The organism is Vogesella indigofera, from assembly GCF_028548395.1.
Taxonomy (GTDB): domain Bacteria; phylum Pseudomonadota; class Gammaproteobacteria; order Burkholderiales; family Chromobacteriaceae; genus Vogesella; species Vogesella indigofera_A.
In genome coordinates, this window is record NZ_JAQQLA010000003.1 from 452,189 (window position 1) to 509,859 (window position 57,671).

The window sequence follows — 57,671 nt, forward strand, 5'->3', positions numbered from 1 at the left end:
CGATGTTGCCGGCGTCCACGTTGGGGCAGACCAGCAGGTTGGCCGCGCCCTTGAGCGTGGACATCGGCAGGATCTTCAGGCGCAGTGCCTCGTCCAGCGCGCAGTCGCCGTGCATCTCGCCGTCGATCTCCAGCGCCGGCGCCAGCTGGCGCACGCGCCGCAGCGCCTCGCGCATCTTGCTGCCGGAGGCCGAGCTGCCGGAGCCGAAGTTGGAGCGCGACAGCAGCGCCACTTTCGGCACCAGGTGCAGCAGCGACATTTCCTCGGCGGCGGCGATGGTGAATTCGGCGATCTGCTCGGCGCTCGGGTTGTCGTTGACGTGGGTGTCCACCAGCGCCACGGTCTGCTTGTCCAGCAGCAGGATGTTCATCGCGGCGTAGGTGGCCGCGCCCGGTTTCTTGCCGATCACCTGATCGATATAGTGCAGGTGGTCGTTGTAGCCGCCCACCGTGCCGCAGATCATGCCGTCGGCGTCGCCGAGCCTGACCATCATCGCGCCGATCAGGGTCAGGCGGCGGCGCATTTCCACGCGCGCCATTTCCTTGGTGATGCCGTCGCGGCACATCAGCTCCCAGTAGCTGGTCCAGTACTGGTGGAAGCGTTCGTCGTACTCCGGGTTGGTGACTTCCACGTCCTCGCCCAGGCGCAGGCGCAGGCCGAACTTCTCGATGCGCGCCAGCAGCACTTCCGGACGGCCGACCAGGATAGGCCGCGCCAGTTTCTCGTCCACGATTACCTGCACCGCGCGCAGCACGCGCTCGTCCTCGCCCTCGGTAAACACGATGCGGGTCTTGCCTCCCTCGCGCACCTGTTTCTTGGCGGCGGCAAACAGCGGCTTCATGAAGCTGCCGGAGTGGTACACGAACTGCTGCAGCTGCTCGGTGTAGGCGTCCAGATTGGCCACCGGGCGGGTGGCGACGCCGCTGTCCATCGCCGCCTTGGCCACCGCCGGGGCGATGCGCACGATCAGACGCGGGTCGAACGGCTTCGGGATCAGGTACTGCGGGCCGAAGGACAGGTCGTAGCTGCCGTAGGCGGCGGCCACCACCTCGTTCTGCTCTTCTTCGGCGAGGCCGGCGATGGCGTACACCGCCGCCACTTCCATCTCGCGGTTGATGGTGGTGGCGCCGACATCCAGCGCGCCGCGGAAGATGTAGGGGAAGCACAGCACGTTGTTGACCTGGTTCGGGTAGTCGGAGCGGCCGGTGGCCATCACCACGTCGTCGCGCACCGCGTGCGCCTCTTCCGGCAGGATTTCCGGCGCCGGGTTGGCCAGCGCCAGGATCAGCGGCCGTGCCGCCATCGCCGCCACCATGTCCGGTTTCAGCACGCCGCCGGCCGACAGGCCGAGGAACACGTCGGCGCCGCGGATGACCTCGCTCAGGGTGCGGGCGTCGGTCGGCTGCGCGAAGCGTTCCTTGGTCGGGTCCATCAGCGCCGGGCGGCCACGGTAGACCACGCCCTCGATGTCGGTGACCCAGATGTTTTCCAGCGGCAGGCCGAGGTGCACCATCAGGTCGAGGCAGGTCAGCGCGGCGGCGCCGGCGCCGGAGGTCACCACTTTTACCTCGCGGATGTCCTTGCCCACCACCTTCAGGCCGTTGATGAAAGCGGCGGCCACGGTGATGGCGGTGCCGTGCTGGTCGTCGTGGAACACCGGGATCTTCATGCGTTCGCGCAGCTTGCGCTCCACCTCGAAGCATTCCGGCGCCTTGATGTCTTCCAGGTTGATGCCGCCGAAGGTCGGCTCCAGCCCGGCGATGATCTCCACCAGCTTGTCGGGGTCGGTCTCGTTGATCTCGATGTCGAACACATCCACGCCGGCGAACTTCTTGAACAGCACCGCCTTGCCCTCCATCACCGGCTTGGAGGCCAGCGCGCCGATATTGCCCAGCCCCAGCACCGCGGTGCCGTTGGTGATCACGCCCACCAGATTGGAGCGTGCGGTAAAGCGGCTGGCGTTGAGCGGGTCGGCCACGATTTCCTCGCAGGCGGCGGCCACGCCCGGCGTGTAGGCCAGCGCCAGGTCGCGCTGCGTCACCAGCGGCTTGCTGGCGCTGACGGCGATTTTGCCGGGGGTCGGGAATTCGTGGTAATCCAGCGCTGCTTGACGATCGGTGCTGTTCATAGTCTGTGCCTTGTTCCGGGGTGCCGGCGGCATGGCGCCAGCACCGCATCAAAATCCTGCCGCCCGCTGCGGGCAGCCACCTGAAATGCGGGCCAGGTGGCGGGCGGATCGCCGCGTCTCACCTGACTTGCGAGCAGTCTAGCGCCGTAACATAAGCAGATTATTTTGAATTACTATGCAGCCATAACTTTTACCTTATGAAGTGAGCTGCCATGCCGGCCAACGCCTCCGCCGAACTGCTGCGCAGACTGGGTTCGCGCCTGAAAATGCGTCACCTGATCCTGCTGCTGCAAATCCGCCAGCACGGCTCGCTGACGCGCGTGGCCGAGCAGATGGCCAGCAGCCAGCCGGCGATCACCAACGCGCTGGCCGAGCTGGAAAGCCTGTTCGGCGGCACCCTGTTCGACCGCTCGGTGCGCGGCATGGCGCCGACGGCGCTGGGCAAGCTGGTGCTGGCGCGGGCCGAGGCGATGATTCACGACCTCGGCCATCTGGTGCAGGACATGGAAACCGCCGCCGCCGGCCACGTGGCGCACCTGCACATCGGCGTGATCCCCTTCGTGCCCGGCCGGCTGCTGTCGGCCGCCATCCAGCACACGCTGCCGCAGGACGGCGGGCGGCTGACCGTCACCATCCACGAGGGCACCAGCGACCAGCTGCTGCCGCAATTGCGCGACCACACGCTGGATCTGGTGATCGGGCGCGCGTCGTCGACGGTGGATGTGCAGGATGTGGCGTTCGAGGTGCTGTACCGGCAGCAGGCGCGCATGATCGCCAGCCGCCGCCTGGCGGCGCAGCTGGGGCGCAGCAAGCTGGACTGGCGCGCGCTGGTGGGGCTGGACTGGATACTGGGCGCGCCGCACACGCCGATGCGCGAGCAGGTGGCCGATCTCTTCCTGGCCGCCGGTATCGCGCCGCCGTCGCCGGTGGTGGAGAGCTACTCGTCCAAGCTGATCGGCGAGATGATCGTCGGCAACGAGCGCGCGGTATCCATCGTGCCGGCCGACATCGCCGAAGAACTGGTGCGCACCGCCGGCGTCGCCATCGTGCCGTATTCGTTCGAGTGGACGCTGCCGCCGATCGCGCTGTTCACCCGCACCGGCAGCCCGCCGCGCCCGATCGAGCAGCAGTTTGCCGCCGCGCTGCGCCAGCAGTGCCAGGGCGGCCAGTAGATTCGGGGGAGGGCGTCGGAAAAGGCTACGCTTGCGGGCAACGTTGGCCGCAAGCGTAGGGGGGACTAGGCTGCGATCAGAACCTGTATACGATCTTGCGAGCTAGAGCGAGACAAGGCAAAAACGACTGAGGAAGCGGAATTTACAAGCCGTAAATGAGCATTCCGAAGGCGTTTTTAACGCGGTATCGCCGAAGCGCAGCAGATCGTAAACAGGTTCTTAGGCCGGCGTGGCGGCCTCTTGCGCCTGCAGCTTGTCTTGGGTGCGGGTGTCGAAATCGCTGGCGGCGTGGCGCTCGTGCAGTTGCTCCGATAGCTCGCCGCGCAGGCGGTTCACCATGCGCCCGCGTTGCACCGCCGGCCGCGCCGCCATCTCGTTCGCCCAGCGCTGCACGTGCGGGTAGTCCTGCACCTGCAGGAACTCCGCCGCGCCGTACAGGTTGCCGCGCACCAGCTCGCCATACCACGGCCACACCGCGATATCGGCGATGCTGTATTCGTCGCCAGCCAGCCAGCGATTGTCCGCCAGCCGCCGGTTCAGTACATCCAGCTGCCGCTTGGCTTCCATCGCAAAGCGGTTGATCGCGTACTCGAATTTCTCCGGCGCATAGACATAGAAATGGCCGAAGCCGCCGCCGAGGAACGGCGCGCTGCCCATCTGCCAGAACAGCCACGACAGGCATTCGGTGCGCGTCGCCAGATCCTGCGGCAGCAGCGCGCCGAACTTCTCCGCCAGATACAGCAGGATGGCGCCGGATTCGAACACCCGCTGCGGCTCTGCGCCGCTGCGGTCCTGCAGCACCGGGATTTTCGAATTCGGGTTCAGCGCGACAAAGCCGCTGCCGAACTGCTCACCCTCGTGGATGCGGATCAGCCACGCATCATACTCGGCACTGCGATGGCCCAGCGCCAGCAGCTCTTCCAGCATGATGGTCACCTTCACGCCATTGGGCGTGGCCAGCGAATACAGCTGCAGCGGATGCTCGCCCACCGGCAAGGCCTGCTCGTGGGTCGGCCCGGCGATCGGGCGGTTGATGTTGGCAAACTGGCCGCCATTGGCCTGATCCCATGTCCAGACGCGGGGCGGGGTGTAGCGCGATTCGCTCATGAGCAGAAGTCCTGTCGGTGTGCCGCTATGGGCAAGAGGAAAAGGCAGCCGCCACGGCCGCCACATGCGAATGAGATGGGGCTGGGTGGCGGCAATTAAAGACGATGCCAGCGGCGCGATACAGAACAGTGTGTGCAGAGGAGGGCGCTTGCGGCCAACCTTGGCGTGTCCGGACACCGTAGCCCGGATAAGCCAAAGGCGCATCCGGGGACACACCAACGTTGGCCGCAAGACAAAACGTGAACGGAGGAGATGATCTCAATGCGCCGCGTGATTGACTCTTGTGAGGTGGGCAAATCCCCGGGTGCGCCCAGGCTTATCCGGGCTACGGGTAAAGAAAAACCCGGAGCAATGTCCGGGCTACTTGCTACGAGCAATAAGCCGTATTAATACAGTTACAGCTCGTTATGTATACGATAAACGTATTTAAATGGACTGACTTCTTTTTTTGCTGATCTGAAGTTTATGTCTGCCTTAATTTCTATCATGCTTCCAATGGCAGCTAGTCCAGCTGCGGCCGATGCAGCAGTCAATCCGAAACTGTTCCCCACAGCAAAGCCGGCCAAGCTAGATGGCACTAATTTTGAGGGGCTTATAGATAGATTTGCTTTCAAGTTCGATAAGTACATTGGGAACTGATATTCCCTGCCGACTTTTACTAGGTCAGCACACGCTGCATCAATTTTCTGAATTGCAGTATCAATGTCTTCTCGGCGGTTTGCATTGGATAGAGATGGAATCAAAGACTCTAGGTGATGCCGGAAATATAATAGTTCATCACGTCTTCGATGTTTGAACTCCAATATCTCCGCTAGTGGAACGTCATACTTTGGTATTGGAATTGCTCTGTGCAATTCTAATGAGGTGCCTGCACTTATCTGACTGAAACCATTTTTTATTAAAAGGGAATCTTCGCCTTGACTGAGAGACCATGCACCAGGATTTTTTTCGTTAAAATCTATGAAAGCTTGGATTTGACCAAGTGCTATGCCGGTAGCTCCATCACCATCAAAAGTGTAGTCGGGACGAGTTAGAATACCGGCTGATTCAAGAAATATCTCGTCCGGGCCGCTGGCGAAATGGATTGAACGGGATGATGGCCAAACTAGCTTGTCCCAAAATAAAAGCGAAAACCGAAGCTCCTGTGGATGTAGATTAGACATTCTGGCAAAAAGCCGAGTGCCATCAATTTCCAAGGGCGGGCTAACAACGATGCCTCGCATTTCAATGCTTTTTGGGATTTTTCCGAAAAATTTATCATTGCTGCTACGTCGTTTAGCCTCACCCATTGTCTTATCCTCACAGTAATTTTGTGGGCAACTCTATCAGTCCCAGCTCAAAGCCCCGCCAGTCTGATATTCAGTGACTCTCGTCTCAAAGAAATTCTTCTCTTTCTTCAGGTCAATCATCTCGCTCATCCACGGGAACGGGTTGTTCACGCCGGGGAACAGCTGCTCCAGGCCGATCTGCTGCATGCGGCGGTTGGCGATGAAGCGCAGGTATTCCTTGAACATGCTGGCGTTCAGGCCCAGCACGCCGCGCGGCATGGTGTCTTCGGCGTAGGCGTATTCCAGCTCCACCGCGTGCTTGAACAGCTCGGTGATCTCGGCCTTGAACTCTTCGGTCCACACTTCCGGCTGTTCCAGCTTGATGGTGTTGATCAGGTCGATGCCGAAGTTGCAGTGCATGGACTCGTCGCGCAGGATGTACTGGTACTGTTCGGCGGCGCCGGTCATCTTGTTCTGGCGGCCCAGTGCGAGGATCTGCACGAAGCCGACGTAGAAGAACAGGCCTTCCATGATGCAGGCGAACACGATCAGCGATTTCAGCAGGGTCTGGTCGGTTTCCAGGGTGCCGGTCTTGAATTCCGGGTGGCACAGCACGTTGATGAACGGCAGCAGGAATTCATCCTTGTCACGGATGGATTTGATCTCGTTGTAGGCGTTGAACACTTCGCCTTCGTCCAGGCCCAGGCTTTCCACGATGTACTGGTAGGCGTGGGTGTGGATGGCTTCGTCGAAGGCCTGACGCAGCAGGAACTGGCGGCATTCCGGGCTGGTGATCTGACGATAGGTGCCGAGCACGATGTTGTTGGCGGCGAGCGAATCGGCGGTGACGAAGAAGCCGAGGTTGCGCTTGACGATGCGCATTTCGTCTTCGGTCAGCTGGCCGGTTTTCCATTGTTCGATGTCGCGCTGCATGTTCACTTCTTGCGGCATCCAGTGGTTGGCGCACTGGGCCAGGTATTTTTCCCACGCCCATTTGTGCTTGAACGGCACCAGCTGGTTGACGTCGGTGGTGCCGTTGATCACGCGCTTGTCGGCGGCGCTGACGCGCTTGGTGCCGTGGGTGTCCAGGGTGTTGGCCGGGGTTGCGGTCGGGATCGGGTCTTCAAAGCTCAGCATGTAGGCTCCAGTGATTCTTTAAGTGTTCAAATTTGTTGCGGCCAACCTTGTGTTGGCCGCTTGTTTGTCAGGTGGCAGCGCGGGGCTGCCTCCGGTGATTCAGTTGCTGCGACCGGCCTTGCCGCTGAACGGCTGCAGGTGGATGGAGCTCAGGTCGTTGATCTTCCACACGCGGCGCATGTGACCGAAGTCCCGTTTTTGCTCGTCGCCGAATTCCACGTCCGGGCGGTAGTCCAGATTGAAGCGTAGCTGGCCCAGGTAGACGGTCTGGCCGGCGCGCACTTCAAACGGCTTGTCGAGGCGAAAGCTGGCGTAGCCCTTGTAGTTGAACACGAGGCCGTCGTCCGGATCATCGTTCCAGCGCGCATAGCCGGTTTGCAACTGGTAACGGCCCGGCGGCAGTGCCAGCAGTTGCAGCTTGCCGTCTACCGGCGTCATGCCTTCTTCACCAAACACGGTATCGGTGCCGAAGTTGGCGTACACGATGCCGTGCTGGCCGTTGTCCAGCCTGCGCCAGATCAGGTTGGCCGAGGCGTAGCCGGGGCTGTGGGTGCGCACGGTCATGGAAAACACGGCGTAGCCCAGTCCCGCGGGCGGCGTCAGCGATCCGTGCAGGGTGTCGGCCATGGTGGTGCAGCCGGCCAGCAGGGCGGCGGCACACAGTGTCGGTAAGTGACGCATGATGCTCTCCTTGACGACTTGTTCCTGCTGCTTGGACTGGACGACAGCCTGCCAGGTTCGGCTCATCCCTCAGCCGCCTCGCGGGAAGCGGCTGAGGGATGAAGGTTGGCCGCATGCGGCCAACCTTTAGCGGGATACAGCCTTGCGGCCGTATCCACGCGGGGACAACTTACTGGCAGCTCTCGCAGTCAGGGTTGTCGATGGAGCAGAACTTGGCGTCGGTGGCCGGGGTGTTGTCCACTTCGGCTGCGGCAGCAACCGGGGCCGAGGCCACGGCGTTCAGTTCGCCGCCACGACCGGTGGATTTCTCCGCCGAGCTGGCGCCCAGGGTGCGCAGGTAGTAGGTGGTTTTCAGGCCACGAATCCATGCGTACTTGTACAGCTCGTCCAGTTTCTTGCCCGATGCGCCGGCCAGGTACAGGTTCAGCGATTGCGCCTGGTCGATCCATTTCTGGCGACGCGAGGCGGCATCCACCAGCCATTTCGGGTCCACTTCGAACGCGGTGGCGTAGATGGCTTTCAGCTCGGCCGGTACGCGGTCGATGCGGCCCAGGCTGCCGTCGAAGTATTTCAGGTCGGCGACCATCACTTCGTCCCACAGGCCCAATTTCTTCAGGTCACGCACCAGGTATTCGTTGGTGACGGTGAATTCGCCGGACAGGTTGGATTTCACGAACAGGTTCTGGTAGGTCGGCTCGATCGAGGCGGACACGCCGATGATGTTGGCGATGGTCGCGGTCGGGGCGATGGCCAGGCAGTTGCTGTTACGCATGCCGTGTTCGGCGATGCGCTTGCGCAGTAAGCTCCAGTCCATGCGCTCGCTGCGGTCCACTTCCAGGTAGCCGCCGCGCTCGGCCGCCAGCAGGTTGATGCTGTCGTGCGGCAGGATGCCGCGATCCCACAGGCTGCCCTTGTACGACGGGTAGCGGCCACGCTCTTCGGCCAGCTCGGTGGAGGCGAGGTAGGCGTAGTAGGCGACGGCTTCCATCGATACGTCGGCGAATTCCACCGCCGCGTCGGAGGCGTAGGCGATGCGCATCTGGTGCAGGCAGTCCTGGAAGCCCATGATGCCCATGCCCACCGGACGGTGCTTCAGGTTGGAGTTGCGCGCCTTCTTCACCGGGTAGAAGTTGATGTCGATCACGTTGTCCAGCATGCGCAGTGCCACGCGCACGGTACGGGCCACCTTCTCGGTGTCCAGCTCCAGCTTGCCGCCCACGTCCTTCATGTGGCGCGACAGGTTGACCGAACCCAGGTTGCAGACGGCGATTTCGTCGTCGTTGGTGTTCAGGGTGATCTCGGTGCACAGGTTGGAGCTGTGTACCACGCCCATGTGCTGCTGCGGGCTGCGGATGTTGCACGGGTCCTTGAACGTCACCCACGGGTGGCCGGTCTCGAACAGCATGGTCAGCATCTTGCGCCACAGGGTGAGCGCCGGGATCTGCTTGAACACTTTCAGCTCGCCGCGACGGCCCTTGGCTTCGTAGGCGACGTAGGCTTTTTCAAATGCCTGGCCGAACAGGTCGTGCAGGTCCGGGGTTTCGGACGGCGAGAACAGTGTCCACTCGCCACCTTCCATCACCCGCTTCATGAACAGGTCCGGAATCCAGTTGGCGGTGTTCATGTCGTGGGTGCGGCGACGGTCGTCACCAGTGTTCTTGCGCAGTTCGAGGAATTCCTCGATGTCGGCGTGCCAGGTTTCCAGATAGGCACATACCGCGCCCTTGCGCTTGCCACCCTGGTTGACTGCCACGGCGGTGTCGTTGACCACTTTCAGGAACGGCACCACGCCTTGCGATTTGCCGTTGGTGCCCTTGATGTGGCTACCCATGGCGCGCACCGGGGTCCAGTCGTTGCCCAGACCGCCGGCGAACTTGGACAGCAGCGCGTTTTCCTTGATGCCTTCGTAGATGCCGTCGAGGTCATCGGCGATGGTGGTCAGGTAGCAGCTGGACAGCTGGCTGCGACGGGTGCCGGCGTTGAACAGGGTCGGGGTCGACGACATGAAGTCGAAGCTGGACAGCACGTTGTAGAACTCGATGGCGCGGTTTTCGCGGTCCACTTCGTTCAGCGCCAGGCCCATGGCGACGCGCATGTAGAACGCCTGCGGCATTTCGATGCGGGTGCCGTCGATGTGCAGGAAGTAGCGGTCGTACAGGGTTTGCAGGCCGAGGTAGCCGAACTGCAGGTCGCGTTCCGGCTTCAGCGCGGCGCCGAGTTTTTTCAGGTCGAATTCGGCCAGCTTTTCATCCAGCAGTTCTGCCTCGATACCTTTCTTGATGAAGGTCGGGAAGTACAGCGGGTAGTGGCTGCCCATTTCTTCCTGGGCGATGGCTTCGCCGAGGATTTCGAGGCGGATGTTGCCCAGCAGCAGGCGGGCGGTCACGTAGTCGTAAGCCGGGTCCTGCTCGATCAGCGCGCGGGCGGCGAGGATGGCGGACTTGTTGACTTCTTCTTCTGGCACGCCGTCGTAGATGTTCTTCAGCGTCTCGGACAGGATGGCGTCCACGTCGGTGGCGGCCAGGCCCTGGCAGGCGGATTCGATACTGGCGCGCAGGCGGGCCACGTCTAGCGGCTGCTTGCGGCCGTCCTTGCGGATCACGTTGATCTGGATCTGGTGCAGCGCTTCGCCACGGGCGGCGCGCTCCTGGGTGCGCTGCTCTCGGTACAGCACGTAGGCGCGGGCGACGTCGTGTTCGCCGGAGCGCATCAGTGACAGTTCAACCTGGTCCTGGATGTCTTCGATGTGGATGGCGCCGCCTTCCGGCTTGCGACGCATCAGCGCGCTGACCACGCCTTCGGTCAGCAGCGCGACCTTGTCGCGGATGCTGGCGGAGTTGGCACCCTGGGCGCCCATTACCGCGAGGAAGGTCTTGGTCATGGCGATGGAGATCTTGACCGGCTCGAACGCGACCACGGCGCCGTTGCGGCGGATGGTCTTGTACTGGCTGTAGTCGTCCTGGGGGGCGGCGGCGCGGCCCAGTTCGGCGGCCATTTGCCCGTCAAAAGTAGTGGTTTGCATTGTCATGTTTCCCTCGTGGTGGGGTGGGGTTGTTCGGATGACCCTGCGGCCTGCCTTGCAACAGCGGACGGCCCCGGGTTGGCCGGGTGGGTGGCCCGCGTTGCTCGGGTTTGTCACGGCTGTGGACAACTCTGTTGAAAAGCTGTGTGCGAGCTGTGTACAAACACAAGATGTACTGTCGTGACGCGAGAATGGCGCAAATTCTAGTGGTTAAGGCGGTGCCGAACAAGTCTTGACAGGCGGCGGAAACGTGCAAACCCGCGCCGTTGCTGGCTTTGCGGCGGCAGAAATATTTTCGGGAATTTTCGGCACTTGTGGTGCCGGTGGCGGATGTCTTGCAAAGACAAGGGTTTGCCGTTGCCGCGCTCGTTGTCATTTCATTGCAACATCATAACGATGTGGCATGGATGCGACGTTTTGCCAAAGAAAAAGGGCAGCCGTAGCTGCCCGTTGACCACAACATCTGGTGTTTTTGTTTATGGCTTGAGCCAGATGAGGCTGGCCATGCGGCCGGTAACGCCGTCGCGGCGGTAGGAGAAGTAGCGCTCGCGGTCGATCACCGTGCACTCGTCGCCACCGTAGACTTCGGTGATGCCGATGGCTGCCAGCCGTTGCCGTGCCAGCAGATAAATGTCGGCCAGGTATTTGTCGTCGCCGATCGGGTCGAACGCCTGCACCGCGTGCACGTCGTGCGCGAGGAAGGCGTCACGCACTTCGGCACCGACCTCGAACGCGTCCGGGCCAATGGCGGGGCCGAGCCAGGCGACAAGGTTGGCCGCAGGCTCGTTCATGGCGCTGACGGTGGCTTCGATGACGCCGTTCAGCAGGCCGCGCCAGCCGGCGTGGGCGGCGCCGACCACGCTGCCGGCGCGATCGGCCAGCAGTACTGGCAGGCAGTCGGCGGTCATGATGCAGCACACCGCACCGGGGGTGCGGCTGAAGCTGGCGTCGGCCGCCGGTGTCTGGCCGGGGCTAACGCTGGCGGCGTCGACCACGGTGATGCCGTGCACCTGCTGCAGCCAGGCCGGTTCTGCCGGCAGCCGTTCGCGCACGTGGGCGCGGTTGGCTGCCACGTTGGCCGCAGTGTCGCCGACGTGATCGCCCAGGTTCAGGCTGGCGTAGGGCGGCGGGCTGACGCCGCCGTCACGGGAGGTGATCAGCGTGCCGACCTTGCCGGCCAGCGGCCAGTCGGCCTCGCGCCACGACAGGTCGACCGGTTCGGCGGGGGTGTCAGCGGATGTAATGGGTTTCCACATCGTAGTCGTCCTCGTCCCAGTCATCGTCGTCGTCTTCCATCGCCGCACCGAGCGGCGTCTGCGCCTTGGCCTTGTTCAGCTTGATCTCGCGCTCGTCGCGCAGGATCGCCAGCAGCGCCTTCATGTCGTCCGGCAGCGGTGCGCTCCAGCTGTGGGTGGCGCCGGTAACCGGGTGCACCAGCGACAGCTTGTAGGCGTGCAGTGCCTGGCGGCCGAGGTTACGCACCGCTTCGTCGACGGCTTCGCTGCCGTGGTGGCGGGCGTTGCCGTACAGCGGATCGCCGGCCAGCGGGTGCTTGGCTTCCTTCATGTGCACGCGGATCTGGTGGGTGCGGCCGGTTTCCAGCTTGCATTCCACGTAGCTGAAGTCGTCGTAGCGTTCCAGTACGCGCAGGTGAGTGATCGCCGGCTTGCCGCCGAAACGCACCACCGCCATGCGCAGGCGGTTGTGCGGGTCGCGGCCGATCAGGGTTTCGATCTTGCCGTCGTAGGGCACCACGCCGGTGGCGACCGCGCGGTAGATGCGTTTCACGGTGCGCGCCTGCAGCTGGCGTACCAGGTCGGTCTGCGCCTGCAGCGTCTTGGCGACCACCATCAGGCCGGAGGTGTCCTTGTCGAGGCGGTGCACGATGCCGGCGCGCGGGATGTGTGCCAGTTCCGGATGGCGGAATAGCAGGCCGTTGAGCAGGGTGCCGCTCCAGTTGCCGACCGCTGGGTGGACCACCATGCCGGCCGGCTTGTTGACCACCAGCAGGTGCTCGTCTTCATAGATGACCGGGAAGGGCACGTCTTCTGGTACGTAGGACAGCGCTTCCGGTGCGGCGACCACTTCCACGCGCACGATCTCGCCGCCCAGCAGCTTGGTCTTGCCGGGGACGTGCTTGCCGTCGACGCTGACCTTGTCGTCCTTGATCCATTGGGTCATGCGGCTGCGCGAGTAGTCCGGCAGCATCTTGGCCAGTGCGGCGTCCAGGCGTTCGCCGGACAGCTCGTAAGGCACGGTAAACTGTTTGGCCTCGCCGCCGGTTTCCGCTTCGCTATCCAGGGTTTCGTCGTCCAGTAGCTCGTCGGGATGGGTGTCGTGTTCGTTCATGTCTTTGCTGGCGTGAGGTAAATCGGGTGATTTTAAAGGAGTCGGGCGGGATTGTCCCGTTGCTGTTTGCGCGCCGCCCGAAACGGCGGGGGTGCGCAAAATGCTGTTTTGGTTATAATCGACGGCAGTCAAACAAGGACACCTCATGAAAAAAAGTTTTGTAGCCTTGCTGGCCGTCGTGTTGATGGCAGGTTGCGCCACGGTGGACACCAAAGATGAAACCCGCGGCTGGACGGTAGAACGCATCTACGCCACTGCGCGCGAAGAGCTGGATGGTGGCAACTATCAGCGTTCGCTGAAACTGTATGAAACCTTGCAGGCGCGCTTCCCGTACGGGCGCTACGCGCAGCAGGCGCTGATGGACGAGGCCTATACCCATTACAAGGATGCCGAGCCGGAGTTGGCGATTGCCTCGGCCAACCGCTTCATCCGCCTGTACCCGTCGCATCCGAACCTGGACTACATGTACTACCTGAAGGGCCTGGTGTACTTCAACGAGGACAGCTCGTGGATGTCGCGCCTGTCCGGCCAGGATATGAGCGAGCGCGATCCGAAAGCGGCGCGCGAATCGTACCAGGCCTTCCAGGAGCTGGTGGCACGCTTCCCGCAGAGCCAGTACAGCGCAGACGCCACCGAGAAGATGGTGCGCCTGATCAACGCGCTGGGTGCCAGCGAAGTGCACGTCGCCCGCTACTATATGAAGCGTGGTGCCTGGCTGGCGGCAATCAACCGCGCGCAAACGGTGGTGAAGGAGTACGCCAACACCGGCCACAACGAAGAGGCACTGGCCATCATCGTGGTCGCCTACGAGCAGCTGGGGATGAAGGACATGGCGGCCGATGCCCGTCGCGTGCTGCAGCTGAACTTCCCGCAGAGCAGCTATCTGCAGACGCCGTGGCAGGTACGCGAGCAGTCGTGGTGGAAGTTCTGGGGTTGATGCCCTTGCGGCCAACCTTGGCACCATGAAAAAAACGGCACCCGCGGGTGCCGTTTTTCGTGGCTGCCGTAACGGCTCAGACCGCGTCTTCGTTGGTTTCGCCGGTGCGGATGCGGACCACCTGTTCCACCGCGGTCACGAAAATCTTGCCGTCACCGATCTTGCCGGTGCGGGCGGTGCTGACGATGGACTCGATGGCGCGATCGACCAGATCATCGGCAATCACCACTTCGATTTTCACCTTGGGCAGGAAGTCGACCACGTATTCCGCACCGCGATACAATTCGGTGTGTCCCTTCTGGCGGCCGAAGCCCTTGACCTCGGTCACGGTCAGGCCATTGATGCCGATTTCGGACAGCGCTTCGCGCACTTCGTCCAGTTTGAACGGCTTGATGATCGCTTCGACTTTCTTCATTGAAGTAACTCCTTGAATTTTTGCGGGTAAGCGCGTTCGAACGGCGCCTGCTGTCAGACAAAATACGAATTCTGGCCTTATAAAGACAGGGGGTTTCGTGTATTATGACGCGCTTCCCTGATCCTTGTCTTCATTGTTGCGGGTATCCAATGTCGCACGTTCTCAAGCTGCGGGGCGGTGTCGCCCTGTCCCAGTTCCGACTCGATAAACTTCTTGCTGCTGCTCGCGAAGCAGGTCTACCCGATCTGACTATTGCGGCAGAGTACTGGCACTTTACCGAAAGTGAAGCGCCACTGAGCGAGGCGCAAGTCGCCGTGCTGGAAAAATTGCTGACCTACGGCGAACCGCCGCTGGCGCAGCAGCCTACCGGCGATCTTTTCCTGGTTACGCCGCGTCTTGGCACGCTGTCGCCATGGGCTTCCAAGGCTACCGATATCGCACGCCACTGCGGTCTGGAGCAGGTATTGCGCATCGAGCGCGGTATTGCCTTCCACATCACCGCGGCCACCCCATTGACCGAAGAGGCTCGTCAACGTCTGGCGGGCCTCTTGCACGATCGCATGACTGAAACCGTGCTGCCGTCGCTGGCCGATGCCGAGCGCCTGTTCGTGCACATCGAGCCGCAACCACTGTCCACCGTCGACATCCTCGGCGGCGGCAAGGCGGCGCTGGATGCGGCCAACCTCGACATGGGTCTGGCGCTGTCGCCGGACGAGGTCGACTACCTGGTCGAAAACTTCATCAAGCTGGAGCGCAACCCGACCGACGTCGAGCTGATGATGTTCGCGCAGGCCAACTCCGAGCACTGCCGTCACAAGATCTTCAATGCGCAGTTCATCGTCGATGGCGTGGAGCAGGGCAAGTCGCTGTTCCGCATGATCCGCGACACCCATGATGCGCATCCGCAAGGCACCCGCGTGGCCTACAAGGACAACGCCTCGGTGATCGACGGCGCCACCATCGAGCGCTTCTATCCGCAACCGGACAGCAACACCTACGCCTACAGCGAAGAGCCGACCCACATTCTGATGAAAGTGGAGACGCACAACCACCCGACTGCGATCTCGCCGTTCCCCGGCGCCTCGACCGGTAACGGTGGCGAAATCCGTGACGAAGGCGCCACCGGTCGCGGCTCGCGCCCGAAGGCCGGCCTGTCCGGTTTCACCGTCTCCAACCTGAACATTCCGGGCTTCCAGCAGCCGTGGGAAGACGCCAGCTACGGCAAGCCGGGTCGCATCGCCTCAGCACTCGACATCATGCTCGAAGGCCCGATCGGCGGCGCCGCGTTCAACAACGAATTCGGTCGCCCGAACCTGGCCGGCTACTTCCGCACCTTTGAAGACAACTTCCAGGGCGAGCGTCGTGGCTACCACAAGCCGATCATGATCGCCGGCGGTCTGGGCAGCATCCAGGAACAGCAGATCTTCAAGAACGAGATTCCGGAAGGCGCACTGCTGATCCAGCTGGGCGGCCCGAGCCTGCTGATCGGTCTGGGCGGTGGCGCGGCATCCTCGATGGATACCGGTGCCAACAGCGAAAACCTGGACTTCGATTCGGTTCAGCGCGGCAATCCGGAAATCGAACGCCGTTGCCAGGAAGTGATCGACCGCTGCTGGCAGCGCGGTGCGGCCAACCCGATCGTGTCGATTCACGACGTCGGTGCCGGCGGCCTGTCCAATGCCTTCCCCGAGCTGGTGAACGATGCCGGCCGTGGCGCCATCTTCCATCTGCGCAAGGTGCATCTGGAAGAAAAAGGCATGACCCCGATGCAGATCTGGTCCAACGAATCGCAAGAGCGCTACGTGATGGCCGTGATGCCGGCCGATCTGGAGCTGTTCACCGCCATCTGCGAACGCGAGCGTTGCCCGTTCGCGGTGCTGGGCGTGGCCACCGACGACGGCCACCTGCAGGTGCGTGATGACCATTTCGACAACAACCCGGTCGACATGCCGCTGGAAGTGCTGCTGGGCAAACCGCCGCGCATGACCCGTGATGTGACCACCCGCACCGTGATCACCGAGGCCTTCGACGCCGCGCAATACGACACCAAAGAGTCGGCGTACCGCGTGCTGCGCAACCCGACCGTGGCCGACAAGTCGTTCCTGATCACCATCGGCGACCGTACCGTGGGCGGCATGACCGCGCGCGACCAGATGGTCGGCCCGTGGCAGGTGCCGGTGGCTGACGTCGCCGTCACCACGATGGGCTTCAACACCACCCAGGGCGAGGCGATGGCGATGGGCGAGCGCACGCCGGCGGCCTTGTTCTCGGCACCGGCCGCCGGCCGCATGTCGGTGGGCGAGTCGCTGCTGAACCTGGCTGCGGCCAACGTCGGCGAGCTGGGCAACGTCAAGCTCTCCGCCAACTGGATGGCCGCTGCCGGCCACCCGGGCGAGGATGCCAACCTGTACGCCACCGTGAAAGCGGTGTCCGACATCTGCATCGACATCGACGTCAGTATTCCGGTAGGCAAGGATTCGCTGTCGATGAAGACTGTGTGGGAAGACCAGGGCGAGAAGAAGTCGGTGACCGCACCGCTGTCGCTGATCATCTCCGCGTTTGCCCCGGTGGCCGACGTGCGCAAGACGGTGACGCCACAGCTGCAGGCCGCCGACAGCGCGCTGCTGCTGCTGGATCTGGGTGCCGGTCGCAATCGCCTCGGCGGTTCGATCTTCGGTCAGGTATGGAACGACATGAACGGCCAGACGCCGGACGTGGATCAGGCCGCCAAACTGGCTGCCGCCTTCCACACCATCCAGTCGCTGGTGCAGGACGAGCTGCTGCTGGCCTACCACGACCGCTCCGACGGCGGCCTGTTCGCCACGCTGGCGGAAATGTGCTTCGCCGGTCATCTCGGTGCGCAGGTCGAGCTGTCGGTGCTGACCGACGACAATGCGGCCAACGTCAACGCGGTGCTGTTCAACGAAGAGCTGGGCGCGGTGATGCAGGTTGCCGTCGACCAGATCGACGAAGTGCTGGCGCGCTTTGCCGCCGCCGGTCTCGGCGCTGAAACCAGCGTCATCGGCGTGCCGACCGACGACAACACCCTGACTCTGTTGCATGGCGAAGACGTGGTGCTGGCCGAATCGCGCGTCGCGCTGCAGCAAGCCTGGTCCGAGACCAGCTACCGTCTGCAACGCCTGCGCGACAACCCTGCCGGCGCCGACAGCGAGTACGCGCAGATCGCCGACACCGCTTCGCGCGGTCTGTTCGCCGAACTGACCTTCGACACCAAGGACAATCCGGCGGCGCCGTTCATCGCCACCGGCGCGCGTCCTCGCATCGCCATCCTGCGCGAGCAGGGCGTCAACGGCCAGATCGAGATGGGTGCGGCATTTACCCGCGCCGGTTTCGAGGCGGTCGACGTGCACATGTCCGATGTGATCGCCGGCCGTATCCAGCTGGCCGATTTCAAGGGTCTGGCGGCCTGCGGTGGCTTCAGCTACGGCGATGTGCTGGGTGCCGGCGAGGGCTGGGCGAAGAGCATCCTGTTCAATGCGCAGGCACGCGAGCAATTCGAAGCCTTCTTCGGTCGTGGCGACACCTTCGCGCTGGGGGTGTGCAACGGTTGCCAGATGATGTCCAACCTGTCGGACATCATTCCGGGCGCGCAGTACTGGCCGAAGCTGAACCGCAACGCTTCCGAGCAGTTCGAAGCCCGTTTTGCGATGGTGGAAGTGACCGAGTCGCCGTCGATCTTCCTGCAGGACATGATCGGCTCCAAGCTGCCGGTGGTGGTGTCGCACGGCGAAGGCCGCGCGGTGTTTGCCCCGGGTGCGCAGGAGCAGGTGCTGACCGCGCTGCGTTACGTGAACTTCAACGGCCAGCCGACCGAAGCTTACCCGATGAACCCGAACGGCTCGCCAGCCGGCATCACCGGTGTCACCACGCCGGACGGCCGCTTTACCATCATGATGCCGCACCCTGAGCGCGTGTTCCGCACGCTGCTGAATAGCTGGCATCCGGCGGAGTGGGACGAAAACGGCGCCTGGTTCCGCATGTTCGCCAGCGCCCGTCGCTGGATCGGCTAAGCGGCTCGCCGCGATGCAGACAAAACACCCCGCCACGGCGGGGTGTTTTTTTATGGTGCCAACGGATGGCGCAAGGTTGGCCGCAAATGAAAAACGCCGGCCACGTGGCCGGCGTTGTTGTTGGCAGAGGGTGCGGGTTTAGTCGCGATCGCCAGCGAAAGCCATCAGCAGGTGCAGCAGGCTGGTGAACAGGTTGTAGATGCTGATGTAGATGCCCAGTGCCGCGGAAATGTAGCTGGTCTCGCCGCCGTCAACGATGGTTTTGACTTGCCACAGGATCATCAGCGAGCTGAACAGCGCGAAGGCGGCGGAAATCACCAGCGACATCAGCGGAAGCTGCAGGAAAATGTTGGCAACCACCGCCACCATCAGCACGATGGCGCCGACCATCAGGAATTTGCCCATGCCGCTCAGGTCGCGCTTGGTGGTGGTGGCAATGCCGGCCATCACGGCGAAAACCAGCGTCGTCGCGCCACCGGCAACCATGATCAGCTGCGAGCCGTTGGACAGCTTGAACGCGGCTTGCAGCAACGGGCCGAGCAGGACGCCCATCAGCAGGGTGAACAGCAGCATCAGCGGCACGCCCAATGCGTTGTTGCGGTTGGCTTCGATGGCGAAGGTCAGGCCGTAGAACAGCGCCAGAATGGCGATCATGCTCATGATCGGACTGCCCGCCATGAAGGCGAAGCTCACGTTGGCGCCCACTGCCGCACCGATGACGGTCGGTATCATCGACAGGCCGAGCAGGGCGTAAGTATTGCGCAGCACCTTGTGACGGCTGCCACTCAGTGCAGTGCTTTGGTAGGCGGTGTGCAAATTGGGTTGCATGGCGAAGAGACTCCTTGCTGTTGTTGTTTGGGTAATGCAGGTCATGGACAATATACCTGTAGGATAGTTTCGCTATCAAAAAATATTTGGAGCGGGATCTTGCCTAGCGTGGGCTTGTCTACTATTATGCGCACTCTGCTGAAGCAAGGCAGTGAGTCGCGAGAGTGGCGGAATTGGTAGACGCACTGGATTTAGGTTCCAGCGCCGCGAGGCGTGAGAGTTCGAGTCTCTCCTTTCGCACCACTACATTGCTTCATGGAAAACACTAAACCGCTCAAACCCAAGCACAGCAAAGGTTTCGGCGGTTTTTTGTTTTTGTGCGCCGGAGTGGGTGCTCACTTGCCCGCGCCCAGCGCCCAAGCGTGATGCACTGTTCATTTGGTGGCTGCGTGCTATACTCATCCCTTGCTTTTGTCGCCAGAATGCGGGCGAGCGGGGCGGCGCCCTGACTGATCCGCCTTCGGCAATACCTCTGAATTGGTGCAAAAAGCAGGTTCAGCCGGTTCTTGTAAAATGTTCCGCCATCTTGCTTTTTGTCTCTGGCTTTAATCTCCCACACCTTTAAATCTAAGGATTGGACATGCAAGTACAATTGGAAACGTTGAGCGGCCTTGAGCGTCGCATGAGCATTGCCTTGCCAATGGCGGCAATCGACGCACAAGTTGCCGAGCGCCTGAAGCGCGTGGCACGCACGGCCAAAATTCAGGGTTTCCGTCCAGGCAAAGCCCCGGCCAAGATCGTTGAGATGAACTATGGCGCGCAGGTTCGTGAAGAAGTGCTGGGCGAGCAGGTACAACAGGGTTTCTACAAGGCTGCCGTCGAGCAAAAGCTGCGCGTAGCCGGCTACCCGCGCTTTGAATCGGTTGATGCCGCAGGCGACGCCGAGAGCTTCAAGTTTGCCGCTACCTTCGAGGTTTATCCGGAAGTTGTGGTGGGCGAACTGGCCGGCAAGGACGTTGAAAAGGCGAATACGCCAGTGACCGACGCCGAAATCGACAAGACCATCGACATCCTGCGCAAGCAACGCACCCGCTTCAACCACGTTGAGCGCGCTGCTGCCGAAGGCGACCGCGTGATCATCGACTTCAAGGGCAGCATCGACGGCGTGGCCTTCGAAGGCGGCTCCGCTGAAAACTTCCCGTTCATGATCGGTCAGGGCCAGATGCTGGCTGACTTCGAGAATGGCGTGAAAGGCCTGAAAGAAGGCGAGACCGTCAGCGTGACCGTGAACTTCCCTGAGGATTATCATGGCAAGGATGTTGCCGGTAAAACCGCAGTCTTCGAAATCACCCTGAAGAGCGTTGCCGAGGCACAACTGCCGGAAGTCAACGAAGAGCTGGCCAAGCAGCTGGGCATTGCCGACGGCGATGTCAGCAAAATGCGCGCCGAAATCCGCAAGAACGTGGAGCGTGAAGTCAAGCGTCGTCTGACTGCCCGCAACAAGGAAGCGGTAATGCAGGTGCTGCTGGATGCGACCACCATCGAGCTGCCGAAGTCGCTGGTTGAGCTGGAAGTTGGCCGTCTGATGGAACAGGCCCGCAAGGACCTGGAGCAGCGCGGCATGGCCATGAAGGATATGCCACTGCCGGCCGACCTGTTCACCCAGCAAGCCGAGCGCCGCGTGGCACTGGGCCTGATCCTGGCGGAAGTGGTGGAAGCCAACAAGCTGGAAGCCAAGCCTGAGCAAGTCAAGGCCATGATCGAAGAGTTCGCCGACAGCTACGAGCAGCCGGAAGACGTACTGAGTTGGTACTACTCCAGCCCGGATCGTCTGGAAGGCCCGACTTCGATGGTTCTGGAAGATAACGTGGTTGAATTTGTGCTGTCTCGTGCCAATGTTGTCGAGAAGGAACTGTCGTTTGATGCCTTGATGGGCAATAACGGCCAATAATCAACTGTAATCCGGAGGGGTCGATGAAATCGATGATTGAACCGCAAGGTTTGGGGCTGGTGCCCATGGTGGTGGAGCAGAGCGGTCGTGGCGAGCGTGCCTATGACATCTTCTCCCGTCTGCTCAAGGAACGTATCATTTTCCTGGTCGGGCCTGTCACCGATGAGTCGGCCAATCTGGTCGTGGCACAGATGTTGTTCCTGGAGTCGGAGAATCCGGACAAGGACATCTATCTGTACATCAATTCCCCGGGCGGGTCGATTACCGCCGGCATGTCGATTTACGACACGATGAACTTCATCAAGCCGGACATTTCGACCCTCTGCATTGGCCAGGCTGCCAGCATGGGCGCATTCCTGCTGTCCGCCGGTGCCAAGGGCAAACGTTTCACGCTGCCGCATAGCCGGGTGATGATTCACCAGCCGCTGCTGTACGGCGGCGGTCTGAGCGGTCAGGTGACCGATATCGAGATTCATGCGCGCGAACTGGTGAAAACCAAGTTGCTGATGAATGAATTGCTGGCCAAGCATACTGGTCAGGCGCTGGAACAGATCCAGGCGGATACCGAGCGTGACAATTTCATGTCCGCGGAGCAGGCGCTGGCTTACGGTCTGATCGACAAAGTGCTGACTTCGCGTGCCGAAGTGGCTGCCTAATTCGGGAATGGTGTGAATGGCTGACAAAAACAGCGAAAAACTGCTTTACTGCTCTTTCTGCGGCAAGAGCCAGCACGAAGTGCAGCGTCTGATCGCCGGGCCACAGGTCTACATCTGCAATGAGTGTGTCGACCTGTGTACCGACATCATTCATGAAGAGCTGGAAGCCAAGCTGGGCGATGCGGCCACACCGGAAGAGGTGGCTGCCAAGTTGCCGACGCCGCAGGAAATCCGCGCCAGTCTGGATCAGCACATCATCGGTCAGGAACAGGCGAAGAAAACCCTGTCGGTTGCGGTGTACAACCACTACAAGCGTTTGTACACGGCGAGCAGCAAGGACGACGTCGAACTGGCGAAGAGCAACATCCTGCTGATCGGCCCGACCGGTTCCGGCAAGACGCTGCTGGCACAGACGCTGGCCAAGCTGCTGGACGTGCCGTTCGTGATCGCCGATGCCACGACCCTGACCGAAGCCGGTTATGTGGGCGAGGATGTCGAGCACATCATCCAGAAGCTGCTGCAGAAGTGCGACTACGATCCGGAAAAGGCGCAGCGCGGCATCGTGTATCTGGATGAAATCGACAAGATTTCGCGCAAGTCCGAAAACCCGTCCATCACCCGCGACGTATCGGGCGAGGGCGTGCAGCAGGCCTTGCTGAAGCTGATCGAGGGCACAGTTGCCTCGGTGCCGCCGCAGGGTGGCCGCAAGCATCCGAACCAGGAGTTCATCCAGGTCGACACCACCAATATCCTGTTCATTTGCGGTGGCGCGTTCGATGGTCTGGAAAAGATCATCCGCCGTCGCTCGGAAAAGGGTGGCATCGGTTTTGGCGCCGAAGTGACCTCCAAGGATGGCGGCAAATCGCTGTCGGCCCTGTTCCAGGATGTCGAGCCGGAAGACCTGATCCGTTTCGGTCTGATTCCGGAGCTGATCGGTCGTCTGCCGGTGGTGGCGACGCTGGAAGAGCTGGACGAAGAGGCGCTGGTCAACATCCTGACCCAGCCGAAGAATGCGCTGATCAAGCAGTACCAGCGCCTGTTCTCGATGGAGAAGGTCGACCTCGAAGTGCGTCCTTCCGCACTACGCTTGATCGCCAAACAGGCGCTGATTCGCAAGACCGGCGCCCGTGGCCTGCGTTCGATCCTGGAGCGTGCCCTGCTGGATACCATGTACGAGCTGCCGTCGCTGGATGGTGTGACCCGCGTGGTGGTTGACGAAAAGGTGATCGAGAAGGGCGACAAGCCGCTGTTCATCTATCAGGACACTGACGACCAGACGGCACAGTCCGCCTGATTTTTCAGTGCTCCCCGAAAACCGCCGTTACCGGCGGTTTTTTATTTTAAAAGTGCAGCGATCTGCATTAGCATGCTTGATAAGTGTCAACATGCCCTTATCTGTAATCGCAACTGAATTCCTCCCTGTTAAGGTTAGGTGATATGCCCCAAACCACCGAACTCACTGATAAAGCCACGCTGCCACTGCTGCCGCTGCGCGATGTCGTTGTCTTCCCCCACATGGTCATTCCCCTGTTTGTCGGGCGTGCCAAGTCCATCCGCGCGCTGGAAAAGGCGATGGATGATGGCAAGCAAATCCTGCTGGTAGCCCAGCGCTCGGCCTCCAAGGACGAGCCGTCTGCCGAGGACCTACATGCCATCGGCACCGTGGCGACCATTCTGCAAATGCTCAAACTGCCCGACGGCACGGTCAAGGTGCTGGTCGAGGGCCGGCAGCGTGCCAAGGTCGATCAGGTGCATGGCGATGCCGATGAGTATTTCACCGCCGACATCACGCCGGTTGCTCTGGACGGTGCCGACACCTCCGAGGTGGAAGCGCTGCGCCGTGCGTTGCTGGCCCAGTTCGAACAGTTCGTCAAACTGAACAAGAAGATTCCGAGCGAGATACTGTCTTCGCTGAATGGCATCGACCGTGCCGGCCGCCTGGCCGACACCATTGTCGCGCATCTGCCGCTGAAGCTGGAGCAGAAGCAGGAAATCCTGGAGATGTTCGACATCCAGGTCCGCATCGAGCACCTGCTGGGGCTGATGGAAAGCGAGATCGACATCCTGCAGGTGGAGAAGCGCATCCGTGGCCGCGTCAAGCGCCAGATGGAAAAGAGCCAGCGCGAGTACTACCTGAACGAGCAGGTCAAGGCGATCCAGAAGGAGCTGGGTGAGGACGACGAAGCCAGCGAAATCGACGAGCTTGAGAAGAAAATCAAGCTGGCCGGCATGACGAAAGAGGCCAAGGACAAGGTGATGGCCGAGCTGAAGAAGCTCAAGATGATGTCGCCGATGTCCGCCGAAGCCACCGTGGTGCGCAACTACATTGAAACCCTGCTAGATCTGCCATGGAAAAAGAAGACCAAGGTCAGCAAGGAAATCGATGCCGCTGAAGCCATCCTTGACGAAGACCACTTTGGCCTGGAAAAGGTCAAGGAGCGCATCCTGGAATACCTCGCGGTGCAGAAGCGTGTTGACAAGCTCAAGGCGCCGATCCTGTGCTTGGTCGGGCCACCCGGTGTGGGCAAGACCTCGCTGGGGCAGTCGATTGCCCGCGCCACCAACCGCAAGTTCGTGCGCATGGCGCTGGGTGGCGTGCGTGACGAGTCCGAGATCCGTGGCCACCGCCGTACCTATATCGGCTCGATGCCGGGCAAGGTACTACAGAACATGAGCAAGGCCGGGGTGAAGAACCCGCTGTTCCTGCTGGACGAAGTGGACAAGATGGGCGCCGACTTCCGTGGTGATCCGTCGTCGGCACTGCTGGAAGTGCTGGATCCGGAACAGAATCACGCTTTCGTCGACCATTACGCCGAGGTCGACTTTGACTTGTCCGACGTGATGTTCGTGGCGACCGCCAACTCGCTGAATATTCCGCCAGCGCTGCTGGATCGCATGGAAATCATTCGTCTTTCCGGCTACACCGAGGACGAGAAGGTCAGCATCGCCGTGAAATACTTGGTCGACAAGCAGGTGAAGGCCAACGGCGTTGCCGAAGGCGAGCTGGTGATCCAGGAGGCTGCGATCCGCGACATCGTGCGCTACTACACCCGCGAGGCCGGCGTGCGCAGCCTGGACCGCGAAATTGCCAAGATCTGCCGCAAGGTGGTGACCCAGCAGTCGCTGAAGAAAGACGGCAAGACCAGCAAGGTGACGGTTACACCGAAGAACCTCGACAAGTATCTGGGGGTGCAGCGCTTCGAGTATGGCGTTGCCGAAGAGCAGAACCGCATCGGCCAGGTGACCGGTCTGGCGTGGACCGAGGTCGGTGGTGAATTGCTGACCATCGAGGCGGCAGCGTTGCCGGGCAAGGGCAACATCATTCGTACCGGCCAACTGGGCGAGGTAATGCAGGAGTCGATTACCGCGGCGCTGACCGTGGTACGCAGCCGTGCCGCGCAACTGGGCATCCGTCCTGACTTCTACGAGAAGCACGACATGCATATTCACGTGCCGGAAGGAGCGACCCCCAAGGATGGCCCTTCTGCAGGCGCTGCCATGGCTACAGCGCTGGTTTCGGTGCTGACCGGTATCCCGGTGCGTGCCGACGTGGCGATGACCGGCGAGATCACCCTGCGTGGCGAAGTACTGCCCATCGGGGGTCTCAAGGAAAAACTGCTGGCGGCGCAGCGTGGCGGCATCAAACACGTGCTGATTCCGAAGAACAACGTCAAGGATCTGGCCGAGATTCCAGCCAACATCAAGAGCAAGCTGGAAATCCATCCGGTGAAGTGGTTTGACGAGGTGCTGGCGCTGGCGCTGGAGCATGCGCCGGAGCCGCTGGCTGATGCCACACCGACTGTTGCAAATCCGGCGGCGGATGATGTGCAAAATGCCCCTGTTGTAACGCACTGATGACGCTTTGTTTTGATTTAGCTGGAAAAGCGCGCTAGCATCGGCTTCCAGAAGGGGTTGATTCAGGCTTAACCCCAGCTGGAAGCCGCTTGACACAAGGTTTTTGGGCTTGTTATAAAGCTAGCGGTTTATTTCAGTACTACGTACACCGAGAACGACGAAAGGGGACTTAACGTGAACAAGTCTGAACTGATTGACGCGATTGCCGCCAAAGCAGACATTTCTAAAGCAGCTGCTGGCAAAGCGCTGGATGGCATGATTGATGCCGTAACTGACGCGCTGAAGGCTGGCGATACCGTCACTGTTGTAGGCTTTGGTACTTTCTATGTTGGTGAACGCGCAGAGCGTAGTGGCCGCAACCCGAAAACGGGCGAAACCATCACTATCGCTGCTGCCAAGTCTCCGAAATTCCGTGCCGGCAAGGCTCTGAAAGACGCGCTGTAAGAGTGCACATTCCCGGGTAACCGGGAGACAGGTTGGTTCCCGTCCTGTCGTATTGTGAGGGGAGTGCACTTGAAGGCTTGAGGCAGCAAGTGTCGCGGCCCCGGCCGCAGACTCCGCCAGACAAACAACAAGGTGAACGGCAAAACCGTTCACCTTGTTTTTTTGGTAACAAACCGAATCCATGTTCAATTTTGTCCAGAACAATCAAACGGCGATCAAAGTCATTCTTGGCGCGGTGGCGCTGACCTTTGTCGGCTTTGGCGTTGGTAGCTATACCGCTGCCGTTGACGAGCCTTTCCTGGCCAAAGTCGGCGACAACAAGATTTTTGCCCGCGATGTCGAGCGCCAGCTGGAAGGTCAGCCGGCCAACGCCGCGACCCGGCAGGCGGTGCTGGAGAACCTGATTCGCCAGCAACTGCTGATTGCTGCGGCAGAGCGCAACGGCATCACGCCGAGCGTGGAACAGCTGCGCCAGGCGATTGCCACCATTCCGACGTTCCAGGAAAACGGCAAGTTCAGCCAGGCCCGTTACGCCGAATTCATCAAGGGCCGCTACCGCTCGGCAGAGGATTTCGAGGCTGACGTCCGCCGCGACCTGATGCTGCAGACGCAGATCACCCCGTACCTGAATACCCATTTCGTGTCGACCAGCGTACTTGCCCGCATGGGCGCGCTGTTCGGCGAGTCGCGTGAAGTGCGCGAAGCACTGATCACGCCGGCCGGCTTTGCCGCCGACGTCAAGATTGATGACGCGGCCGTCAAGGCATACTACGACAGCAACAAGACGCGCTACCTGGAGCCGGAATCGGCGGTGATCGAGTATGTGTCACTGTCGCTGGATGAAGTCGCGGCGACGCAGGTGGTCAGCGATGCCGAGGCGCAAGCGTACTTTGACAAGCACAAGACGGAATTCGGCAGCGAAGAGCGCCGCGTGTCGCACATCCTGCTGACCGTGGATGCGGCGGCCAAGCCGGAAGCCAAGGCGGCGGTGAAGGCGCAGGCGGAAGCGCTGCTGCTGCAGCTCAAGGCCAATCCGGCCGGTTTTGCCGCGCTGGCCAAGACTCGTTCGCAGGACCCGGGCTCGGCCGAGCAGGGCGGCGACCTTGGTTTCTTCGGTCGTGGCGCGATGGTCAAGCCATTCGAGGAGGCGGCCTTTGCGCTGCAGCCGGGCCAGATCAGCGCCGTGGTGGAAACCGAGTTCGGCTTCCACATCCTGAAACTGGATGAAGTGAAGGCGGTCGATTTCGCCGGCCAAAAGGCGGCGGTAATCGAGAAGCTGAAGCGCGACAAGGCCGGCGCCAGCTACCGTGCGCAGCTGGAGAAGATGGGCGATCTTGCCTACCAGCAGCCGGATTCGTTGCAGGCACTGGCCGAGCAGCTGAAGCTGACGGTGAAAACCGGGCCGGCGATGAGCCGCAGCGGTATCGCAGGTGACGCGGTGCTGGGCAATGCCAAGGTATTGGAGGCGGTCTACGGCGACGATGTGCTGAAGAAAAAGCACAACAGCGAGCCGGTGGAGCTGTCGGCCAGCAATGCGGTGGTGCTGCGTGTGAAGCAGTACCAGCCACAGCGCCAGAAGCCGTTGGCCGAGGTGCAGGCGCAAGTGCGCGCCGAGCTGACGACGCGTGAGGCGGCCAACCGTGCCGAGAAGCGCGGCCTGCAACTGGTAGCCGACTTCAAGGCGGGCAAGGGGCTGGACGGCCAGAGCTGGGGCGTGCTGCGCAAGGTATCGCGTCGTGCCGCCAACGGCATGGCGGTGCCGGAACTGCGTGCGGTGTTTGCGGCCAACGTCAGCAAGCTGCCGGCGTTTGCCGGTGCCCGCCGCGACAACGGCGACTACGTGATCTATCGCATCGACAGCGTCGACAAGGCGCCAACCGCTTCGGCACCGGAGCTGGCGCAGCTGAAGGGCGTACTGGGCGAGATGTCGGCCAATACGGTGCTGATCTCCTACCTGGACGAGCTGCGCAATCGCGACAAGGTGATGATCAGCCAGCAGCCGGCGGATCAGTAAACCGGCAGCAAGCAAAAAGGCCCCGCAAGGGGCCTTTTCTGGTTTTGCCCTCAGGGCAGGGATCAGGCGGCGAAGTTTTTCGCCACGAAGTCCCAGTTCACCAGCTTCCAGAAGCCTTCCAGGTAGTTCGGACGGCTGTTGCGGTAGTCGATGTAGTAAGCGTGTTCCCACACGTCGCAAGTCAGCAGCGCTTTCTTGTCGGTGGTCAGCGGGGTAGCGGCGTTGCTGGTGGAAACCAGATCCAGGCTACCGTCGGTGTTTTTCACCAGCCAGGCCCAGCCGGAGCCGAAGGTGCCAACGGCACAGGCAGCAAAGGCTTTCTTGAATTCGTCGAACGAACCCCACTTGGCGTTGATGGCGTCAGCCAGCGCGCCGGTCGGTTCGCCGCCGGCGTTCGGTGCCAGCCCGAACCAGTAGAAAGTGTGGTTCCACACCTGGGCGGCGTTGTTGAAGATGCCACCGGAGGATTTCTTGACGATTTCTTCCAGCGAGGCGTTCTCGAACTCGGTACCCTTGATCAGGTTGTTCAGGTTGGTGATGTAGGTCTGGTGATGCTTGCCGTAGTGGAATTCCAGGGTTTCCTTGGAAATGATCGGTGCCAGGGCGTCCAGCGCGTACGGCAGTTCGGGCAGTTTGTGTTCCATCGTGCTCTCCAGAGTTAAAAAGTAAAACAGCATGCGCTGTTCGACCAATGAAGTTTACTGTAATTGTGCGAATGCGCCAATTCTTGACTAAATCACTACACTAAAGGTTCGCTTTGTGCATTTCGACGTAATTGTGATCGGCGCCGGTGCCGCCGGCATGATGTGTGCCGCCACTGCCGGTCAGCGCGGTCGCCGCGTGCTGCTGCTCGATCACGCCGCCAAACTGGCGGAGAAGATCCGCATTTCCGGCGGTGGCCGCAGCAACTTCACCAATCTGCACGCCCGTCATGACTGCTATGTGTCGGAGAATCCGAATTTCTGTCGCTCAGCATTGGCGCAGTACACGCCGCAGCACTTCATCGCGCTGATGGAGCGTCACGGCATCGCCTATCACGAGAAGAAACTGGGGCAGCTGTTCTGCGACGACAGCAGCCAGCAGCTGATCGACATGCTCGATGCCGAGTGCCGTGCGGCCAACGTTGAGCGGCGCATGGGCGTGACGGTGAAGCAGGTTGGCCGCAACGAGGCGTTCCAGCTGGAAACCAGTGCCGGTAGCTTCAGTTGCGAGTCGCTGGTGATCGCCACCGGCGGGCTGTCGATCCCGCAGATCGGCGCCACCGCCTTCGGCTACCAGATCGCCGAGCAGTTCGGCCTGCCGGTAACAAAGCTCGATCCGGCGCTGGTGCCGCTGACCTTCCATGTCGAGGATGCGGTGCGCTTTGCGCCGCTGGCCGGGGTGTCGCTGGATACCGAGGTGCGCATCGGCAAGGTGCGCTTCCGTGAAAACGTGCTGTTCACCCACAAGGGCCTGTCCGGGCCGGCCATCCTGCAGATCTCCAGCTACTGGCAGCCGGGACAGGAGATCGTGATCGACCTGTTGCCGGACCTTGATGCCGAGGCGTGGCTGGAGGAACGTGCCGGCAGTGAGCAGCTGCTGGCCAACGCCATGGGTGAACTGGGCTGGCCGAAGCGTTTTGCCGAGGCGTGGCTGGACGGGCAGGGCGCCAATGTGCGCGGCCGCGACCTGTCACCGAAAAAGCGCCGCCAGCTGGCGGAGACGCTGCACAACTGGCGCGTGCTGCCCAACGGCACCCAGGGCTACAAGAAGGCCGAGGTCACCCGCGGCGGGGTGTCCACCAGGGCACTGTCGTCGAAGACGATGATGGCGAACGACGTGCCGGGGCTGTTCTTTATCGGCGAGGTGGTCGACATCACCGGCTGGCTGGGCGGTTATAACTTCCAGTGGGCGTGGTCTTCCGGCTTTGTCGCCGGCAAAAACTGTTAGAATCACGCTCTCTCCTGCCTGGCTGCGGCCAACCTTGTGGTGTGCGCCCGCGCGCACCAAGGGTCGGCCGTGCCACGGCTAAATGGCATCACCGGATACCCCAAGCTTTATGAGCGATTACGATTTCAACGACTCCTCGGTGGCGGCCATCCGCACGCCGCCACACTCGATCGAGGCCGAACAATCGGTACTCGGCGGCCTGCTGCTGGACAACAGCGCCTGGGAAAAGATTGCCGACCTGCTGACCGAGGCCGATTTCTATCGCCACGATCATCGCGTGATCTTCAAGCACATCGCCAGGCTGGTCGACATCGCCCGTCCGGCGGATGTGGTGACCGTCTCCGAAAGCCTGGACAAGAATGCCGAGCTGGGCAGCATCGGCGGCCTGGCCTACCTCGCGATGCTGGCGCAGAACACGCCGTCGGCGGCCAACATCCGCCGCTACGCCGAAATCGTGCGCGAGCGCTCGGTGATGCGCTCGCTGGCGCTGGTCGGTACCGAGATCGCCGAATCGGCCTACAACCCGCTGGGCCGCGACGCGGCGCAGCTCCTGGACGAGGCCGAGGGCAAGGTGTTCCAGATCGCGGAATCCACCGCCAAGTCCAAGCAGGGCTTTCTGGAAATGCCGGCGCTGCTGAAAGAGGTGGTCGAGCGCATCGACATGCTGTACAGCCGCGACAATCCGGACGAAGTCACCGGCGTGCCGACCGGCTTTACCGATCTCGACGCCAAGACCTCCGGCCTGCAGCCGGGCGACCTGGTGATCGTCGCCGGCCGTCCGTCGATGGGCAAGACCGCATTCTCGATGAACATCGCCGAGCACGTGGCGATCGAGGCCGGCTTGCCGGTGGCGGTGTTCTCGATGGAGATGGGCGGCACCCAGCTGGTGATGCGGATGTTGGGTTCGGTCGGGCGGCTGGACCAGCACATCCTGCGTACCGGCAAGCTCGGCGACGAGGACTGGCAGAAGCTGACCTACGCCATCGGCAAACTGTCCGATGCGCCGATGTACATCGACGAAACCCCGGCGCTGACCGCGCTGGAGCTGCGTGCCAGGGCGCGGCGACTGGCGCGCCAGCACGGCGGCAAGCTCGGCCTGATCGTGATCGACTACATGCAGCTGATGTCGGGTTCCGGTCGCAGCGACAACCGCGCCTCCGAGCTGGGCGAGATCTCGCGCGGCCTGAAGGGGCTGGCCAAGGAGCTGCAGGTGCCGGTGATCGCGCTGTCGCAGCTGTCGCGTAGCGTGGAGCAGCGTACCGACAAGCGGCCAATGATGTCCGACTTGCGCGAATCCGGTGCCATCGAGCAGGACGCCGACATCATTATCTTCATGTACCGCGACGAGTACTACAATCCCGACTCGCCGGACAAGGGCCTGGCGGAAGCCATTATCGGCAAGCACCGTAACGGCCCCACCGGCAAGGTGCGGCTGGCGTGGCTGGGCATGCACGCCAAATTCGATAACGCGGCGATACACGGCGTCACCGGCTGGGCCGACGCCGACGGTTAAGCAATTTGCTGCGGCCAACCTTGCGAGCTTGCAAGGTTGGCCGCAGGTCTAGACAGGGAATCCCGATGAGCTTTTTCGACAAACATGTTTTTGTCTGCTGTAACCAGCGCGCCGAAGGCGAAATGTGCTGCAACAACTTCGGCTCCAGCGAGCTGCTGGGCTATATGAAAGACCAGATCAAGGCGCGCGGCCTCAACGGCAGCGGCCAGGTCCGCATCAACAAGGCCGGCTGCCTCGGCCGTTGCGACCAGGGCCCGGTGCTGGTGGTGTACCCGCAGGAGACCTGGTACACCTTCATCGACAAGGCCGACATCGACGAGATCGTCGAAGAGCACATGGTCAATGGCCGCATCGTGGAAAGGCTGAAAATCTGATGCTGAAAGCGATGCAGAAGATCGATATCGCCGGCCCGGTCGGCGCGCTCGAAACCATCGTCATCCCCGCGGCGGGCGAGCAGACCGGCATCGCCGTGGTCTGCCACCCCAATCCGACGCAGGGCGGCACCAATACCAACAAGGTGATCCAGACCGCAGCCAAGGCGCTGTCGCAGCTGGGCTATACCTGCTACCTGCCCAATCTGCGCGGCGTCGGCAATAGCGGCGGCAGCCACGATCACGGCATCGGCGAGGTCGACGACGTGATCGCGGTGGTCGATTACGCGCGCCAGCAGCACGGTGCGCTGCCGCTGGCGCTGGCCGGCTTCTCCTTCGGCGGCTTCGTTGCGGCACGCACCCGTGCCCGTATCGATGCCGACAAGCTGCTGCTGATGGGGCCAGCGGTGGGCAAGTACGAGATTCCGACGCCGGAAGTGCCGGCCGATACGCTGGTGATCCACGGCGAGGCGGACGAGGTGGTGCCGCTGGAAAACGTGATGGTGTGGGCGCGGCCGCAGCATCTGCCGGTGATCGTGCTGCCGGAGGCCGGTCACTTCTTCCACGGCCGCCTGGTGCAGCTGGCGGGGCTGATCAAGCGCTGCTGGTAAGCCGTGGCGGTTTGCCGCAAGACAAAACGTTGGCCGCAATCTCGCGATTGCGGCCAACGTTTTTATTTACGGCTGAATCTTTCAGCGCAGGTAGTCGCCGTCGGCTTCCGGCTGGTAGCTGACCGCCAGCACCTCGATGCGGGTGTAGCTGCCGTCCGGCAATGGCCAGTCGATCTGCTGGCCGACGGCCAGCCCCAGCAGCGCGCTGCCGATCGGTGCCAGGATGGAAATGCGGCCGCTGTCGGCATCGGCGTCGGCCGGATAGCACAGTGTGATCTCGCGCTCCTCGCCGCTGTTGTGCAGGCGGATGCGGGCGCGGCTGTTCATGCTGATCACGTCGGCCGGCATCTCCCGAGGCTCGACCACCTCGGCACGGTCGAGCTCTGCTTCCAGTGCGGTCACCCCCGGGAAATCCTTGACCGAAACCCGTTCGATCAGGTTGGTCAGACGCAGGTGGTCCAGGCTGGACAGGGTGATCGCCGGTAGGCTGCTCATGGTCGCTCCTTCAATGGTTCTGGCGGGAGGCTCCCGCACAATGCAAAACGTGATGCGGCGGCGGGCAGCATCACGATGTCCGCATCATAGCCGATTCGCGTGATGGCGGGCACCCGCCGCCGTTTTTCCGGCAGCGGCCAACTCCTCCTTTCGAACTAGTTTCCCCCGCCAATTGGCCTTGTGCGACTAACCCTTAATTCTCGTAGGGTTTAACCCTGTGGCGAATGTTGGCCGCATGTCCGGCGGCGTAAGGTGTGAGCTGTACTAATTGCGCGGGTAGCTCACCATGGCTTCGAATACTTACAAGCAATACGCTGTGCTGGCCTCCAGCACGGTGGCGTTTACCGTGTGCTTCATGATCTGGATGATGTTTGCGGTCCTGGGCATTCCGATCAAGGAACAGCTTGGCCTGTCGGAAACCCAGTTCGGCATCCTGGCGGCGACGCCGGTGCTGACCGGTTCGCTGGTGCGGGTACCGCTGGGCATCTGGACCGACCGCTTCGGCGGCCGCATCGTCCTGTTCCTGCTGATGCTGACCTGCGTGATTCCGATCTACGCGATGCAGTTTGCCACCGCTTACTGGCACTTCCTCGCCATCGGTCTCTGTGTTGGCCTGGCTGGCGGCTCGTTCTCGGTGGGCACCCCTTACGTGGCTCGCTGGTTCCGCAAGGAGCAGCAGGGCATGGCGATGGGCGTGTTCGGCGCCGGTAACGCCGGTTCCTCGCTGACCAAGCTGATCGCGCCCGGCATCATCGCCGCCGCCGGCTGGCAGATGGTACCGACCGTCTACGCGGTGATCATGCTGATTACCGCCATCCTGTTCTGGTTTTTCTCCTTCCACGATCCCAAGCACCTGGTGACCAGCAAGACCTCGCTGGCACAACAGTGGGCGCTGATGAAAGACCCAGCGGTGCTGCGCTACTGCCAGTACTACTCGGTGGTGTTCGGCGGCTATGTCGCCCTGGCGCTGTGGATGACCAAATACTACGTCGGCGAATACGGCTTCGACATCAAGCATGCCGCCTTTCTTGCCGCCTGTTTCTCGCTGCCTGGTGGTGTGCTGCGCGCGGTCGGTGGCTGGCTGTCGGACAAGTACGGTGCCTACAAGGTGACCTGGGGCGTGATGTGGGTTTGCTGGGTGGCCTTCTTCATCCTGTCCTACCCGCAGACTTCGTTCGTGATCCAGACCATCAAGGGCCCGCAAAGCTTCCACCTCGGCCTCGGTACCACCATGTTCACGGTGATCCTGTTCGCCGTCGGTGTAGCGATGGCGATCGGCAAGGCTTCGGTGTTCAAGTTCATTGCCAACGAATTCCCCGACAACATCGGCGCGGTGTCCGGCGTGGTCGGCCTCGCCGGCGGTCTGGGTGGCTTCCTGTTGCCGATCATGTTCGGTGCGCTGGTCGACCTGACCGGGGTGCGTTCCAGCTCCTTCATGCTGCTGTACGGCACCGTCTGCGTGTCGCTGATCTGGATGCACTTCTCCTTCCGTGCCGTGCGCCAGAAAGAGGAAGCAGCCGAGGAACCGTTTGCAAAGGGCGCAAAGCTGACCATGGCGGAACGTTGATGTCCGGCTGGCACCGAGTGTGATGTGTCGTAATGAAATTTAAGGGGTGGCAGGGGCCACCCTTCAGGGAGGATGACAAAATGTCACAAAGTTCGTCTCATGTTCTGACCCGCTGGGAGCCGGAAAGCCCCAGCTTCTGGCAGCAAGACGGCAAAGCCGTCGCCCGCCGCAATCTGTGGCTGTCCATTCCGGCGCTGACGCTGGCCTTCATCATCTGGCAGGTGTGGAGCGTGGCCGTGCTGAACATGCCGAACATCGGCTTCAGCTACACCCAGAACCAGCTGTTCTGGCTGGCGGCCTTGCCGGCGTTGTCCGGCGCCACGCTGCGCATTTTCTACTCCTTCATGGTGCCGATCTTCGGCGGCCGCCGCTGGACGGCGATTTCCACCGCCAGCCTGCTGATCCCGGCGATCGGTATCGGCTTCGCGGTGCAGGACCCGAACACCAGTTACGTGACCATGCTGATCCTGGCGCTGCTGTGCGGCTTCGGCGGTGGCAACTTCAGCTCCTCGATGTCCAACATCAGCTTCTTCTTCCCGAAAGCCGAAAAGGGCACCGCACTGGGCCTGAACGCCGGTCTGGGTAACCTCGGCGTGTCGGTGGTGCAGTTCGTGGTGCCGATCGTGATCACCATGGGCTTGTTCGGCAGCTTCGGCGGCGAGCCGCAGACCTGGGTCAAGGGCGAGGCCACCAAGCAGATGTGGCTGCAGAACGCCGGCTTCGTGTGGGTACCGTTCATCTTGCTGTCGACGTTGGCTGCATGGTTCGGCATGAACGACATCGCCTCAGCCAAGGCCTCGTTTGCTGACCAGGCAGTGATCTTTAAGCGCAAGCACAACTGGCTGATGTGCTGGCTGTACATCGGCACCTTCGGTTCCTTCATCGGTTTTGCTGCCGGCTTCCCGCTGCTGATGAAAGGCCAGTTCCCGGATGTTGACCCGAGCAAGTACGTGTTCTTCGGCCCACTGGTCGGCGCACTGGCGCGCCCGGTTGGTGGCTGGCTGTCGGACAAGGTCGGCGGTGCCAAGGTGACGCAGGTGGTGTTCGCACTGATGATCGCCGCGGTGTTTGGCGTGCTCAACTTCCTGCCGCACGGCGGCCAGGGCGGCAACTTCCAGGGCTTCTTCGCCATGTTCCTGTGCCTGTTCGCGCTGACCGGCATCGGTAACGGCTCCACCTTCATGCAGGTGCCGACCATCTTCCTGACCCTGCACCAACGCATGGCCGGCAAGGGTGAGGCAGCGCAGAAAAAAGCGATTGCCGACGCGACCAAGGAGGCCGCAGCGGTACTGGGCTTCTCTGGTGCCATCGGTGCCTACGGCGGCTTCTTCATCCCGAAAAGCTACGGTACCTCGATCGCGCTGACCGGCGGTGTCGATGCCGCGCTGTACGCCTTCATCGCCTTCTACGTCAGCTGCCTGCTGATCAACGGCTGGTACTACGCCCGCAAGAACGCGGAAGTGCCTTGCTGACGACTTCTCCAAGTTTGCGGACTTTTTCTGCAATCTTCTTCGGCGCCCCTCGGGGCGCTTTTTTTTCGCACTGCGGCGACGATGACGATCTCGCCAAGCCGTGCGCCATCGTGAATTGCTAGACGTGGATCAAGGCCGACGCAGGGCGCCACCGGCTATACGTCATGCGCGCCAGCAACGGTGGAGGGGTATCGCATACGTTGCCGCGCCACCATACGAGCCGCCCGCAGGCGGCCACCCGCACGGAGTGACAGGAAATCCAGCAAGCGTAATGCCCACGACGTTAACCGGCTTGACCCCTCTTCTGGAGTGTGACGATGACCATCAAACTGAAGTTGTTGTGTTTTACCGTTCTGGCCCTGCTGGCGGCGCTGGTGCCCAGCATGGTGGGCCTGAACGCCTTGCGGGCGGCCGATGCCAAGCTGGACGTGGTCAATGAGACCATCATCCCGCGGCTGGGACTGGTGGCGAATATCCGCAGCACGTTCAAGGATCTGCGTATCGACGACATCCTGCAGGTGTACGAGCAGGACAGCAGTTTCCAGCTGCAGGCGCGGCTGCGCACCCGCGAAACCTCGCACAAGCTGCGCCAGCTGCTGCGGCAGCTGAAGTCGCAACTGCGTCATCCCGAGGACTTGGCCAACCTGCAACGCTTCGACACGCTGTTCGAGCAGTACCTGCTGCTGCTGGACCGGGTACACGCGGTGCGGGTGACGCCGGGAATGACGGCGCCGCAACTGTCGGCGGCGATGGAACCGTGGCGCCAGGTGGGCACCGAGCTGGGTAGCTCGGTGACGGCCATCGTCAACGATGTACTGGACGAGGGGCGCCACAACCGGGCGCAGGCCGAGGCGGAAATGGCCTCCGCCAAGCTGGCGTTTGCGGTGTCGCTGCTGTTGTCCATGGTGTTGCTGTTCGGCTGTGGCTGGCTGATCCTGCGCAGTATCAACCGTCCGGTGCAGTCGGCGGTGCTGGCGGTGCGCGGCATCTCCGACCGCCAGGACCTGTCGCAGCGCGTGGTGGTGCACAAGAATGACGAGATCGGTGGCCTGCTGAAGGCGTTCAACCACTTGCTGGGCAAGATGCGCGATTCCATCCACCAGATCGGCGACCACTCGCACGCGGTGACGGTGGCGGCGGAAGACCTCAGCGTGGCGTCCGACCAGGTGAAGAGCGGTGCCCATCACGCCAGCGTATCGGCCACGGAAATGGCGGCGGCCGTGGAGGCGGTCACCATCAGTATCGGCCACATTGCCGAGCGCACCCGCGATGCCGACCGGCTGGCGACGGCCTCCGGGCAGCAGGTGGTGCAGAGCGAACGGCTGATCCGCGATACGGTGACCGAGATCGAGAGCATCTCCAGTGCGGTGAACGACACTGCGCGCTACGTGCAGGAGCTGCAAAACCGCAGCGAGTCGATCGGTTCGGTGGTCAACGTGATCGGCGAGATCGCCGACCAGATCAACCTGCTGGCGTTGAACGCCGCGATCGAGGCCGCCCGTGCCGGTGAATCCGGGCGCGGCTTTGCCGTGGTCGCCGACGAGGTGCGCAAGCTGGCTGAGCGTACCACCGCGTCTACCGGGCAGATTCATGCCACCGTTTCCAGTATCCGCGAAGGCTCGACCGCCACCGTGCACCTGATCGGTGACGTGGTTGGCCGCGTCGAGCAGGGCGTGGCGCGGGTGCGCGAGGCTGGCGTCGCCATCGGCGAGCTGCGCACGCTGGCCGGGCAGGTTGGTCAGCAGGTGGCGGATATTGCCGCCGCCATCCACGAGCAGAGCGAAGCCAGTGGTCGCATCTCGCAGAAGGTGGAAGGCATCGCCCAGATTGCCGAGGAGAGCAGCGCCGCGGCACAGAGCACCGCGCTCAATGCGCTGCGTCTGCACGAGCTGGCGCAGAACATGCGCCGTGACGTGGCCTGTTACACCACTTGAGCTAGGGTCGCTGCCGGCGGAGGCCGGCAGCGGGCAGGGCGGTAATTTTCTTACATGAAACTTACATTTAATTGGCAGTGCGAGCCGTTTATGCCGCTGTGGTAGCAGAGACGGATTCTTTCAAGGCAATGAAAATCAAAAGAAAAAATCTCTTTCGGTGAGTAAGTTGCCGATTAATTACTGTAAGAATAGTGAAAGTAATCGAGTACAAGCCGCATAGTCATTAGACTACCGCTCCCATGCATAACAACACACGGAGCCTTAGTCACATGCCACAGCATGTCCACTCAGCACAATACGGGAAGCCGCTGGCGGTGCTGACTTCCCTGTTCTTCATGTGGGGTCTGATCACCTCGCTCAACGATATCCTGGTGCCGCATCTCAAGGGCGTGTTCGCGCTGAGCTATGTGCAGGCGGCGCTGGTGCAGTTCAGTTTCTTTACTGCCTATTTCATCGTGTCGCTGCCGGCTGGGCGGCTGGTGCAGGCCTGTGGCTACCAGCGTGGCATTGTCGCCGGGCTGTGCACCGCCGGCATCGGCTGCCTGCTGTTCTATCCGGCGGCGGCCAGTCTGTCGTATCCGGCCTTTCTTGGCGCGCTGTTCGTGCTGGCGGCGGGCATCACCGTGCTGCAGGTGGCGGCCAACCCTTACGTGACACGACTGGGGCCGGCGAAGACGGCGTCCAGCCGCCTCAACCTGACCCAGGCATTCAATGCGCTGGGCACCGCCGTGGCACCGCTGCTGGGCGCGATGCTGATCCTGGTCGACAGCCACGACGGCGCGACGGCCAAGGCCAGCGCGGTGCAACTGCCGTATCTGGTGCTGGCCGGCCTGTTGTTCGCCATCGCGGTGGTGTTCGCACTGCTGCGCCTGCCGGCGATCAAGGACGAGCACCCGCAGCAGGCGGCCGCCGCCGGCGAGGTGGTGCGTCACAGCGTGTGGCAGCACCGTCATCTGGTGCTGGGCGCGGTGGCGATCTTCGTCTACGTTGGTGCTGAGGTCGGCATCGGCAGCTTCCTGGTCAGCCTGATGGAGCAGCCGGACATCGGCGGCCTGAACCAAGCCGATGCCGGCCGCCTGCTGGCCGTGTACTGGGGCTGTGCCATGGTCGGGCGCTTCCTGGGCAGCGTGGTAATGCGCCACGTTGCCGCCAGCAAGGTGCTGGCCTGCAATGCGCTGCTCAGCGTGCTGCTGATCTCCGTGGCGGTGCTGTGTGGCGGCAAGCTGGCGATGTACAGCCTGCTGGCGGTCGGGCTGTGCAACTCGATCATGTTCCCGACCATCTTCTCGCTGGCGCTGAACGGGCTGGGGCGCTTCACCGGTGCCGGCTCCGGCGTGCTGTGCATGGCGATTGTCGGCGGGGCGCTGATGCCGCTGTTGCAGGCGTCGCTGGCGGACAGCCTCGGCCTGCTGCTGTCCTTCGTGGTGCCGCTGCTGTGCTACCTGTTCATTTTCTACTACGGCATTGCCGGTCACAAGCCGCGCCACGCCACCCCGGACCTGGCGCTGGCGACCTCCTGATATCGCCGCCAGCTTGACGCAGCCCTGCCGACAGCCATCGGCAGGGCTTTTTTCATGATGCTGACAACGCCTGCTGTGGCGGGCGGACACCTCCCAACGCCGGGGTCGTCTACCACTTTCGAACTAGTCGCCTTCCTCCCTCTGCGTCATATCGCTGCCACCTGTGGCGAATGGGCGCCATTGCTGCGTTTTCCTATTCTGTCAACCGTGACCACAGGTATCCGCATTCGCTTGCGGCCAACCTTTGCGGGCCGCAATGGCGGCAAAAATACGGAGGCAAAATGAGCCACTTTCTCGACAGACTGAATTTTCTGGGCAAGGTGAAATCCACCTTCGCCGATGGCCACGGTGCGGTGGTAAAAGAAGACCGCAAGTGGGAAGACGGCTACCGTCAACGCTGGCAGCACGACAAGATCGTGCGTTCCACCCACGGCGTGAACTGCACCGGCTCCTGTAGCTGGAAGGTGTATGTCAAAAACGGCCTGATCACCTGGGAAACCCAGCAGACCGACTACCCGCGTACCCGTCCCGATCTGCCTAACCACGAACCGCGCGGCTGCCCCCGTGGTGCGTCGTACAGCTGGTACGTGTATTCCGCCCAGCGCGTGAAATACCCGATGGTGCGCGGCCGCCTGATGAAGCTGTGGCGCGAAGCCCGCAAGACCATGGGCGCCATTGATGCCTGGGAACAGATCAGCCAGAACCCGGAAACAGCCAAACAGTACAAATCCAAGCGTGGCCAGGGCGGTTTCGTGCGCGCCAGCTGGGATGAAGTGAATGAAATCATCGCGGCATCCAATGCCTACACCATCAAGAACTACGGCCCTGACCGCGTAGTCGGCTTCTCGCCGATTCCGGCAATGTCGATGGTGTCCTACGCTGCCGGTAGCCGCTACCTGTCGCTGATCGGTGGCGTACCGCTGTCGTTCTATGACTGGTACTGCGACTTGCCGCCGGCCTCGCCGCAGGTCTGGGGCGAACAGACCGACGTGGCCGAATCGGCCGACTGGTACAACTCCACCTACCTGATGGTATGGGGCTCCAACGTACCGATGACACGTACCCCGGACGCCCACTTCTATACCGAAGTGCGCTACAAGGGCACCAAGACCGTGGCGGTATCATCCGACTTCGGCGAAATGGCCAAGTTCGGCGACATCTGGCTGGCGCCGAAGCAGGGCACCGACGCCGCGCTGGCAATGGCGATGGGCCATGTCATCTTCAAGGAGTTCCACCTCGACAATCCGTCGGCCTACTTCACCGATTACATCCGTCAGTACACCGACATGCCGATGCTGGTGACGCTGCGCCAGGACGGCGGCCGTTACGTGCCGGACTACTTCCTGCGTGCCTCGCACCTGGAAGCCAATCTGGGCGAGAACACCAACCCGGAATGGAAAACGCTGATCATCGACGAGCTCAGCGGCAAGATCGTGGCACCGAACGGCTCCATCGGTTTCCGCTGGACCCAGCCAGAAGGCGAAGCCGGCAAGTGGAACCTGGAAGAGAAGGACGGCGGCAACGGTAACGAAGTCAAGGGTCGCCTGTCGCTGATCGAACAGCGTGACGACGTGGTCGGCGTGGCCTTCCCGTACTTCGGTGCCGAGCACGACGAACTGCTGACCCGCAACGTGCCGGTCAAGCGCATCACCCTCGCCGACGGCAAGCAGGCGCTGGTGGCCACCGTGTTCGACCTGATGGCGGCCAACTACGGCATCGACCGTGGCCTCGGCGGCGGCAACGTGGCGAAGGACTACTTCGACGACGTACCGTACACCCCGGCCTGGCAGCAGAAACACACCGGCGTGAAGCCGGAGATGGTGATCCAGGTGGCGCGCGAATTCGCGCAGAACGCCGACCAGACCCGCGGCAAGTCGATGGTGATCGTCGGCGCGGCGCTGAACCACTGGTACCACATGGATATGACCTACCGCGGCATCATCAACATGCTGATGATGTGCGGTTGTATCGGCCAGAGCGGCGGTGGCTGGTGCCACTACGTCGGCCAGGAAAAACTGCGTCCGCAAACCGGCTGGGCACCGCTGGCCTTCGCCGCCGACTGGAACCGTCCGGCACGCCAGATGAACGGCACCAGCTTCTTCTACGCGCACACCAGTCAGTGGCGCCACGAGAAACTGGGCGTCAACGAGATCCTGTGCCCGACTGCCAACGGCAGCATGGCCAACATGGCGCTGATCGACTACAACGCCAAGGCCGAGCGCATGGGCTGGTTGCCGTCGGCACCGCAGCTGACCACCAACCCGCTGGACATTACCCGTCTCGCCGCGGCCGAAGGCAAGGATCCGATCGCCTACACGGTGGAAAGCCTGAAGTCCGGCAAGCTGGACATGGCCTGCAACGATCCGGACAACCCGAAGAACTTCCCGCGCAATATGTTCGTGTGGCGTTCCAACATCCTGGGTTCCTCCGGCAAGGGCCACGAGTACTTCCTGAAGTACCTGCTCGGCACCCAGAACGCGGTGATGAATAGCGAAGAAGGCTGCATCAAGCCGACCGAAATCACCGTGCGTCCGGCGGTGGAAGGCAAGCTCGACCTGCTGGTGGTGCTGGACTTCCGCATGTCCACCACCTGCCTGTACGGCGACATCGTGCTGCCGACCGCCACCTGGTACGAGAAGGACGACCTCAACACCTCCGACATGCACCCATTCATCCACCCGTTGTCGGAAGCGGTACAGCCGCTGTGGCAGGCGAAGAGTGACTGGGAAATCTACAAGGGCTTCGCCAAGGCGATCTCTGAAGTAGGCGGCGACTACCTCGGCGTGCAGAAGGATCTGGTACTGACCCCGCTGATGCACGACACCCCGGAAGAGCTGGGTCAGCCATTCGACCCGCGCGACTGGAAAAAAGGCGAGTGCGACCCGATTCCAGGCAAGACCATGCCGAAGATGACGGTAGTGGAACGCGATTACACCAAGATCTACGACAAGTTCACCTCCATCGGCCCGTTGCTGGAAAAAGTGGGCAACGGCGGCAAGGGCATCGCCTGGAAAACCGGCCACGAAGTGGACGTGCTGCGCGGCCTGAACCAGACCGTGGCAGAAGGTGTTGCCGCCGGCCAGCCGAAGCTGAATACCGCCATCGACGCGGCAGAGATGATCCTGACGCTGGCACCGGAAACCAACGGCCACGTGGCAGTGAAGGCCTGGGGCGCGCTGTCCAAGATCACCGGACGCGACCACACCCATCTGGCACTGCCGCGCGAGCATGACTCCATCCGCTTCCGCGACGTGCAGGCGCAGCCACGCAAGATCATTTCCTCGCCGACCTGGTCGGGTCTGGAAAGCGAAGAAGTCAGCTACAACGCCGGCTACACCAACGTGCACGAGCTGATCCCATGGCGCACCATCACCGGTCGCCAGCAGTTCTACCAGGATCACCAGTGGATGCGTGCTTTCGGCGAAGGCCTGTGTGTCTACAAGCCGCACGTGGACCTGAAGACCACCGAAGCCATCCTAGGCAAGAAGCCGAACGGCAATAGCGAGATCGTGCTGAACTGGATCACGCCGCACCAGAAGTGGGGTATCCACAGTACCTACTCCGACAACCTGCGCATGCTGACGCTGTCGCGTGGCGGCCCGCACGTCTGGGTGTCCGAGATCGACGCCAAGAAGGCCGGCATCGTCGACAACGACTGGATCGAGGTGTTCAACGTCAACGGCACGCTGACGGCCCGTGCGGTGGTATCGCAGCGGGTTCCGGAAGGCATGAGCCTGATGTACCACGCCCAGGAGAAGATCGTGAACGTGCCGGGCGCGGAAACCAGCGGCAAGCGCGGCGGTATCCACAACTCGGTAACGCGAGCGGTCACCAAACCGACGCACATGATCGGCGGCTACGCCCAGCTGTCGTGGGGCTTCAACTACTACGGCACCGTCGGCTCCAACCGCGACGAATTCGTGATCGTACGCAAGATGAAGAACGTGGACTGGCTGGACAAGCCGCTGGCTGATAACGCCTAAACCCTTTTGGCCGCGAAGCCCGCGCCGACATGCAGTGACGCTGTAAGGTGTCGTGCGCGGGGTTTGTCGCAAAAAACAGGAGTATCACAATGAAAATCCGTGCCCAAATCGGTATGGTGCTCAACCTCGACAAGTGCATCGGTTGCCATACCTGTTCGGTAACCTGCAAGAACGTGTGGACCAGTCGCGACGGTGTCGAATACGCGTGGTTCAACAACGTCGAGACCAAGCCCGGCATCGGCTATCCCAAGGACTGGGAGAACCAGGACAAATGGCAGGGCGGCTGGGTGCGCAAGCCCAACGGCAAGCTGGAGCCGCGCCAGGGCGGCCGTCTGAAGATCCTCGCCAACGTGTTCGCCAACCCGAACCTGCCGGCGATCGACGAATACTACGAGCCGTTCACCTACGACTACGAACATCTGCAGAACGCGCCGGAAATGATCACGCCGCCGACTGCACGCCCGGTATCGGTACTGACCGGCAAGAAGATGGACAAGATCGAGTGGGGCCCGAACTGGGAAGACGACCTCGGCGGCGAATTCAGCAAGCGTTCCAAGGACGCGCTGTTCGAAGGCATCCAGAAGGAGATGTACTCGGCCTTCGAGAACACCTTCATGATGTACCTGCCGCGCCTGTGCGAACACTGCCTGAACCCGGCCTGTGTCGCCAGCTGCCCGTCCGGCTCCATCTACAAGCGTGAAGACGACGGCATCGTGCTGATCGACCAGGACAAGTGCCGCGGCTGGCGCATGTGCGTGTCGGGCTGCCCGTACAAGAAGATTTACTACAACTGGACTACCGGCAAGGCCGAGAAGTGCATCTTCTGCTACCCGCGTATCGAAGCCGGTCAGCCGACTGTGTGCTCCGAGACCTGCGTTGGCCGCATCCGCTATCTGGGCGTGCTGCTGTACGACGCCGACAAGATCGAAGCCGCTGCCAGCGTCGAAGATCCGAAGAGCCTGTACGAAGCGCAACTGGGCGTGTTCCTCGACCCGAACGCACCGGAAGTGATCGCCGAAGCCAAGAAGCAGGGCATCGCCGACAGCTGGTTGCTGGCCGCACAGAACTCGCCAGTCTACAAGATGGCGATGGAGTGGAAGGTAGCGTTCCCGCTGCATCCGGAATACCGCACGCTGCCGATGGTGTGGTACATCCCGCCACTGTCGCCGATCCAGTCCGCACTGGAAAACGGCCTGATCGGCGAGAACGGCATCATCCCGGACGTGAAAGACTTGCGCATCCCGATCCAGTACCTGGCCAACCTGCTGACTGCCGGCAAGGAAGAGCCGGTGGTGAAAGCGCTGGAAACCATGGTCGCCATGCGCCGCTACATGCGCAAGAAGAGCGTGGAGAAAGTCATCGACGAAAGCACGCTGAAGGGCACCCATCTCAAGGCCGCGCAAGTGGAAGAGATGTATCAGGTGATGGCGATTGCCAACTACGAAGACCGCTTCGTGATTCCGTCCAGCCACAAGGAAATGGTGGAAAACACCTTCGACGACAAGGCCAGCTGCGGCTTCACCTTCGGTAACGGCTGCTCCAGCGGCACGTCCGAGCCTAGCCTGTTCGGCAAGAAGAAGGCTTCCCCCATCGTGTTCCACGACATGCGTCGCGACCGCAAGGCCAACGCCGGAGAATGAGCATGCACAACCCGATGATTTATCGTGCGCTGGCGGCGCTGCTGGGTTACCCGCAGCCTGACCTGATCGCCGCGCTGCCGGAAATCCGCGCAGTGCTGGCCGACGACGCCACCCTGGTGGCCGCGGTCGAGCCGCTGCTGCAAAGGTTGGCCGCAGGCGAGCTGATCGAGGTACAGCAGGACTACGTGCAGATCTTCGACCGCAACCCGTCGCACTCGCTGCACCTGTTCGAGCATATCCACGGCGAGGACCGCGCCCGCGGTCAGGCGATGGTGGACCTGATCGAGGAATACAAGGCGCACGGCTTCGAGCCGGTCAGCGAAGAGCTGCCGGACTATGTGCCGCTGTTCCTGGAATTCCTGTCGCTGTGCGAGGCCGACGAAGCCAATCGCCTGCTGGGTGATGCGGTGCACGTACTGGCCCACGTCGCCGGCCGACTGGTGGAAAGCGGCAGCGACTACGCCGGCGTGCTGCAGGCGCTGGTCTCGCTGTCGCCGGTAGCACCGGAGCCACTGTCGGTGCCGCCGATCCGCGACATGGACGAAGCGCTGGAAACCTTCGGCCCCGGTGCCGATGGTGTCGAGCCACTGCTGAAGCCGACGCTGCCGCACATCGCCCCGGTCAATTTCTATCCCAAGGGTAGCGGCCCGGCCGCCTGCCATTAATCCGCTGACGGTCCGGGTGGGCGCTGGCGCTCACCCGTTGGCCGCAAGGAGAAAGACATGGACTACTTGCATCAATTCGTTTTCGGGATCTATCCCTACATCGCGCTGGCCATTTTCCTGCTCGGCAGCCTGATGCGCTTCGAGCGCGAGCAATACAGCTGGAAGAGCGAATCCAGCCAGCTGTTGCATCGCGGCAGCCTGCGCCTGGGCAACATCCTGTTCCACCTCGGCATCATCGGCCTGTTCTTCGGTCATGCCGTCGGCCTGCTGACGCCGGTGGCGGTGTGGGATGCGCTGGGCGTGACGCACAGCTTCAAGCAGGTATTCGCGATGACCGCCGGCGGCATCATGGGTACCCTGTGCCTGATCGGCGTGCTGCTGCTGTTGCATCGCCGCTTCTCCAACGACCGTCTGACGGCAAACACCACCTGGCGTGACAAGCTGGTGCTGCTGTGGATCTTGGCTACCTTGCTGCTCGGCCTGTCAACCATCGCGGTATCGGCCGGCCATCTGGATGGTCACGAAATGGTGTTGCTGATGAGCTGGGCACAGCACATCATCACCTTCCGTGGCGATGCCGCCACCTTTGTTGCCGGCGTGTCGCCGATGTTCAAGGCGCACCTGTTCATGGGCATGACCCTGTTCGTGATCTTCCCGTTCACCCGTCTGGTGCACGTGTGGAGCGGTTTTGGTGCCGTGACCTACCTCGGTCGCACCTGGCAGCTGGTACGGCCGCGCCATTAACAAGCATTGTTGTTGAAAAAAGGCCTGATTTCGCAATCAGGCCTTTTTTGTGCTTAATCAACGCGGATGTTGCAGCGCACTGCAATACTGACGGCGAATCAAGCCGATCCCGTGATTGCAGTGCAACATGTTGGCCGCACAATCAGTTGCGAATACACTATGCTTGATGCCTATACAAAATAAAACATGACCGGGCCGCAACGGTTTTAGAACGTGCCTGACAAGATTTCTCTACCCACCGGAGTCAATGCCATGCTTTCCCGCCTCAGTATTGGTCACAAGCTGATCCTGCTTGTCCTGCCGTTTGGTCTGATGACCTTCTTCCTGGCTTCGACGCTGTCACTGCAGCGCTACAGCTTCCTCGGCGACATGCAGCAAGCCAAGCATCTGGTATCGGTTTCGACACTGGCCTCGACGCTGGTGGACACACTGCAGGCCGAGCGCGGCCTGAGCAACGGCTATCTGAACGGGCAGGGCGCACTGCCGCCTAGCCTGGGCGAAGCGCGCAGCAAGGCCGACGCCGCGCTGAAAGCACTGGAAAGCACCGCAGCGGCACTGCCGGATGGCGAGGTTAAACAGCGCGTTAATACCGTGGCCGGCGGTGTGCGCGGCCTGCTGGGGCAGCGTGGCGCCATTGACGGGCGGAGCCTGGCGGCACCGGCCGCCTTTGCCGCCTACAGCCAGCAGATCGAGGCGCAGATCGCGCTGGTCGCCAGCCTCGGCACCGCTTCCGACGAGGGCGATGTCATCCGCTTCAGCACCGCCTTGTCCAACCTGCTGTGCACCAAGGAATACGCCGGCCGCGAGCGCGGTTTCGTCAACGGTGCGCTGGCCGGCGGCGGTCTGACCCAGGCCAGCCTCGGCCAGGCCATCGGCCTGCAGGCGCGCCAGGACGGCTGCGCCGGACAGCTGCTGCTGCTGGCGCCACCAGAGCTGGCGCAATCGCTGCAACCGTTCCTGCAGTCCGATGCTGCCGCCACCCTGAAACAGTTGCGCAGCAGCATCTACGGCGCCGAGCCGGGCACGCCGCCGAGCGTGACGCCGGAGCAATGGTTTGCCGCCACCTCGGCGCAGATCGGCCAGCTGAAAACGGCGCAGGAAAAGCTGCTGCAGCAGCTGGATGACGTGGTAGCACGGAATATCGACGAAGCGTGGCGCAGCCTGATGATCACCCTCGGCGGCACCCTGCTGCTGTCGCTGCTACTGCTGATCGGCGGCCTGGCGGTGTACCGCAGCATCCGCAAGCCGGTGATGCGCCTGGAGCAACTGATGACCAGCATGAGTCACAATCTGGACCTGGCTCCACGCGCGAGGCTGGAAGGCGACGACGAGATCGCGCGCATGGGCCGTGCCTTCGACGAGCTGGTCGATGCCTTTGCCGGCACCCTGAAGGTGGTGAAGAGCAATGCTCACAGCCTGATGAGCGCCGCCGAAGCGCTGCAGACGGTCTCGGCCCGCGCCGCCTCCGCCGCGGAAGCACAAAGCGAATCGTCGACCCAGATCGCGGCGGCGGTCGAGGAAATGACCGTCGGCATCGCCTCGGTGCGCGACAACACCCACGACAACCTGACCGTGGCACAGCAGATGCAGCAGGGCGTCAACGCCGGCCGCGAGCGGATGCAGGAAACCACCCAGGCGATGCAGCACACTGCCGGCTCGCTGGACAGCGCCGGTGAGGTGATCGTCAGCCTGGCCGACAAGTCGCAGAGCATCCGCCAGATCATCACCGCGATTCGCGACATCGCCGACCAGACCAACCTGCTGGCGCTGAATGCGGCGATCGAAGCCGCCCGCGCCGGGGAAATGGGCCGCGGCTTTGCCGTGGTCGCCGACGAAGTACGCAAACTGGCGGAACGCACCGGCAAGGAAACAGTGGAAATCACCCAGCTGATCGAGGTGATCACCAACGAGACCGCCAACGCCGCCGGCCAGATGCGCACCGCGCGCACGCGCATGGAAAGCGGCCTCGACCTGGTGCAGGCCACCCTGCAGGATCTCGACGGCATTCACGACGAGGCCAACCAGACCGCGGCCAAGAGCCAGGATACTGCCGCCGCGATGCAACAGCAGGCTGCGGCCAGCAACGAAGTCGCCGTCAACATCAGCCGCATCGCCTCGCTGGCCGAAGACAATGCGCTGATCGTCGACGAGGCGGCGGCGCTGTCGGCACAGCTGAACCAGACCGCAACCGAACTGGTGGCGCAAGTCGACCGCTTCAAGCACACCTCGCAAGCCTGAACCGCACTTTTCGCCCGGCAATGACAATGCGGCCAACCTTTCTCAAGGTTGGCCGCATTGTTTGGGGCGCGGGTAACCGGTCACGAAGTGTGGCCCAGACCCTGTTCATCATTTCGCGAGCCAAGGCCAGGCAAGGCGGTGGGCCAAAAATGCGCCGTTGATGTTGAGATCAATACGCCTGTTCTGGCCCATTCCAGCACCGGTTCACGCCGCGCAGCAGATCGTGTACAGGTGCTCAGTCCTGCGCCACCGGCGACAGCGCACGACGCACGGTGTCTTCGTCCAGCGCCGCTGAGCACAGCTCGATGAAGCGGTAGGCGTAGCTGCGCAGGTAGTGGCCGCGGCGGATGGCGACGCGGGTGGTCTGGTGGCCGAACAGCGGCGCACCTTCCACCACCCGCACCTGCGTATCGCGCTGCGGGTCCACCGCCATCGAGGCGATGATGCCGACGCCCAGCTCCAGCTCGACATAGGTCTTGATCACGTCGGCGTCCAGTGCCGCCATCACGATGTCCGGTGCCAGCGCGGCATCGGCGAAAGCGCGGTCGATCTGCGCGCGGCCGGTAAAACCGTGGTGGTAGGTGACGATCGGGTAGTCGGCCAGCGTTTCCAGCGTCAGTGGCTGCTGGTGCAGCGGGTGCGCGGGTGGCGCGATCACCGCGTGGTGCCAGCTGTAGTAGGGGAAGGACACCAGTTCCGGCACCTCGGCCACCGCCTCGGTGGCGATGCCGATGTCGGCCTCGCCGGCCAGCAGCAGCCGTACCAGCTCGTCCGGGCTGGCCTGGTGCAGCACCAGGTGCACCTTGGGGAAGGACTTCTTGAACGCGGTGACCACCTTGGGCAGCGCGTAGCGCGCCTGGGTGTGGGTGGTGGCGATGGTCAGCTGGCCCTCGTCGCGCTGGCTGAACTGCTCCGCCAGGCGCTTGATGTTGCCGGCGTCCAGCAGCATGCGCTCGACGATGGTCAGCAGCTCCTTGCCTGGGTCGGTCAGGCCGAGAAAACGCTTGCCCTTGCGCACGAACAGCTCCACCCCCAGCTCGTCCTCCAGGTCCTTGATGTGCTTGGACACGCCGGACTGCGAGGTGAACAGCGCGTTGGCCACCTCGGTCAGGTTGAAATTCTGTCTTACCGTCTCGCGGATGATGCGTAGTTGCTGGAAGTTCATGCGGCACCTGCCGTTTCGGGGTTGGCAAACACGCGCACGCTGCGCGGCTGCAGGCGTACCGGCTCGCCGGCGATCAGGCTGCCGGCCAGCGGGTGGCTGGCCGGCAGTTCGACATCGAAATGCTGGCCGGCCACGTCGTCGCGGCCTTCCAGCTCCACGCGGGTCAGCGCGCCCAGCGTCAGCACGCGGCTGATACGCGCCGGAATGCCGTGGCCGAACTCGTGGCGCACGATGTCCAGCTCGTGCGGGCGCACGAAGGCGATCACCTCGCCGTGCTGGCCGTTCTGCTCGGCGGTGAGGGTGGCGTTGCCGATGGCGATGCCGCCGGCGCTGCTGTGGCCCTCGAAGCGATTGGCGGCACCGAGGAAACCGTACACGAAGGGCGTCGCCGGCTGCTGGTAGACCTCGGCCGGGCTGCCGATCTGCTCGACGCGGCCGTGGTTCATCAGCACCACGCGGTCGGCCACTTCCAGTGCCTCTTCCTGGTCGTGGGTGACGAAGATCGAGGTGATGTGCAGCTCGTCGTGCAGGCGGCGCAGCCAGCGGCGCAGCTCCTTGCGCACCTTGGCGTCCAGCGCGCCGAACGGCTCGTCCAGCAGCAGCACGCGTGGCTCCACCGCCAGCGCGCGTGCCAGCGCGATACGCTGGCGCTGGCCGCCGGACAGCTGCGCCGGGAAGCGGTCGGCTAGCCAGTCCAGCTGCACCAGTTGCAGCAGCTCGTGCACCTTGCGTTTGATCTCGGCTTCGGACGGACGGATGTTGCGCGGCTTCATGCGCAGGCCGAAGGCGACGTTGTCGAATACGGTCATGTGGCGGAACAGCGCGTAGTGCTGGAACACGAAGCCGACCTGGCGCTCGCGCACGTGGGTGTCGGAGGCGTCGTCGCCGTCCAGCAGCACGCGGCCGCTGTCGGCCTGCTCCAGCCCGGCGATGACCCTTAGCAACGTGGTCTTGCCGCAGCCGGACGGTCCCAGCAGTGCCACCAGCTCGCCGCTGGGGAAGTCCAGCGTCAGGTTGTCCAGCGCAATGAAGTCACCGAAAGCCTTGTGGATATTCTGTACCTGGATGCTCATCTTTTTTCTCCGTGGCCGCGTCATGCGCGGCCCGTTCAAATTGGGGCAAGGTTGGCCGCAACGGCCAGCCTGTTGCGATCAGTCATGCGCCTGCGCGGCGCGCCATTCGATCCAGCTCTTCACTGCCAGCGTCACCAGTGCCAGCAGCGCCAGCAAGCTAGCCACGGCGAAGGCGGCGGCGAACTGGTACTCGTTGTAGAGTATCTCCACGTGCAGCGGCAGGGTGTTGGTCTCGCCGCGGATGTGGCCGGACACCACCGACACCGCGCCGAATTCGCCCATCGCCCGCGCATTGCTGAGGATCACGCCGTACAGCAGCGCCCAGCGCACATTGGGCAGCGTCACGTGCCAGAACACCTGCCAGCCGCGTGCCCCCAGCACCACCGCCGCTTCTTCTTCCTCGCGCCCCTGCGCCTGCAAGAGCGGAATCAGCTCGCGGGCGACGAACGGCACGGTGACGAACACGGTGGCCAGCACGATGCCCGGCACCGCGAAAATCACCTTGATGTCGTGCTCCAGCAGCCAGGGGCCGATCCAGCCGTGGCTGCTGAAGACCAGTACGTAGATCAGGCCGGCCACCACCGGCGACACCGAGAACGGCAGGTCGATCAGCGTGATCAGCAGCTGCTTGCCGCGGAAATCGAAGCGGGTGATCGCCCACGCCGCCGCCACGCCGAACACCAGGTTCAGCGGCACCGAGATGACCGCCGCCAGCAGCGTCAGCGTCACCGCCGACAGCGCGTCCGGCTCTACCAGCGCGTCGAGGTAGGTGTGCCAGCCCTTGGCCAGCGCCTCGGCAAACACCACCGCCAGCGGCAGCAGCAGGAAGATGGCGAAGAAGGTCAGCGCCACGCCGAGGATGGTGTACTTCACCCAGCGCGCCTCGCGGGTGGCCTGGCGGCTTTCCAGCAGCGCGGCGCGGTCGTGCTGGGCATACAGATTGGCAGTTATGGCGGCCATTATTCGCTCCTCCCGTTACGGCGTGCCTGCCACGCCTGCAAGCCGTTGATGGCCAGCAGCAGCAGGAAAGACGCCACCAGCATCACGCTGGCAATGGCGGTGGCGCCAGCGTAGTCGTACTGCTCCAGCTTGCTGATGATCATCAGCGGAGTGATTTCCGACACCATCGGGATGTTGCCGGCGATGAAGATCACCGAGCCGTACTCGCCGACGGCGCGGGCAAAGGCCAGCGCGAAGCCGGTCATCAGCGCCGGCTGCAACACCGGCAGGATCACGTGGCGGAAGGTCTGCCAGCGGTGCGCGCCGAGGCTGGTGGCGGCTTCTTCCAGCTCGGTTTCCAGGTCTTCCAGCACCGGCTGCACCGTGCGCACCACGAAGGGCAGGCCGATGAATACCAGTGCCACCAGCACGCCCAGCGGGCCGAACGCCACCTTGATGCCCAGCGGCTCCAGGTACTGCCCCAGCCAGCCGTTACCGGCGTACAGGGCGGTCAGCGCGATGCCGGCCACCGCGGTGGGCAGCGCGAACGGCAGGTCCACCAGTGCGTCGACCAGCTTCTTGCCGGGAAAGCGGTAGCGCACCAGCGACCACGCCAGCAGCAGGCCGAATACGGTGTTGATGGCGGCGGCCAGCAGCGCCATGCCGAAACTGAGCTGGTAGGAGGCCAGCACCCGCGGCGCGGTCACCGCGTCCCAGAACGCTTCCAGACTCAGGCTGCTGGCACGGATGAACACCGCCGCCAGCGGAATCAGCACCACCAGCGACAGGTAGGTCAGGGTGAAACCCAGCGACAGGCCGAAGCCGGGTAACACGCGGGGCAAGGTCGGCGCTTTGGTCATGGTGCGCCTCCGTCATGGGTAGTAGGCATCGCGGCATCCTGTTTTTATATAACTGCAAACAGGATATTGCCGATGGCCTTATTCCGAAAATAAGGAATTCTTCGTTGCTTATTCAATAAGCGAAAAAGCCGGCAGCGGGAACGGGATGGGTGTGAGCGGGCAAACCCTCAACCGGTGAGCGGCGGCTGCAGTCAGCCGGACAACGGGCGTTGTGCCTGTGGGCAAGGGATATAGATCGGGGGAGGGGAAGAAACGGTCGCAGTCAGCGGCCGGGTGCCGGGCGGCACGCTGACTACAGGTTGCCTTGCGGCCAACCTTCCACCTGCTGGCGCAGCTGTTGCAGCAGCAGGCGCAATTCGCCGAGCGCGGCATCGCCTTCGCCGCGCAGGGTGTGCAGCCGGCTGCCCCAGCGGCTGGCAAAGGCGACGGTACTGGTCAGCCGCGGCCAGTGCGCCTGCGGCGGGTGGCAGACGGTGAGGCTGGGGAAGGGCAGCGGCGCGGCGGCGGCGAGGTCACCGCTGGGGGACAGCAGCAGGGCGCCGAGGGTGCGCTGCGGGTGGCGCGCCAGCACCGTCAGCGCCGGCAGGCACAGCTCGCCGGCGGCCAGCAGCAACACGCTTTTGCCGTGGCTATGCAGCCACTCGTCCAGCTCGGCGGCGCGCGCCAGCAGCAGCGCGTTCTGCTGGTGCCCGAGCCGCAGCAGGGTGTGGCCATCCGCCTCGCGGGCATCGGCCAGCACCAGCAGCGTACTCAGCGCGGCAGCAGGCTCAACGGGTAATGATCTGGTCAAAGATCGCTCCATCGGCGAAGTGGGTCTTCTGCGCGCGGGTCCAGCCGCCGAACACCTGGTCGATGGTGAACAGCTTCACCTTGCTGAACTTGTCGGCGTACTTGGCAGCCACCTTGGCGTCACGCGGACGGTAGTAGTTGGCCGCCGCCAGTTCCTGGCCTTGCGGGCTGTACAGGTATTGCAGGTAGGCTTCGGCCACCTTGCGCGTACCCTTTTTGTCGACCACCTTGTCCACCACGCTGACCGGTGGTTCGGCCAGGATGGACAGCGACGGGGTCACGATGTCGAACTTGTCCGGGCCCAGCTCCTTGGTGGCGAGGTAGGCTTCGTTTTCCCACGACAGCAGCACGTCACCGATGCCGCGCTGGGTGAAGCTGACCAGCGAGCCGCGGGCGCCGGAATCCAGCACTTTCACGTTCTGGAACACCTTCTTCACGAAGTCCTGCGCCTTGACGTTGTTGCCGCCCGGCTGTTTCAGCGCGTAGCCCCACGCCGCCAGGTAGTTCCAGCGTGCTCCGCCGGAGGTTTTCGGGTTCGGCGTCACTACTTCCACGCCGGGTTTGGTCAGGTCGTTCCAGTCCTTGATCGCTTTCGGGTTGCCCTTGCGCACCAGGAACACGATGGTGGAGGTGTACGGTGACGCGTTGTTCGGCAGGCGTTTCTGCCAGTTGGCCGGGATCAGCTTGGCTTCGGTGTGCAGCGCGTCGACGTCGTAGGCCAGCGCCAGCGTCACCACGTCGGCCTCCAGGCCGTCGATCACGCCGCGCGCCTGCTTGCCGGAGCCGCCGTGCGACTGCTTGATGGTGACGGTTTCACCGGTCTTGGCCTTCCAGTGCTTGGCAAAGGCGGTGTTGAAATCCTGGTACAGCTCGCGCGTCGGGTCGTAGGACACATTCAGCAGGCTGACATCGGCGTAGGCGAAGCTGGCGCTGCCCAGCAGCAGGGCGGTGATGATCTGGCGGGACGAGAACGACATGATGGTTTCCTTGTGTGCGTGCAGTGATGGCACCACTGTAGCGGGCGCTCTTATGCAAACAAACCAAGAAAATCTGTATTGCTAATCGCGTTTGGCGATATCAAAACCGGCGAGCTAGCCCGGTTGCAGTGCGCCGGCCGACAGTCGGATGCGCTGCCCCGCGCTCAGCGTGGCAGCATCCTGCGCGCTGAGTAGCACTTCCACCAGCTCGCCGGCGATCAGCACCGTCACCCGCCACATCACGTCGGCCGGCTGGCAGGCCAGCACCTCGCCGTGCAGCGCGACGCGACTGCTGTCGCGCGGCGTCTGCAAAAACACCTGCGCCGGTGTGCCCTGCGCGCTGATGCGGCCGTGCTCCAGCTGCAGCACCTGGTCGGCCACCGCGAAGATCTCGCCCAGATCGTGGCTGACCATCACCGTGGTCAGTGCAAAGCGCTGGTGCATGTCACGCAACATCCGCTGCAGCTCACGGCGCAGGCCGTGATCCAGTGCCGACAGCGGCTCGTCCAGCAACAGCAAGGTTGGCCGCATCGCCAGCGCCCGCGCCAGCGCCACGCGCTGCTTCTGGCCGCCGGACAGCTGCGCCGGGCGCTGCCGTGCCAGCGCCGCCAGCCCGCACACTTCCAGCAGTTCCCGCACCAGTGCGCCATCGCCGCGTGCGGCGCCAAAGGCGATGTTGTCGGCCACGCTAAGGTGCGGAAACAGTGCGTAATCCTGGAACACCATGCCGATACGGCGCTGCTGCACCGGCAGGCTGTGGTTTGCGCGCAGCCAGTCGGCGCCGTTCACCCGCAGCCAGCCATCATCGGCCGTTTCCAGCCCGGCCAGCAGCCGCAGCAGCGTGGTCTTGCCGGCGCCGGACGCGCCGCTGAGTACGGTAAAACTGCCGGCGGCCAGCGTGGCGGCGACGTCCAGCTGCAACTGGCCGTTGGCGCCGTGGCGGGTTTTCTGCAGCGAAAATTCGATCATGCGATACGCTCCGCGCGGCGGCGCAACAGGTTGACCAGCAAGACCACGGCAAAGGAGAACGCGCACAGGATGGCGGCGTAGGCGTGGGCGGCCGGGTAGTTCAGCGCCTCGACCTCGTTGTAGACCGCGATCGACGCCACCCGCGTCACGCCGGGGATGTTGCCGCCTATCATCAGTACCAGGCCGAATTCACCGACGGTGTGGGCAAAGCTCATCACCACGCCGGCCACCAGTGCCGGCCGCACGCAGGGCAGCTCGACGCGCAGCAGGGTGGAGAGCCGTGATTTGCCCATGGTCCAGGCCGCCTCGCGCAGGCTGGGCGGCAAGCCGCTGAGCGCCGCCGCCACCGGCTGCACCATGAACGGCAGGCTGAACAGCACCGAGCCGATCACCAGCCCGGCAAAGGAAAACACCAGGTTGACGCCGAATGCCTCTCGCAGCCAGGCGCCGGGCGCATTGGCCGGCGACAGTGCCAGCAGCAGGTAGAAGCCGAGCACCGACGGCGGCAGCACCAGCGGCATCGCCACCAGCGTGTCTACCAGCGGCCGCAGCCGCGATCGGCTGTGCGCCAGCCACGCCGCCAGCGGCAGACCGAGCAGCAGCAGAAGCAGGGTAGTGGTCGCCGCCAGCCGGAAGGTCAGCCACAGCGGGGCGAGATCGAGTCCGCTCATGGTGCCGGCTCCAGCAGTTGCAGCGCGTTGGACTTGATCAGCGCGTACACCGTCATGCCCTCATGCAGCGCCAGCGAGTCGCAGGAGCGGCGGGTAATCACCGCGTGCAGGGTGGCGCCGGCGCTGTGCAGCGTGACATCACTGAACAGCTCGCCGTGGCGGATGGCCACGATGTGGCACGGCAGGCTGTTGCGGATGCTCAGCGTCGGGCAGGGCGCGGTGGATAGCGCCACGTCCAGCTCGCGGAACAGCACCTCCACCGTTTGCCCGGCCTGCCACGGCGGCAATGCGGCACTGGCAAACGCGGTGCAAGGTTGGCCGCACAGCGTCAGCTCCAGCAGGTGCAGGCCGTCGGCGCTGTGCAGCGCGTGGATGGTGGCCGGCAGCCGGTTCATGGCAGGCGGTAGCCGTAGCGCTGCAGGATCTGCCGCGCGGCCGGGCCGGACAGGTAGTCGAACAGCTTGCGCGCGTCTGGGTTGGCTGCCGCCGGTTTCAGCAGCACCATGTCCTGCACGATGGGCTGGTGGCTGGCGGCGGGGATGTCCACCCAGCGGCCGATGTCCTTCATCTGCGGCGCCAGCACCAGCGCCTTGGCGACAAAGCCGGCCTGCGCCGCGCCGCTGTCGACGAACTGCGCCGCCTGCGCGATGTTGTCGCCGCTGACCAGCCGCGGCGTGACGCTGGCGCTTAGCCGGTAGTAGTCCAGCACCCGCAGCGCTTCGCTGCCGTAGGGCGCGGTGCGCGGATTGGCGATGGCGATCTTGCCGCTGCCGGCCGCCAGCCACTGCTGCCACTGCTTGGTATTGAATTGCGGGTCTTTCGACCACAGCACCAGCGCGCCCAGCGCGTAGCTTTTCGGTGCCTGCAGCGTAAAGCCGGCCTGCGCCAGCTTTTGCGGAAACTCGTTGTCGGCGGACAGGAACAGCTCGAACGGTGCGCCGTTCATGATCTGGGTGGCGAACTTGCCGGAAGAGGCGAACGACGGTTGCACCGCGATGCCGGTGTCGCGGCTGAAGCTGGCGGCGATGTCGGCAAACGCATACTGCACGTTGGCCGCCACCGCCACCTGTACCGGCGCGGCGTTGGCGAGAGAGGTGGCGCACAGCGCCAGCAGACTGCACAGCAGGGTAGGTTTCATCGGGTTTCCGTTTAGTCGAGTATGCCCAGAATCACGCTCTGGGACGAGAATAGCGCGCACACCGCGTCGTCTACCGCGATGGCGAGGCTGGCCAGGCTGTCGTTGTCGACCATCGCGCACAGGCTGTAGCCGCCGGGCAGGGTGACGATCACCTCGCTGTTGACCAGGCCGGCGGTGATGCGGCCAACCTTGCCCGGCAGGCGGTTGGCGATGGCGATCTGCGCCGCCGCCTGCGGTAGCGCCAGGGTGACCCACGACGCCTTGATCAGCGCGATGGCGTGGCCGCCTTCGTGCAGTGCCAGCTCGTCGCAGCTTTCGCGGGTGATCTGTGCCTGCAGCTGGCTGCCGCCGGGTAGGCGCAGGGTGATGGTGTCGTTGACCGCGCCGCGCTGGATGTGGCTGATTTCGCCGGCCAGCTGGTTACGCGCCGAGGTACGCACCGCCAGCCGGGCCAGCAGCGCCAGCGTCTGCCG

General features: G+C 62.9%; 45 protein-coding genes and 1 tRNA gene (2 of these 46 running past the window's edge). 23 read left to right on the forward strand and 23 right to left on the reverse strand.

Annotated features, from left to right (window positions below):
- Positions 1-2,128: the 5' portion of an NADP-dependent malic enzyme gene (locus tag PQU89_RS04130; protein WP_272764746.1), read on the reverse strand. 161 nt of this gene lie to the left of the window's left edge; only the first 2,128 of its 2,289 coding nucleotides appear in the window; it begins with the start codon at positions 2,126-2,128; its stop codon lies beyond the left edge, outside the window.
- 212 nt (positions 2,129-2,340) lie between these two features.
- Between PQU89_RS04130 and PQU89_RS04135 the strand changes: the two genes are divergently transcribed.
- A complete protein-coding gene (locus tag PQU89_RS04135; RefSeq protein WP_272764747.1) occupies positions 2,341-3,300 on the forward strand; it encodes a LysR substrate-binding domain-containing protein in 960 nt (319 codons plus the stop codon).
- Between the two features lie 219 nt (positions 3,301-3,519).
- Here the strand turns inward: PQU89_RS04135 and yghU are convergent, their stop codons facing one another.
- The 7 genes from yghU to rluD form a co-directional block, all read right to left on the reverse strand.
- The gene (gene yghU, locus PQU89_RS04140; protein WP_272764748.1) at positions 3,520-4,407 is read right to left on the reverse strand and encodes a glutathione-dependent disulfide-bond oxidoreductase; all 888 of its coding nucleotides are present in this window, start codon (positions 4,405-4,407) and stop codon (positions 3,520-3,522) included.
- A 395-nt stretch (positions 4,408-4,802) separates the two neighbouring features.
- Entirely contained in the window at positions 4,803-5,696 is an 894-nt protein-coding gene (locus tag PQU89_RS04145; protein ID WP_272764749.1) for a DUF6236 family protein, read from the reverse strand.
- 36 nt (positions 5,697-5,732) lie between these two features.
- Positions 5,733-6,812 carry a ribonucleotide-diphosphate reductase subunit beta gene (locus PQU89_RS04150; protein WP_120809995.1) on the reverse strand — a complete coding sequence of 360 codons (1,080 nt, stop codon included), beginning with the start codon at positions 6,810-6,812 and terminating at the stop codon, positions 5,733-5,735.
- Between the two features lie 99 nt (positions 6,813-6,911).
- A complete protein-coding gene (locus PQU89_RS04155) occupies positions 6,912-7,559 on the reverse strand; it encodes a hypothetical protein (protein WP_272764750.1) in 648 nt (215 codons plus the stop codon).
- Between the two features lie 103 nt (positions 7,560-7,662).
- A complete protein-coding gene (locus tag PQU89_RS04160) occupies positions 7,663-10,521 on the reverse strand; it encodes a ribonucleoside-diphosphate reductase subunit alpha (RefSeq protein WP_272764751.1) in 2,859 nt (952 codons plus the stop codon).
- A gap of 470 nt (positions 10,522-10,991) precedes the next feature.
- Positions 10,992-11,771, reverse strand: a complete 780-nt coding sequence (gene pgeF / locus PQU89_RS04165) for a peptidoglycan editing factor PgeF (RefSeq protein ID WP_272764752.1) — start codon at positions 11,769-11,771, stop codon at positions 10,992-10,994.
- On the reverse strand, positions 11,746-12,864 hold the full coding sequence (gene rluD / locus PQU89_RS04170; RefSeq protein WP_272764753.1) for a 23S rRNA pseudouridine(1911/1915/1917) synthase RluD: 1,119 nt from the start codon (positions 12,862-12,864) through the stop codon (positions 11,746-11,748). Before rluD ends, pgeF begins: the two co-directional genes overlap by 26 nt.
- A gap of 145 nt (positions 12,865-13,009) precedes the next feature.
- Between rluD and PQU89_RS04175 the strand changes: the two genes are divergently transcribed.
- Positions 13,010-13,801 (forward strand): outer membrane protein assembly factor BamD, encoded by a 792-nt coding sequence (locus PQU89_RS04175; RefSeq protein WP_272764754.1) that lies wholly within the window; start codon positions 13,010-13,012, stop codon positions 13,799-13,801.
- Between the two features lie 76 nt (positions 13,802-13,877).
- Here PQU89_RS04175 and PQU89_RS04180 read toward each other — a convergent pair whose 3' ends face one another.
- Positions 13,878-14,216, reverse strand: coding sequence for a P-II family nitrogen regulator (locus PQU89_RS04180; RefSeq protein ID WP_189373474.1), 339 nt, complete (start codon positions 14,214-14,216; stop codon positions 13,878-13,880).
- Between the two features lie 149 nt (positions 14,217-14,365).
- On the opposite strand from PQU89_RS04180, the gene purL reads away from it, so the two are divergent.
- On the forward strand, positions 14,366-18,247 hold the full coding sequence (gene purL / locus PQU89_RS04185) for a phosphoribosylformylglycinamidine synthase (RefSeq protein ID WP_272764755.1): 3,882 nt from the start codon (positions 14,366-14,368) through the stop codon (positions 18,245-18,247).
- A 138-nt stretch (positions 18,248-18,385) separates the two neighbouring features.
- Here the strand turns inward: purL and PQU89_RS04190 are convergent, their stop codons facing one another.
- A complete protein-coding gene (locus PQU89_RS04190; RefSeq protein ID WP_272764756.1) occupies positions 18,386-19,075 on the reverse strand; it encodes a Bax inhibitor-1/YccA family protein in 690 nt (229 codons plus the stop codon).
- Positions 19,076-19,233: 158 nt separating this feature from the next.
- On the opposite strand from PQU89_RS04190, the gene PQU89_RS04195 reads away from it, so the two are divergent.
- From PQU89_RS04195 to PQU89_RS04225, 7 genes are all read left to right on the forward strand, one after another.
- A tRNA-Leu gene (locus PQU89_RS04195) sits at positions 19,234-19,318 on the forward strand.
- 337 nt (positions 19,319-19,655) lie between these two features.
- A complete protein-coding gene (tig, locus tag PQU89_RS04200; RefSeq protein ID WP_272757485.1) occupies positions 19,656-20,966 on the forward strand; it encodes a trigger factor in 1,311 nt (436 codons plus the stop codon).
- Between the two features lie 23 nt (positions 20,967-20,989).
- Complete coding sequence (gene clpP, locus PQU89_RS04205; RefSeq protein WP_047965442.1) at positions 20,990-21,622, forward strand: ATP-dependent Clp endopeptidase proteolytic subunit ClpP; 633 nt, start codon at positions 20,990-20,992, stop codon at positions 21,620-21,622.
- 16 nt (positions 21,623-21,638) lie between these two features.
- Positions 21,639-22,916, forward strand: coding sequence for an ATP-dependent Clp protease ATP-binding subunit ClpX (gene clpX / locus PQU89_RS04210; protein ID WP_272764757.1), 1,278 nt, complete (start codon positions 21,639-21,641; stop codon positions 22,914-22,916).
- A gap of 143 nt (positions 22,917-23,059) precedes the next feature.
- Positions 23,060-25,477, forward strand: coding sequence for an endopeptidase La (gene lon / locus PQU89_RS04215; RefSeq protein ID WP_272764758.1), 2,418 nt, complete (start codon positions 23,060-23,062; stop codon positions 25,475-25,477).
- A 174-nt stretch (positions 25,478-25,651) separates the two neighbouring features.
- Positions 25,652-25,921: an HU family DNA-binding protein gene (locus PQU89_RS04220; protein ID WP_017509554.1), complete on the forward strand. Its 270-nt coding sequence runs from the start codon at positions 25,652-25,654 to the stop codon at positions 25,919-25,921.
- Between the two features lie 181 nt (positions 25,922-26,102).
- Complete coding sequence (locus tag PQU89_RS04225; RefSeq protein ID WP_272764759.1) at positions 26,103-27,935, forward strand: SurA N-terminal domain-containing protein; 1,833 nt, start codon at positions 26,103-26,105, stop codon at positions 27,933-27,935.
- 62 nt (positions 27,936-27,997) lie between these two features.
- On the opposite strand, the gene sodB is transcribed toward PQU89_RS04225, so the two are convergent.
- Positions 27,998-28,579 carry a superoxide dismutase [Fe] gene (sodB, locus tag PQU89_RS04230; RefSeq protein WP_189373482.1) on the reverse strand — a complete coding sequence of 194 codons (582 nt, stop codon included), beginning with the start codon at positions 28,577-28,579 and terminating at the stop codon, positions 27,998-28,000.
- 115 nt (positions 28,580-28,694) lie between these two features.
- Between sodB and PQU89_RS04235 the strand changes: the two genes are divergently transcribed.
- The 4 genes from PQU89_RS04235 (at position 28,695) to PQU89_RS04250 (ending at position 32,359) form a co-directional block, all read left to right on the forward strand.
- Positions 28,695-29,864 carry a BaiN/RdsA family NAD(P)/FAD-dependent oxidoreductase gene (locus tag PQU89_RS04235; protein ID WP_272764760.1) on the forward strand — a complete coding sequence of 390 codons (1,170 nt, stop codon included), beginning with the start codon at positions 28,695-28,697 and terminating at the stop codon, positions 29,862-29,864.
- A 109-nt stretch (positions 29,865-29,973) separates the two neighbouring features.
- Complete coding sequence (dnaB, locus tag PQU89_RS04240) at positions 29,974-31,377, forward strand: replicative DNA helicase (protein WP_272764761.1); 1,404 nt, start codon at positions 29,974-29,976, stop codon at positions 31,375-31,377.
- 65 nt (positions 31,378-31,442) lie between these two features.
- The gene (locus PQU89_RS04245; RefSeq protein ID WP_272764762.1) at positions 31,443-31,751 is read left to right on the forward strand and encodes a (2Fe-2S) ferredoxin domain-containing protein; all 309 of its coding nucleotides are present in this window, start codon (positions 31,443-31,445) and stop codon (positions 31,749-31,751) included.
- Positions 31,751-32,359, forward strand: a complete 609-nt coding sequence (locus tag PQU89_RS04250; protein WP_272764763.1) for an alpha/beta hydrolase — start codon at positions 31,751-31,753, stop codon at positions 32,357-32,359. Before PQU89_RS04245 ends, PQU89_RS04250 begins: the two co-directional genes overlap by 1 nt.
- A gap of 81 nt (positions 32,360-32,440) precedes the next feature.
- Here the strand turns inward: PQU89_RS04250 and rnk are convergent, their stop codons facing one another.
- Positions 32,441-32,854 carry a nucleoside diphosphate kinase regulator gene (gene rnk, locus PQU89_RS04255; RefSeq protein ID WP_272764764.1) on the reverse strand — a complete coding sequence of 138 codons (414 nt, stop codon included), beginning with the start codon at positions 32,852-32,854 and terminating at the stop codon, positions 32,441-32,443.
- 286 nt (positions 32,855-33,140) lie between these two features.
- Between rnk and PQU89_RS04260 the strand changes: the two genes are divergently transcribed.
- The 9 genes from PQU89_RS04260 (at position 33,141) to PQU89_RS04300 (ending at position 48,617) form a co-directional block, all read left to right on the forward strand.
- Positions 33,141-34,421: an MFS transporter gene (locus tag PQU89_RS04260; RefSeq protein WP_272764765.1), complete on the forward strand. Its 1,281-nt coding sequence runs from the start codon at positions 33,141-33,143 to the stop codon at positions 34,419-34,421.
- A gap of 80 nt (positions 34,422-34,501) precedes the next feature.
- Positions 34,502-35,893 carry a NarK family nitrate/nitrite MFS transporter gene (locus tag PQU89_RS04265; RefSeq protein WP_272764766.1) on the forward strand — a complete coding sequence of 464 codons (1,392 nt, stop codon included), beginning with the start codon at positions 34,502-34,504 and terminating at the stop codon, positions 35,891-35,893.
- Between the two features lie 317 nt (positions 35,894-36,210).
- Complete coding sequence (locus PQU89_RS04270) at positions 36,211-37,827, forward strand: methyl-accepting chemotaxis protein (RefSeq protein ID WP_272764767.1); 1,617 nt, start codon at positions 36,211-36,213, stop codon at positions 37,825-37,827.
- Between the two features lie 269 nt (positions 37,828-38,096).
- Positions 38,097-39,347 carry a sugar MFS transporter gene (locus PQU89_RS04275; RefSeq protein WP_272764768.1) on the forward strand — a complete coding sequence of 417 codons (1,251 nt, stop codon included), beginning with the start codon at positions 38,097-38,099 and terminating at the stop codon, positions 39,345-39,347.
- A gap of 281 nt (positions 39,348-39,628) precedes the next feature.
- A complete protein-coding gene (locus PQU89_RS04280; RefSeq protein ID WP_272764769.1) occupies positions 39,629-43,330 on the forward strand; it encodes a nitrate reductase subunit alpha in 3,702 nt (1,233 codons plus the stop codon).
- A gap of 89 nt (positions 43,331-43,419) precedes the next feature.
- Entirely contained in the window at positions 43,420-44,970 is a 1,551-nt protein-coding gene (gene narH / locus PQU89_RS04285) for a nitrate reductase subunit beta (protein WP_120809938.1), read from the forward strand.
- Between the two features lie 2 nt (positions 44,971-44,972).
- The gene (gene narJ / locus PQU89_RS04290; protein ID WP_373321296.1) at positions 44,973-45,635 is read left to right on the forward strand and encodes a nitrate reductase molybdenum cofactor assembly chaperone; all 663 of its coding nucleotides are present in this window, start codon (positions 44,973-44,975) and stop codon (positions 45,633-45,635) included.
- 57 nt (positions 45,636-45,692) lie between these two features.
- A complete protein-coding gene (gene narI, locus PQU89_RS04295; RefSeq protein ID WP_047965428.1) occupies positions 45,693-46,379 on the forward strand; it encodes a respiratory nitrate reductase subunit gamma in 687 nt (228 codons plus the stop codon).
- Positions 46,380-46,631: 252 nt separating this feature from the next.
- Positions 46,632-48,617: a methyl-accepting chemotaxis protein gene (locus PQU89_RS04300; RefSeq protein ID WP_272764771.1), complete on the forward strand. Its 1,986-nt coding sequence runs from the start codon at positions 46,632-46,634 to the stop codon at positions 48,615-48,617.
- A gap of 235 nt (positions 48,618-48,852) precedes the next feature.
- Here PQU89_RS04300 and PQU89_RS04305 read toward each other — a convergent pair whose 3' ends face one another.
- From PQU89_RS04305 to PQU89_RS04355, 11 genes are all read right to left on the reverse strand, one after another.
- Positions 48,853-49,782, reverse strand: coding sequence for a CysB family HTH-type transcriptional regulator (locus PQU89_RS04305; RefSeq protein ID WP_120809935.1), 930 nt, complete (start codon positions 49,780-49,782; stop codon positions 48,853-48,855).
- Positions 49,779-50,855, reverse strand: a complete 1,077-nt coding sequence (locus PQU89_RS04310; protein WP_272764772.1) for a sulfate/molybdate ABC transporter ATP-binding protein — start codon at positions 50,853-50,855, stop codon at positions 49,779-49,781. Before PQU89_RS04310 ends, PQU89_RS04305 begins: the two co-directional genes overlap by 4 nt.
- Before the next feature lie 78 nt (positions 50,856-50,933).
- Entirely contained in the window at positions 50,934-51,815 is an 882-nt protein-coding gene (cysW, locus tag PQU89_RS04315; protein WP_272764773.1) for a sulfate ABC transporter permease subunit CysW, read from the reverse strand.
- Entirely contained in the window at positions 51,815-52,654 is an 840-nt protein-coding gene (gene cysT, locus PQU89_RS04320; protein WP_120809933.1) for a sulfate ABC transporter permease subunit CysT, read from the reverse strand. Before cysT ends, cysW begins: the two co-directional genes overlap by 1 nt.
- 292 nt (positions 52,655-52,946) lie before the next feature.
- Positions 52,947-53,444, reverse strand: a complete 498-nt coding sequence (locus PQU89_RS04325) for a hypothetical protein (protein WP_272764774.1) — start codon at positions 53,442-53,444, stop codon at positions 52,947-52,949.
- Entirely contained in the window at positions 53,422-54,420 is a 999-nt protein-coding gene (locus tag PQU89_RS04330) for a sulfate ABC transporter substrate-binding protein (protein ID WP_272764775.1), read from the reverse strand. Before PQU89_RS04330 ends, PQU89_RS04325 begins: the two co-directional genes overlap by 23 nt.
- Positions 54,421-54,534: 114 nt before the next feature.
- Positions 54,535-55,389 (reverse strand): ABC transporter ATP-binding protein, encoded by an 855-nt coding sequence (locus tag PQU89_RS04335; protein ID WP_272764776.1) that lies wholly within the window; start codon positions 55,387-55,389, stop codon positions 54,535-54,537.
- Positions 55,386-56,060, reverse strand: coding sequence for a molybdate ABC transporter permease subunit (gene modB, locus PQU89_RS04340; protein ID WP_272764777.1), 675 nt, complete (start codon positions 56,058-56,060; stop codon positions 55,386-55,388). Before modB ends, PQU89_RS04335 begins: the two co-directional genes overlap by 4 nt.
- Entirely contained in the window at positions 56,057-56,455 is a 399-nt protein-coding gene (locus PQU89_RS04345) for a TOBE domain-containing protein (RefSeq protein ID WP_272764778.1), read from the reverse strand. The genes modB and PQU89_RS04345 overlap by 4 nt, the downstream gene beginning before the upstream one ends.
- Complete coding sequence (modA, locus tag PQU89_RS04350; protein ID WP_272764779.1) at positions 56,452-57,198, reverse strand: molybdate ABC transporter substrate-binding protein; 747 nt, start codon at positions 57,196-57,198, stop codon at positions 56,452-56,454. The genes PQU89_RS04345 and modA overlap by 4 nt, the downstream gene beginning before the upstream one ends.
- 11 nt (positions 57,199-57,209) lie before the next feature.
- Positions 57,210-57,671 carry the 3' portion of a TOBE domain-containing protein gene (locus tag PQU89_RS04355; RefSeq protein WP_272764780.1) on the reverse strand. It continues 294 nt past the right edge of the window, so 462 of the gene's 756 nt are visible here — the last part of the coding sequence; the start codon falls outside the window, past its right edge — the gene reads right to left on this strand; it ends in the stop codon at positions 57,210-57,212.

Bases quoted from the DNA above. Each gene is read 5' to 3' on its own strand.
- PQU89_RS04135 (WP_272764747.1), top strand. From the start codon at position 2,341: ATGCCGGCCAACGCCTCCGCCGAACTGCTGCGCAGACTGGGTTCGCGC.
- yghU (WP_272764748.1), bottom strand. From the start codon at position 4,407: ATGAGCGAATCGCGCTACACCCCGCCCCGCGTCTGGACATGGGATCAG.
- PQU89_RS04145 (WP_272764749.1), bottom strand. From the start codon at position 5,696: ATGGGTGAGGCTAAACGACGTAGCAGCAATGATAAATTTTTCGGAAAA.
- PQU89_RS04150 (WP_120809995.1), bottom strand. From the start codon at position 6,812: ATGCTGAGCTTTGAAGACCCGATCCCGACCGCAACCCCGGCCAACACC.
- PQU89_RS04155 (WP_272764750.1), bottom strand. From the start codon at position 7,559: ATGAGCCGAACCTGGCAGGCTGTCGTCCAGTCCAAGCAGCAGGAACAA.
- PQU89_RS04160 (WP_272764751.1), bottom strand. From the start codon at position 10,521: ATGACAATGCAAACCACTACTTTTGACGGGCAAATGGCCGCCGAACTG.
- pgeF (WP_272764752.1), bottom strand. From the start codon at position 11,771: ATGTGGAAACCCATTACATCCGCTGACACCCCCGCCGAACCGGTCGAC.
- rluD (WP_272764753.1), bottom strand. From the start codon at position 12,864: ATGAACGAACACGACACCCATCCCGACGAGCTACTGGACGACGAAACC.
- PQU89_RS04175 (WP_272764754.1), top strand. From the start codon at position 13,010: ATGAAAAAAAGTTTTGTAGCCTTGCTGGCCGTCGTGTTGATGGCAGGT.
- PQU89_RS04180 (WP_189373474.1), bottom strand. From the start codon at position 14,216: ATGAAGAAAGTCGAAGCGATCATCAAGCCGTTCAAACTGGACGAAGTG.
- purL (WP_272764755.1), top strand. From the start codon at position 14,366: ATGTCGCACGTTCTCAAGCTGCGGGGCGGTGTCGCCCTGTCCCAGTTC.
- PQU89_RS04190 (WP_272764756.1), bottom strand. From the start codon at position 19,075: ATGCAACCCAATTTGCACACCGCCTACCAAAGCACTGCACTGAGTGGC.
- tig (WP_272757485.1), top strand. From the start codon at position 19,656: ATGCAAGTACAATTGGAAACGTTGAGCGGCCTTGAGCGTCGCATGAGC.
- clpP (WP_047965442.1), top strand. From the start codon at position 20,990: ATGAAATCGATGATTGAACCGCAAGGTTTGGGGCTGGTGCCCATGGTG.
- clpX (WP_272764757.1), top strand. From the start codon at position 21,639: ATGGCTGACAAAAACAGCGAAAAACTGCTTTACTGCTCTTTCTGCGGC.
- lon (WP_272764758.1), top strand. From the start codon at position 23,060: ATGCCCCAAACCACCGAACTCACTGATAAAGCCACGCTGCCACTGCTG.
- PQU89_RS04225 (WP_272764759.1), top strand. From the start codon at position 26,103: ATGTTCAATTTTGTCCAGAACAATCAAACGGCGATCAAAGTCATTCTT.
- sodB (WP_189373482.1), bottom strand. From the start codon at position 28,579: ATGGAACACAAACTGCCCGAACTGCCGTACGCGCTGGACGCCCTGGCA.
- dnaB (WP_272764761.1), top strand. From the start codon at position 29,974: ATGAGCGATTACGATTTCAACGACTCCTCGGTGGCGGCCATCCGCACG.
- PQU89_RS04245 (WP_272764762.1), top strand. From the start codon at position 31,443: ATGAGCTTTTTCGACAAACATGTTTTTGTCTGCTGTAACCAGCGCGCC.
- PQU89_RS04250 (WP_272764763.1), top strand. From the start codon at position 31,751: ATGCTGAAAGCGATGCAGAAGATCGATATCGCCGGCCCGGTCGGCGCG.
- rnk (WP_272764764.1), bottom strand. From the start codon at position 32,854: ATGAGCAGCCTACCGGCGATCACCCTGTCCAGCCTGGACCACCTGCGT.
- PQU89_RS04260 (WP_272764765.1), top strand. From the start codon at position 33,141: ATGGCTTCGAATACTTACAAGCAATACGCTGTGCTGGCCTCCAGCACG.
- PQU89_RS04265 (WP_272764766.1), top strand. From the start codon at position 34,502: ATGTCACAAAGTTCGTCTCATGTTCTGACCCGCTGGGAGCCGGAAAGC.
- PQU89_RS04270 (WP_272764767.1), top strand. From the start codon at position 36,211: ATGACCATCAAACTGAAGTTGTTGTGTTTTACCGTTCTGGCCCTGCTG.
- PQU89_RS04275 (WP_272764768.1), top strand. From the start codon at position 38,097: ATGCCACAGCATGTCCACTCAGCACAATACGGGAAGCCGCTGGCGGTG.
- PQU89_RS04280 (WP_272764769.1), top strand. From the start codon at position 39,629: ATGAGCCACTTTCTCGACAGACTGAATTTTCTGGGCAAGGTGAAATCC.
- narH (WP_120809938.1), top strand. From the start codon at position 43,420: ATGAAAATCCGTGCCCAAATCGGTATGGTGCTCAACCTCGACAAGTGC.
- narJ (WP_373321296.1), top strand. From the start codon at position 44,973: ATGCACAACCCGATGATTTATCGTGCGCTGGCGGCGCTGCTGGGTTAC.
- narI (WP_047965428.1), top strand. From the start codon at position 45,693: ATGGACTACTTGCATCAATTCGTTTTCGGGATCTATCCCTACATCGCG.
- PQU89_RS04300 (WP_272764771.1), top strand. From the start codon at position 46,632: ATGCTTTCCCGCCTCAGTATTGGTCACAAGCTGATCCTGCTTGTCCTG.
- PQU89_RS04305 (WP_120809935.1), bottom strand. From the start codon at position 49,782: ATGAACTTCCAGCAACTACGCATCATCCGCGAGACGGTAAGACAGAAT.
- PQU89_RS04310 (WP_272764772.1), bottom strand. From the start codon at position 50,855: ATGAGCATCCAGGTACAGAATATCCACAAGGCTTTCGGTGACTTCATT.
- cysW (WP_272764773.1), bottom strand. From the start codon at position 51,815: ATGGCCGCCATAACTGCCAATCTGTATGCCCAGCACGACCGCGCCGCG.
- cysT (WP_120809933.1), bottom strand. From the start codon at position 52,654: ATGACCAAAGCGCCGACCTTGCCCCGCGTGTTACCCGGCTTCGGCCTG.
- PQU89_RS04330 (WP_272764775.1), bottom strand. From the start codon at position 54,420: ATGTCGTTCTCGTCCCGCCAGATCATCACCGCCCTGCTGCTGGGCAGC.
- PQU89_RS04335 (WP_272764776.1), bottom strand. From the start codon at position 55,389: ATGATCGAATTTTCGCTGCAGAAAACCCGCCACGGCGCCAACGGCCAG.
- modB (WP_272764777.1), bottom strand. From the start codon at position 56,060: ATGAGCGGACTCGATCTCGCCCCGCTGTGGCTGACCTTCCGGCTGGCG.
- PQU89_RS04345 (WP_272764778.1), bottom strand. From the start codon at position 56,455: ATGAACCGGCTGCCGGCCACCATCCACGCGCTGCACAGCGCCGACGGC.
- modA (WP_272764779.1), bottom strand. From the start codon at position 57,198: ATGAAACCTACCCTGCTGTGCAGTCTGCTGGCGCTGTGCGCCACCTCT.